The organism is Micromonospora sp. NPDC023888, assembly GCF_040639415.1.
Classification (GTDB): domain Bacteria; phylum Actinomycetota; class Actinomycetes; order Mycobacteriales; family Micromonosporaceae; genus Micromonospora.
This window is the reverse complement of sequence record NZ_JBEZZW010000016.1, coordinates 1-57,323: the sequence shown is the minus strand read 5'-3', so window position 1 is coordinate 57,323 and position 57,323 is coordinate 1. Positions and strand designations below refer to the sequence as shown.

Here is a 57,323-nt window from a genome sequence, read left to right as displayed (position 1 = left end):
CCCGCCGAGACCGTGCAGCGGTTGCAGTCGGAGCACGCCGAGCACATGCAGGCGTTGCAGCGCGGCGGCATCATCCTGGTCGCCGGCTCGATCGACGGGCCGGCCAGCAACCCGGAGCCGCCGATCGGGTTCGGGCTGGCCCGCACCGGCAGCGTCGACGACGTCCGCAGCGTGCTGGAGGCCGATCCGGCCGTGCAGGCCGGGCTCTACCGGGTGGACGTGCTGACCTTCCTCTGCCCGGCCGGGTCGCTGGAGTTCCCCCTGATCAAGACCGAGAGCTGAGCTGTCGGTCAATCGGCGGTTGTCGTGATGACGACGGCGCTCGGCGGCGCGCCGGTGTTACGGTCGCGCCCTGCGAGGGCCGCCGCCGGGGCGCACCCGGAAGCGATGGTCGGCCCCGGTCGAGGAGTCGCCATGATCTCCGCCGCCACCCCCGATGTCGCGACGGCCACCGCCCGGCTGCGTGTGTTGTTCGGCGACCGGCTGCACGAGCCGGGCGATCCCGCGTACGTCACCACCACCCGGCTCTGGAACGGCGCCGTCCAGCGCACGCCCGCCCTGGTGGCCCACTGCCGCGACGCCGACGAGGTGGCCCACGCGGTCCGCATCGCCGCCCGCTGCCACCTGCCCCTGTCGGTCCGCTCCGGCGGGCACGACTGGGCCGGCCGGGCGCTGCGTGACGGCGGCCTGGTGCTCGACCTGACCGGTCTGCGTGCCGTCCAGGTCGACGCGGACGCGGCCACGGTGACCGTCGGCGGTGGCGCCACGACAGCCGAGCTGCTCGCCGCCGCTCGCCCGTACGACCTGGTGGTGCCCACCGGCGTGGTCCGCGACGTGGGCGTGGCCGGGCTCACCCTCGCCGGCGGGTACGGCCCGCTCTGCGGCCGGTTCGGTCTGACCCTGGACAATCTGCTCGGCGCGGAGGTGGTCCTCGCCGACGGCCGCCGGGTCACCGCCGACCCCCTTCACGACGCCGAGCTGTACTGGGCGCTGCGCGGCGGCGGTGGGAACGTCGGCGTGGTCACCGAGCTGCGTTTCCGCGCGCACCGGTTGCCCGGCGTCCTCGCCGGCATGATCATGTTCGCGCTGGCCGAGGCGCCGGCCGTGCTGCGCGGCTACCGCGCGCTGGCCGCCGAGGCACCTGACGAGCTGACCGTGATGACCGGCTTCCTGCCCGGTCCGACCGGCGAGCCGATGATCTTCGTCTGTCCGTTCTACAGCGGGCCGGACCTGGACGCCGGCTTGCCGTGGATGGACCGGTTGCGCGCGCTGGGCGCCCCACTGGTCGACCAGATCGCCCCGATGCCGTACGCGGACGCGCTGCGGATGTTCGACGGCGGCATGGTCGACGGCAACCACTACCTGCTGCGTACCCGCTGGCTGCCCGCGCTCACCGACGGTGTGGCCGACGTGCTCGTCGACGCGGCCCGCCAGGTCAGCTCGCCGTTCTCGGCGCTGGCCGTGCACCACTTCCACGGCGCGGCCACCCGGGTCCGACTCGCCGACACGGCGTTCGGCCTGCGCGACGAGCACCTGCTGACCGAGATCATCGCGGTCTGGGCGCCCGGCGAGCAGACCGGACCGCACCGGGAGTGGGCCGAGCGCACCTCGGCGGCGCTCGCCCCGCACGCCCTGCCCGGTGGTTACCCCAACCTGCTCGCCCCGGAGGAGACCGACCGGGTCCGGCTCGCCTACGGCGCGAACTGGGCGCGACTACGCCGGGCCAAGCGCCGTTACGACCCCCGTGACCTGCTCACCGCCGTGCCCACCCTGCCGCCGTCGGTGCACCCACGGTGAGCCCTCCCCGGGAGCACCCCGACAGCGCACACCGACGGAGGCGTACGATTCCCGGCGCGCGGTCGCCGTTGCCCGTCGCCACAACGTTCCCGGTGCGGTTCCGCCCGCCGGCCCGACGCGCACCGCGCGTCGTTGGACACCTGTTCCGCTGCCTGCAATGGGTCGGCCCCGAGTCCGACCTGAAGGAGAGACTAGCCTGATGGGCGTGACACGCCGCGCGAAGATCGTCTGCACCCTTGGTCCCGCCACCTCGTCCCCGGAGCGCATCCGGGGTCTCGTCGAGGCCGGCATGAACGTGGCGAGGCTCAACTTCAGCCACGGCAGCCACGCCGACCACGAGGCGGTCTATCGACTCGTCCGGGAGGCGTCCGAGGCGGCAGGCCAGCCGGTGGCCGTCCTCGCCGACCTGCAGGGCCCCAAGATCCGGCTCGGCCGGTTCGCCGACGGCCCGCACGAGTGGCGCACCGGCGACTCGGTCGTGATCACCGGCGACGACATCCTCGGCACCAAGGAGCGGGTCTCCTGCACCTACCGCAAGCTGCCGCAGGAGGTGAAGCCCGGTGACCGCCTGCTGATCGACGACGGTCGCGTCGCCGTCGAGGTCACCGACGTCACCGGCAACGACATCCGCTGCCTGGTCACCGAGGGCGGTCCGGTCTCCAACAACAAGGGTGTCTCGCTGCCCAACGTGGCGGTGAGCGTGCCCGCCATGTCGGAGAAGGACGCCGAGGACCTGCGCTTCTCCCTGAGCCTCGGCGTCGACCTGGTCGCGCTCTCCTTCGTCCGCTCGGCCGAGGACATCAAGCTCGTCCACAACATCATGGCCGAGGAGGGCGTCTACCGGCCGGTGCTGGCCAAGGTCGAGAAGCCGGAGGCGGTGGAGCACCTCGAGGCCATCGTGCTGGCCTTCGACGGCGTGATGGTCGCCCGCGGTGACCTCGGTGTCGAGATGCCGCTGGACCAGGTCCCCCTGGTGCAGAAGCGCGCCGTGCAGCTCTGCCGGGAGAACGCCAAGCCGGTCATCGTGGCCACCCAGATGCTCGACTCCATGATCGAGAATTCCCGCCCCACCCGGGCGGAGGCCTCCGACGTCGCCAACGCGGTGCTCGACGGCGCGGACGCGGTCATGCTCTCCGGCGAGACGAGCGTCGGCAAGTACCCGGTGCTGACCGTCAGCACCATGGCCAAGATCGTGACGACCACCGAGTCCGGCTCGATCGGGGTGCCCCGGCTGCAGCACGACCCGCGTACCCACGGTGGCGCGCTCACCGTCGCCGCCTCGTCCATCGCCCGCGCCATCAACGCCAAGGCCCTGGTCGCCTTCTCGCAGACCGGTGACACCGTCCGACGGCTGTCCCGCCTGCACTGCGACCTGCCGCTGCTGGCGTTCACGCCGGTTCCCGAGGTGCGCGACCAGCTCGCCCTCACCTGGGGCGTGGAGACCTTCCTGATGCCGTTCGTGCAGCACACCGACGACATGTTCCGCCAGGTCGACCAGGCGCTGCTCGGCCTCGACCGGGCCAACCCCGGCGACTACGTGGTGATCGTGGCGGGCAGCCCGCCCGGCACCCCCGGCTCGACGAACACGCTGCGCGTCCACCAGCTCGGCTCGCTTGTCGACGCGGCGTCGGCGCGGGCGCTGCAATGAGCGACGGTCGGGTCGCGGTCGGCCAGGCGGCGGTCGACCAGCTACTGGAAGTGCTCGACCTCGACCCGACCGGGGACATGGCCTTCCGGGGGATGAGCCCCCCGGTCGGCCCGCAGCGGGTGTACGGCGGCCAGGTCGCCGGTCAGGCCCTGGTCGCCGCCGGCCGCACGGTCGACCCGGAGCGGTTCGTGCACTCGCTGCACGGCTATTTCGTCCGGCCCGGTGACCCGGCCGAGCCGATCGCGTTCCAGGTGGAGAACATCCGCGACGGCCGGTCCTTCTCGGTCCGCCGCGCGGTCGCCCTCCAGCACGACAAGCCGATCTTCTTCATGTCGGCGTCGTTCCAGCGGGCCGAGGAGGGCCTGGACCACCAGGTCACGGCTCCCCTGGACGTGCCGCCGCCGCAGGACGTCCCGACGATGACCGACCGGCTCTCCCGCTACCCGGAGCGGCTCGGCATCTGGGGTCAGATCCCGCGACCGATCGACGTGCGCTACGTCGGCGAGCCCGGTTGGGTCCGTCCCGGCGACCGGCCGGCCGACCCGCACCAGCGCGTCTGGATGCGCATCGACGGCAAGCTGCCGGACGATCCGCTGCTGCACGCCTGCGCGCTCACCTACGCCTCGGACCTCACCCTGCTGGACTCGGTGCTCTCCGCGCACGGTGAGGTGTGGGGGCCGGGCGGGCTGGTCGGCGCGAGCCTGGACCACGCGCTCTGGTTCCACCGGCCGTTCCGCGCCGACGAGTGGTTCCTCTACGACTGTCTGAGCCCGTCGGCGTCCGGTGCGCGTGGGCTGGCCACCGGCCGGATGTTCACCACCGACGGCCAGCAGATCGCCAGCGCCGTCCAGGAGGGTCTGCTGCGCCGCGTGGGCGCCTGACGCGGTCGCTGTCGTCCCCGGTCCCCGCCAGACCCCGGGGGTGGTGCGCACGCTGGTCAGGCCTGGTGGATGGCCTCGCCGGCGATCTCGATCTGCACCGTCTTGCCCACCAGGACCCCGCCGCTCTCCAACAGCACATTCCAGAGCAGGCCGTAGTCCTCGCGGTTGATCTCGGCCGTCGCGCTGAACCCGAAGATGTTCTGCCCGTACGGATCACGGCGCGCGCCGCCGAAATTCACCTCCAGGTCGACAGCCCGGGTGATTCCTTTCACGGTCAACTCACCGGTCAGCACGAATCGCCCGGGGGTGCCCTCGGACTGCGGCGGGACAATCGGACTCCGGCCTCGTCCACCCAGCCGGTGGTTACGTAGACGGGCCCATTGGAAGATGGGATCCTCCTGGCCCTGCCATTTGATGCCGGTGCTTCGATATTCCAGGGTGGGATAGCGCTCCACGTCGAGGAAGTCGGCACTCTTCAGATGCGTGTCCCGGTCGATGCTGCCGGTGGTGATGCTCGACGCGGAGATGGTCGCCGTCACCGAGGAGAGCAGCGGGTCCTCCGCCACGAAGATCTGTGCGGTGGCCTCGGCGAACTCGCCGCGCACCGGGCTCACCATCATGTGCCGGGACAGGAAACCGATCCGCTTGTGCGCCTGATCGAGAAGATAGGTGCCAGCGACCGGGATGGTCATGCCATCCCAGGTGCGTGTGGCGGTATCGGTCATCGTGTTGCCTTCCCCCGACGTTTATCAATGTGCTGCCCGACACCGCTGCAACGGTCTGGCGGTCGCGCTCCCGCCCAGCATAAGGACGCTCCATGTCGGCATTCCGGCCCCCACCTTACGGTGGATCATGGAGGGCTTTGACTGCTCCTCGTCGAGGCCCGGAAACGGCGCGAATTGCACGGGTCCCATCGATACGTGTCCGATCGGCCGAGGGCGGCCCGCCCGGCCGGTTGACCGGGGGCTAACCTTGCCGACATGCGCCTCTCCGCCCGGGTCGACTACGCCCTCCGCGCGGCCGCCGAGCTTGCCGCGACGGCCAGTGGCCCTGGGCGCGGCCGGCCCGTCACGGCCGACCAGATCGCCCGTGCCCAGGAGATCCCCCCGAAGTTCCTGGAGAGCATCCTGCTGCAACTGCGTCGGGGCGGCATCGTGCACGCCCAGCGCGGCCCGGAGGGTGGCTACTGGTTGGCCCGCCCGGCCGAGGAGATCTCGCTCGCCGAGGTGATCCGGGTGATCGACGGACCACTCGCCCACGTCCGCGGGCAACGCCCTGAGCAGCTCGGCTACCACGGCCCGGCCCGCGCGCTCCAGGAGGTCTGGATCGCGCTGCGGGCCAGCGAACGGGAGATCCTGGAGCTGGTCAGCGTCGCCGACGTGGCTGCGGGCACCCTGCCCGCGCGGATCACCGAGCTGGTCGCCGACCCACGCGCCTGGATCTGAGCGCCGGCCCACTCGTCGCCGCGTGGCGCGCGTTTGCCCGCGTCACGCCCGTTGCCAACGTCGGGCCGGGTATGCGGGTCGTGCCCGTTGCGCCGGTCGCCCGCGGTCGGGCCGGTTGCCGGCGTCGCTCCCGTCGCCGGGTAGCCCGTGTCGCACGGCGGCGTCCCATCCACCGATCAGAGGCTTGACCCCGGCCGCCCCGTGGCGCATTGTCGACCAAGTCGATAGGAGATACCGAAAAGTCAGGGGGCGCTCGTGCGCAAGCTGCTGGTTCTCGCTCTGGTCGGGCTCGCCGCGCAGCTGATCGACGGCTCGCTCGGTATGGCGTACGGGCTGACCTCGTCCACTCTGCTGCTGGTCGCCGGGGTCGCCCCGGCCGCCGCCTCGGCCTCGGTGCACCTGGCCGAGATCGGCACCACGCTCGCCGCCGGGGTCGCGCACTGGCGCTTCGGCAACGTCGACTGGCGGGTGGTGACCCGCATCGCCCTGCCCGGCGCCATCGGTGCCTTCGCCGGTGCCACCCTGCTCAGCTCGATCTCGACCAAGGCGGCCGCGCCGTGGATGGCGGGCATCCTCTTCACGCTCGGCGCGTACCTGCTGGTCCGCTTCGCCCGACCGCTGCGTACCGACCGGGTCGGCAGCCGGCTACGCGGACGTTTCCTCGGACCCTTGGGCCTTGTCGCCGGCTTCGTCGACGCGACCGGCGGCGGCGGGTGGGGCCCGGTGGCCACCCCGGCGCTGCTGGTCTCCGGTCGCATGGAGCCCCGGAAGGTGATCGGCTCGGTGGACACCGCCGAGTTCGTCGTGGCCGGTGCGGCAAGTGTCGGCTTCCTGATCGGGCTGGGCTCCGAAGGGTTCCTGCTCCCGACCGTCGCCGCGTTGCTGATCGGCGGGCTCATCGCCGCACCCCTGGCCGCCTGGCTGGTGCGCATCGTGCCCGCCCAACTGCTCGGTGCGGCGGTCGGCGGCGCGATCGTGCTGACCAACGCCCGCACGCTGATCCGCGCCGCCGAACTCGACGGCCCGGTCCGCCCTGTCCTGTACACCCTGTTGGCCGCCGGTTGGCTGGCCGCCCTGGTGCTGGCCGTGCGTGCCCTTCGCCGCACCCGCCACAGCCGCGCCGAAGCCGCCCAGGCCACGAACGCTTCCCCCGCCGAGACCGTGCCCACCGAGTTCCCCGCCGATGCTTCCGCCCTCGCGGTCGGTCTCGCCACCACGGGTACGCCCACCCGTCGCTGAACGCCGCCCCCCGGGGCGCGCGGCGTTTGCCCGGTCAAACGTCGTGGTTGCCGCGCCGAGATCGTGCTCGATCGTGGATGTAGTGGCTTCCCGACACTTGGTAACCACTACGTCCCGGATCGAGCATGACCTTGACGGCCGAGGGCGTTCCGACACCCGCTCCCGATCTCTCCGGCAGGTGCTCATCGTCAAGATCCGCGCAATATCAGGGATGTTGCTGTCTCCGACGCGTCTGAGACAGCAACATCAGGGAACTTGCGTAGATCTTGGCGCGGCAGGCGCGGCACGCGGGGGGCACGCGGCGCGGCAGAGGCGGCACGTGGGGCGCCGCGGGGCTTACGGGGTGAGCAGGTTGTCGGCCGCCTCGGAGAGCAGGGACCAGGCCTCGTCGACGTGTGCCTCGGTGCTCTGCGGAGAGCCGACCGCCAGTCGTAGCGTGTAGCGGCCGGCGACGCGGGTGTGCGTCAGGAGTACCCGTCCGGTGGCGTTCACCTCGGCCAGCAGTGCGGCGTTGACGTCGTCGTCGGCGCGCAGCCGGAAGCAGACAAGCGCGAAGGGGTGCGCCGCCGCCAGCTCGAACCGGTCGTCGGCGCGGACCCGCCTGGCGAACCGGTCGGCCAGTGCCACCCCGGAGCGGATGTGCGCCCGCAGCCCTTCGGCGCCGTACCAGCGCACCACGAACCACAGCTTCAGGGCGCGGAACCGTCGGCCCAGTGGCACCTGCCAGTCCCGGTAGTCGATCACCGCGCCGGATTCGGAGGCCGCGTTGCGCAGGAACTCGGGCAGCACGGTCAGCGCGTCGATCAGCTCGGCCCGGTCGGCCACCCAGAACGCGTCGCAGTCGAACCCGGTGAGCAGCCACTTGTGCGGGTCGAAGCAGTAGGAATCGGCGTACTCCAGGCCGGCGTGCGACCACCGCAGCTCGGGGCAGACGGCGGCAGCGCCGGCGTACGCGGCGTCCACGTGCAGCCAGATTCCGTACTCGGCGCAGATGGCTCCGATCTCCGGCAGTGGGTCGATCGCGGTGGTGGACGTGGTGCCGATGGTCGCCACCACGATGGCGGGTACGTCGCCGGCGGCCAGGTCGGCCTCGATCGCCGCGCGTAGCGCGCCCGGCAGCAGTGCCTGGCTGTCCGGGTCCACCTCGATCGGGCGGACGCCGTCGGTGCCCAGCCCGGCGATCCGCACCGCCTTCTCGATGGAGGAGTGACCGTGCACGGAGGTGTACGCGCGGTAGCGCCTGTCGATGCCGGTGTCGCGCCAGCGGCCTCCGCTGGCCCGGTGCAGCGCGGCGAGGGTGGCCACCAGGGTCGCCGAGGACGCCGAGTCCTGGATGACCCCGCCGCCGGTGCCGGTGGAGCGGAACCGCTGCGGCAGGTCCAGCAGGTGGGCGAGCCAGTCCATCAGCACCGTCTCCAGTTCGGTGCAGGCGGGGCTGGTGGCCCAGAGCATGCCCTGGACGCCGAGCCCGGAGCTGACCAGGTCACCGAGCACACTGGGGCCGGAGGTGTTGGCGGGGAAGTAGCCGAAGAAGCCGGGGTGCTGCCAGTGGGTCAGTCCGGGCAGGACGATCGAGTCCAGGTCGGCGAGGACCGCCTCGACGGGTTCGCCGCCGAGGGTGGGTGGCGCGGTGGGGAGCGCGGCGGCGACCGTGCCGGGCGGGTCGGTGGGGGCGACCGGTCGTTGCTCCAGCGTCGTCCAGTAGTCGGCGATCCAGTCGACGACGGCGTGGCCGGCGCGCCGGAACTCGGCGGGGTCCATGTGGGGGGCGCTCACCCGAAGGAGTTGATCAGGCATTGATCGTCGGGGCAAGGGGTCGGTACGGCACGGAGCAACGGTCATCGATGTTGCGCTCTGGAAAGCGCTTGCCCTACGATTCGCGGGGAGTCGGATCCGCGAGTTCAGGGCGTTCACCCCGATCAGATCGCCGTCCGCCGCCGTAGCGGCGGGACGGGTCCACCGTGCGTTCCGGGCAGGGCCGGTGGGCCGCCGCGATCTCCCGCGGATCCTCGGAGGAAGTCCATGCACCCGTCCAGACATCGGCTGATCCTGCTCGCCGGCACGACGGCGGCCGCCGTCGTGGCCGGCACCCTCGGCACTGTGGTCGCCTCGGCCGCCGCCGTCGGCTGCCGGGTCGATTATCAGATCACCAACCAGTGGCAGGGTGGCTTCGGCGCGAACGTCACAGTCACCAACCTCGGCGACCCGGTCGACGGGTGGGCCCTCACCTGGTCGTACGCCGCAGGGCAGCAGGTCACCCAGGCGTGGGGCGCCGCCGTCACCCAGTCCGGTGCCCAGGTCACGGCCCGCAACGTCGACTACAACGCCGCCATCGCCACAAACGGCACCGCCGGGTTCGGCTTCAACGGTTCGTGGACCGGCAGCAATCCGGTGCCGACCAGCTTCGCGCTCAACGGCACCACCTGCACCGGCGCCCCGGCCACCGACGGGCCGACCACGCCACCGCCGACGACGCCGCCACCCACCACCCCACCGCCGACGACGCCGCCACCCACCACGCCACCCCCGACCACGCCGCCACCCACCACGCCGCCGGCCGGGGCGAAACAGATGGAGAACCTGGACCGGGGGTTGATCAGCGTCCGCTCCGGCAGTGGCAACCTGGTCTCCTGGCGACTGCTCGGCACCGAAACCTCAGGGGTGGCGTTCAACCTCTACCGCGGGTCGACAAGGGTCAACGCCAGCCCGATCACCGGCGCGACCAACTACCTCGACAGCGGCGCGGCGGCCGGTTCGGCGTACACCGTGCGGGCCGTGGTCGGCGGCGCCGAGCAGGCGGCGTCGGCGCCGGCCCTGCAGTTCGGCGCGGGCTACCTGGACGTGCCGTTGCAGGTCCCAGCCGGTGGCACCACCCCCAGCGGGGAGAGTTACACCTACAGCGCCAGTGACGCCTCCGTCGGGGACCTCAACGGCGACGGCAGCTACGAGATCGTGCTCAAGTGGGACCCGTCGAACGCCAAGGACAACTCCCAGTCCGGCTACACCGGCAACGTCTACGTCGACGCGTACACACTCACCGGCACCCGGTTGTGGCGCATCGACCTGGGCCGCAACATCCGCGCCGGCGCCCACTACACCCAGTTCCAGGTGTACGACTACGACGGCGACGGTCGCGCCGAGGTGGCCATGAAGACCGCCGACGGCACCCGTTCCGGCACCGGCCAGCTCATCGGGTCCGCCTCGGCGGACTACCGCAACTCCAGCGGCTACGTGCTGTCCGGCCCGGAGTACCTGACCATGTTCAACGGCCAGACCGGCGCGATCCTCTCCACCGTCAACTACGACCCGCCGCGCGGCACGGTGTCGTCCTGGGGCGACTCGTACGGTAACCGGGTGGACCGGTTCCTCGCCGGCACCGCCTACCTGGACGGGCAGCGCCCCTCGCTGATCATGGCCCGGGGTTACTACACCCGCGCGGTCATCGCCGCGTGGGACTTCCGCAACGGCACGCTGACCAAGCGCTGGACGTTCGACTCGAACGCCTCCGGCAACGGCGCCGCCGCCGGTCAGGGCAACCACCAGCTCTCCGTCGCCGACGTCGACGCCGACGGCCGCCAGGAGATCGTCTACGGCGCCGCGACCATCGACGACAACGGTCGGCTGCTCTACTCGACAGGGAACGGGCACGGCGACGCGATGCACGTCGGTGACCTCGACCCGGGCCGCGCCGGCCTGGAGGTGTTCAAGGTCGACGAGGACGCCAGCAAGCCCAGCTCCTGGTTCGCCGACGCCCGTACCGGTCAGATCCTCTGGTCCACAGCGGCCTCCGGTGACAACGGTCGGGGGGTCTCCGCGGACATCTGGGCCGGCAGTCCCGGCGCGGAGTCCTGGTCGGCGGCGGTCTCGGGTCTGGCCAACACGCGCGGGCAGAACGTCGGGCGCAAGCCGTCGTCGATGAACTTCCTCGCCTGGTGGGACGGCGACCCGGTCCGCGAGTTGCTGGACGGCACGAAGATCGACAAGTACGGCACCGGCGGCGAGACCCGGCTGCTCACCGGCAGCTCGGTGGCGTCAAACAACGGCACCAAGTCCACCCCGGCGCTCTCCGGCGACATCCTGGGCGACTGGCGGGAGGAGGTGATCTGGCGAACCACCGACAGCCGGGCCCTGCGCATCTACAGCACGCCCACGCCGACCAGCACCCGGATCTACACCCTGATGCACGACCCGCAGTATCGGGTGGCGATCGCGTGGCAGAACACCGCCTACAACCAGCCGCCACACCCGGGGTTCTTCATCGGCGACCAGATGGCCGCCCCACCCACCCCGAACATCTACCTACGTTGATCTGACCCCTAGCGGTCCCGAGCGGGGTCGCCTAGGGTGGCAGGCACCGGGCCGCAGCCGCGGAATCCGCTCAGCTCCGGCCCGGTGCGCCACACCGCGGCATTCCCGACCCGTCCCGACCGGGGATGCCGTACCACCACCGGTATAAACATTAGGCAGCAACGGGGTCGGCGGGGTGACGCTGACGTGAAGATCGTGTTTCATGCGTCCCGGTGCAGACCGCCCGCCACCTGTTCGGCAATCAACTCGTACGACCGCACCCGGTCGGCGACGTCGTACACGAGCGTGGTCAGCATCAGCTCGTCCGCGCCGGTGCGTTCCACCAGCTCCGTGAGCTGCCGGCGCACCGTCTCCGGCGAGCCCAGCGCCTGACCGTCGCGGCGCGCCAGGACGAACTCCCGCTCGATCTCGGAGTACGGGTACGCCGCCGCCTCGTCGGGCGTCGACAGCGGCTCCGGCCGGCCGGAGCGCAACTTCAGGAACGACAATGCGCTCGGCCCCGCCAGCCACTCGGCCCGCTCGTCGGTCTCGGCGCACACCGCGTTGACCGCCACCATCGCGTACGGCTTGTCCAGCCACTGCGACGGCCGGAAGTTCTGCCGGTACAGGGCCAGCGCCGGCAGGGTGTTCTGCGAGCTGAAGTGGTGCGCGAAGGAGAACGGCAGACCGAGCAGACCGGCGAGCTGGGCGCTGAAACCGCTGGAGCCCAGCAGCCACACGGCCGGCTGCTCACCGCGGCCCGGCGTGGCGACGATCTGCCCCGGCTTCTCCCCGCTGAAGTAGTTCATCAGGTCGGCAAGCTCGCGGGGGAAACCCTCCGCGGACAGGCCCTCCATGGTGCGCCGCAACGCCAGCGCGGTCACCTGGTCGGTGCCCGGGGCCCGGCCGATGCCCAGGTCGATCCGACCGGGGTGCAGCGCCTCCAGGGTGCCGAACTGCTCGGCCACCACCAGCGGCGCGTGGTTGGGCAGCATCACCCCACCCGACCCGAGGCGGATCGTCGAGGTGTTCGCGGCCAGGTGCGCCAGCAGCACCGCTGGCGCGGAGCTGGCGATCGCCGGCATGTTGTGGTGCTCGGCCACCCAGAACCGGTGGTAGCCCAGCTCCTCGGTGCGGCGGGCCAGCTCGGTGGTGGCTTCCAGGGCCGCGCCGACGGTGGTGCCCTTGGCGACCGGAGCAAGATCAAGAACAGACAACGGTACGGTGATCACACGGTCAGCAAACCCGTCACCGGCCGGTTTTGTTCCGCCGCGCGGGTTTTCGTCGGCCAGCTCACCCGCCGCTCAGCCCATCCCGCGTGCCTGCTCGAAGATCAGACTGGTCTGGGTGTGCTGCACCACCGGGTCGACCGCCAGGTGGTCCAGCACGAAGTCCCGCAACGCGTCGCCGGACGCCGCCCGCACGTGCAGCACGTAGTCCTCCGCACCGGCCACGTGGAACACCGACACCACCCCCGGCAGCCGCACCGAGCGGGCCCGGAAGGCATCCACCGCCGCCCGCTCGTGCGCGGTCAGGCGCACCGACACCAGCGCCTGCAACGGCAGGCCGAGCGCGGCCGGGTCCACCTCGGCGTGGAAACCGCGGATCGCGCCCCGCTCCCGCAGCGCCCGGGTGCGGGTCAGGCACGTCGACGGCGCCACCCCCACCCGCTCGGCGAGGGCGTTGTTCGGCAGACGGCCATCGGCGGCCAGTTCGGCCAGGATCGCCCGGTCCACCTCGTCCAGGGCCGGATACGGCCGCACATCGTTCGGCTCAGGAGGCATCCGGCCATCCTCGCCCGAATCCTCCGATGAAACCAATGCCCCGGACAGAATCATCTGCCGAGTCATTGCTTCCCAGACGGGGGATGTTCGACGCTACCGGCATGACAACGATGGACACCCGGGCCGTACACGCCGGTCGCGACGACCTCCGCACCCTCGGCGTGCACGTACCACCCATCGACCTGTCCACCACCAACCCGCTGCCCTCGGTCGACGACGGCGGCGCCGCGTACGAGCAACTCGCCACCGGCGGCACCCTCCCCGCCGACGGCAGCGCCGTCTACCAACGGCTCTGGAACCCCACCGTCGCCCGCTTCGAAACCGCCCTCGCCGAACTGGAGGGCACCGCGCAGGCCGTCGCCTTCGCCAGTGGCATGGCGGCCCTCACCGCCACGCTGCTCGCCGCCGCCCGCGACGACCGCCGGCACGTCGTCGCCGTCCGCCCCCTCTACGGCGGAACGGACCACGTCCTCGCCACCGGCCTGCTCGGCACCACCGTCACCTGGGCCCGCCCCGACGAGGTCGCCGCCGCCATCCGCCCCGACACCGCGCTGGTCATCGCCGAGACGCCCGCCAACCCCACCCTCGACCTGGTCGACATCGCCGCCCTCGCCGCCGCGGCCGGCGACGTCCCGCTCCTTGTCGACAACACCGTCGCCACCCCGGTCCTGCAACAACCCGCCCGGCACGGCGCCACCCTCGTCCTGCACAGCGCCACCAAGAGCATCGGCGGGCACGGCGACGTCCTCGCCGGGGTCGTCGCCTGTTCCGCCGACTGGGCCGTGCGACTACGTCAGGTCCGCGCGGTCACCGGGGCGATCCTGCACCCGCTCGGCGGCTACCTGCTGCACCGCGGCCTGCAGACCCTGCCGCTGCGCGTGCGCGCCCAGCAGGCCACCGCCGAGAAGCTCGCCGGCTGGCTCGCCGGCCACCCGGCCGTACACCAGGTGCACCACCCCTCGGTGCACGACCCGGCGGCGCTGGTCGGTCGCCAACTGGCCGGGCCCGGCAGCCTGCTCGCCTTCGAGGTACGCGGCGGCGCGCCCGCCGCGGCCGCCGTCGCAGGCGCCTGCCACCTCATCACGCACGCGGTGTCCCTCGGCGGCGTCGACACCCTCATCCAGCACCCGGCGTCGCTCACCCACCGCCCCGTCGAGGGCGACGCGAAACCAGCGGCCGGCCTCCTGCGCCTCTCGGTCGGCCTGGAAGACCCCGAAGACCTGCGCGCCGACCTCGCCCAGGCCCTCGCCACGATCGCCTGACCGGCGCCCGGTCAGCTCAGCTCGCGGTTGCCCAACACCCGGGTCGGCGAGCCCTGCCGGGCCACCCGCAGCATGGCGCGACCGATCCCGTCGGTGGTGGTGACCTGATTCGGCAGCAACCGCCGCAACACCGGGAAGAGCGGTCGCGTGACCGCGTGCCCGAGCCGGTACCACCGGGTCCTCGACACCGCCCCGTAGGTCGGCTGGATGAAACCGGGTCGTGCCGCATAGCCGTTGGGCAGCAGCTCGATGATCGCGTTCTCGGCGCGACCCTTGACCCGCGCCCACATCACCCGACCCCGACCCGACGAATCGGTCCCCTGACCCGACACGTAGATGAACGTGACCTGCGGGCTCACCTCGGCCAGCAGCCGCGCCGCCGCGAGCGGGTAGTCGTAGCTGACCCGCGTGTACGCCGCCTCGTCCAGACCCAGCGACGACACCCCCAGGCAGTAGAAACAGGCGTCCACGCCGGTCAGCTCGTCGCGCACCGAGTCCAACTCGCCGGCGTCGGCGACCGTCAGCTCCCGCAGCTTCGGATCCTGTCGACCGGTCGGCCGCCGGCCGACCGTCAGCACCTCCCGCACGTCGTCGGCGAGCAGGCACTCCCGCAACACGCCCTGACCGACCATGCCGGTCGCACCGAAAACAACAACCCGCATCGGTCTCCACCTCTGTCGTCGACCCGGCAAACGGCCATCCGCCCGCGCGCCAGTCAGCCTCCCACGATCGACGTGATCCGCGCGACAGGCGATCAGGACCGCGGGCCCACGTGCCGGTCCAACTCGGCGACAGCGCCCCGCCGCGCCACCGAGAGCGAGTCGTGCCGGCTCATCCGCCAGGCGACGCCCAGCAGGTCGAGGCTCCACTGGCACAGCCGCATGACGTCTGTCGACTCGTTGCCGAACAGGTAACGCGGATAGACGTACGCCCTGCCGCGCACGGTCACCCGGTTGGCGGACCGGCGGCCGGCGGAGTGGAACAGCCCGCGCAGGAGGTCGCCGGGGTGGCGCTCCAGCATCGATCGCTGCCACTCGGTGAGGATGATCGGGCGGTGGTGCCGCTGGTCGGGCCCGTGCTGGGGGAGCAGGCACGGCCAGTGCCGGCCACTGCTCTCGACCGAGACGCGGCCCTGCTGGGCAAGCCTCCGCACCCGCGCGGGGAGCACCGCGCGCATCGCCACCTCGCAGGCGTCGGCGAGAGGTGGACGGCTTGCGATCCGAAGCACCGGCACCTGCGGTGCGACCGTCAACTGACCGCCGCCCAGGTAGCGGCCGAGCAGGTAGGCGTACGCGGCGGGGTCGGTCGGATTCTCGACATCCGGCCGGCAGCGGAAGCACTGTGGCTCCGAGCCCGGCTTCGCCGGTGCGGGCCGGTCGACGCACCAGTGCCGGACCGTGGCGTAGGGCAGGGAGAGGGTGCGGGCCACGGCGTGGATGGTGTGGCCGCGAGCGCGGAGAGCGCGGGCCTGGGCCCGCATCTGCGGTGAGTGCACGCCCGCATCATCGAACACGTGTATGACAGAGTGCCGGGAGCGGGATTCGAACCCGCAAGCCCTTTCGGGCAGAAGTGTTTGAGACTTCCGTGTATGCCGTTCCACCATCCCGGCGGGTGGCGCTTACTGTACCCGACTACTCTCATGCGGGAGCATGGGTGGTAGCCGTGCAGTGATCGATGGTGGGAGTGGCTGGTGGCTGAGATGCCGACGGATGCCGAGCGCAGGCGCGTACTGATCGCCGAGGACGAGGCGCTGATCCGGCTGGACCTCGCCGAGATGCTTGTCGAAGAGGGCTACGAGGTGGTGGGGGAGGCCGGCGACGGTGAGACAGCCGTCCGCCTCGCCGAGGAGCTGAAGCCCGATCTGGTCATCCTCGACATCAAGATGCCGATCATGGATGGGCTGGCCGCCGCCGAGCGGATCGCCGGCGCCCGGATCGCTCCGGTGATCATCCTGACCGCGTTCAGCCAGCGTGACCTGGTCGAGCGGGCGCGGGCGGCGGGCGCGATGGCGTACCTCGTGAAGCCCTTCCAGAAGAGCGACCTGGTCCCGGCCGTGGAGATCGCGCTGTCGCGCTACTCCGAGGTCGCGGCCCTGGAGGCCGAGGTCGCGAGCCTGACCGACCGCCTGGAGATCCGCAAGGCCGTCGAGCGCGCCAAGGGCGCGTTGATGACCACGTACGGGATGACCGAGCCGCAGGCGTTCAAGTGGATCCAGCGCACGGCGATGGACCATCGAATGACCATGAAAGAGGTCGCCGAGCGGATCCTCGCGGAGACCGCCGGCGGCGAGGTGTCGCAGCAGCCGACTGTCTGAGTCCCCGACCTGCGCGAACCAGGCCGCGGCGGGCCACCGCGCGCGGCCGCCGGTGGTTAGCATCGGCCGGTGTCGGTTCGACGGGTGATCGCGGTGTTCGGCCTCCTCGCGTTGCTGCTTGCCGCGTGCGACGGGCCCGGCAAGCCCAGTGGCGGCGAGTCGACGCCGGCTGCCGCGCCGGCGCTGCGGCCGGATTGGCAACCCCTGTCGCTGCCGGCGCCGCCCGGTGCTGCGGGCCGTCTGCTGGTCCGCGACGCGACGTCGTGCGCGGGTCGGTGGTTCCTGGTCGGTGGCGTGCTCGACGCCCAGGGCGGCACCCGGCCCGCGGCGTGGACCAGCGTGGACGGTGCGACCTGGACCGTGCAGCAGGTGCGCCCGGATTCCTTCTACGGGCGGCAGAACGTGTTCCTGTCGGTGGCCTGCCGGGACGGGAAGGCGGCGCTCATCGGCGCCAAGGTCGGCGGCGCGCACGGCTATCCGCGGGTGAGCACGTGGCGGCAGGTGGCCGATGGCGCGCTCGTCGAGGTGCAGGCGCCGTTCGAGACGTACGGCGGGCCGACGGCGGTGAACGTCTCCCGACTGACCGCCGGCGCGCCGGGCTGGTTGATCGTCGGTAACCGTTCGGCGGGTGCGGCGTCCTGGGTGTCGTCCCCGGACGCGGCGGAGTTCAGCCTGGTCGAGGGTGCGCCGGAGCTGGCCAGCGACCCGGCGGGGGTGACCTGGGCGTTCGACGCGGTGGCGACGTCGCCGGGTTGGCTGGCGGTGGGTGGTCTGCTGCCGGCCGGGCGGATCGACCGTGACCCGGCGGTGTGGTCGTCGCCGGACGGGCGCTCGTGGCGGCGCACGGTGTTGCCGGGCGGGTCGGAGTACGAGGAGATGCAGCGGGTGACGCTCGTCGGCGGGGTGCCGGTGGCGGTCGGGCTGCGCGGGGCGACCTTCGGCGCGTGGCGGCAGGAGGCGGCGGGCTGGGTGGCCGCCGGGACGTTCGCGCGGCGGGCCGGTGCCGGGGTGCTGGGTGTGGCGTCGCTCGTGTCGTCCGGGGATCGGCTGTTCGCGGCGGTGACCGACGGGGCGCGGCATTCGGTCTGGGTGTCGACGGACCGGGGTGGGTCGTGGCGGGAGGTCGCGATGCCGCTCGATGTGCCGGCGGGCGTCGACCGGGACGTGACGCTGGTGGCGGTGGGTGACCGGTGGTGGTTCGCGGCGGACGACGGCACGCGGGCCGGGCTGTGGTGGGCCGCCGGCCCGGGAGTCTGAAAGCCGACGGTGACCCGAGCTGTCACCCCGGCTCCCACATGTTGAGCTGTTTTCGCTGTTCAGCCGGGGTTTTCCCGGGTGGTGGGGGCCGTCGTGAGCGCGGGCGGACTCCGCCCGGACGCGGACTTAAGGACCAACTGACGGATTCACCTGTGACGCGCATCGACATGATTGCCCACGTCTTCGTAACGGTTTCGCAGACCCAGCCCTCAGGCCTTCCGGGACGGTATGTCGTGTCGGTACGCTCCGCCATCACGAGCCGTAACGCAGGGGGAGTCCCTGCGGGGTGGGTGGAATTGCGGTCTGCTGCTGTCGCCGTCGCAACGGGTCAGTCGCGTCCGCATCTGGAGGAGGTCAGGAAGCCGTGAGGCGAAGCTATGTACGGGCGCTGGGTGCGGTTGCGCTCGCCGCGACCCTGGTGGTCGCGGCTGGTTGCCAGGATTCCGGTGGCGGCGACGATAAGGCCGCGTCCGGTGACTGCGGTGGCAAGATCGCGATCTTCGGCGCGTTCACGGGTGACAACGCTGGTCTGGTGATCCCGTCGCTCAACGGCGCGGAGCTCGCCCTGGAGCAGTTCAACGCGGCGAACCCGAACTGCAAGGTCACCATGCAGCGGTTCGACACCCAGGGTGACCCCGCGGTGGCGACCCCGTTCGCGAACCAGATCGCGGGGGACAACTCGTTCCTCGGTGTCATCGGTGGTCACTTCTCCGGTGAGTCGGACGCGACGATGCCGATCTACCAGGCCGCCGGCCTGGCGATGGTCAGCCCATCGGCGACCCGGACGGACCTGACCCAGAAGGGCAACACGTCCTTCTACCGGGTGGTCGGCAACGACGGCACGCAGGCCGGCGCGGTGGCGAGCTACCTGAAGACGCAGAACGCGCAGAAGGTCTTCCTGATCGATGACGCCAGCGCGTACGGCGCCGGCATCACCGACGAGCTGGGCAAGCAGCTCGGCCCGCTGATCGTGAACAAGGACAAGATCCAGGAGCGGCAGGCGCAGTTCGACGCCACCATCTCCAAGATCAAGGCCGCCCAGGCGGACTTCGTGTTCTACGGCGGATACACCCGTGAGGCCGCTCCGCTGGTGAAGCAGATGCGTGCCGCCGGTGTCCAGGCCAAGTTCGTCGGTCCGGACGGTCTCTACGACCCGGCGTTCCCGAAGGGTGCCTCCGGCGGTGCCGAGGGCGCGATCATCACCTGCCCGTGCCTCCCGGCTGACAAGGCCGGCGGCACCTTCTCGGCCGACTACCAGAAGAAGTACGGCATCCCGCCGGGCTCCTACGGTGCCGAGGGCTTCGACGGCGCGACGATCTTCCTGGACGCCTTCAAGGCCGGCAAGAAGACCCGGGCCGACATCCTGGCGTTCGTGAAGTCGTACGACAAGCAGGGTGTGTCGAAGTACATCAAGTTCGACTCCAAGGGTGACGTCGACCCGACGAAGGTCGTCATCTGGGCCTACCAGATCAAGGGCGAGGCCATCGAAGCGCTGCAGGAGCTCAAGCTCAGCTGACGCCCACGAAATGGAGTGCGGCCGGGGTGTCTCACCCCGGCCGCACTCGATTCAAGGAGACCCCCGGTGCATTTCGATGAACTGATCGGCCATCTCGGCCAGCACACGGTCGATGGCCTGTCCAAGGGCGCCATCTATGCCCTGATCGCCCTCGGCTACACCCTCGTCTACGGCGTCCTTCGCCTGATCAACTTTGCGCACTCCGAGGTGTTCATGGTCGGTACCTTCGCGGTACTGATCCTCTGGAACCAGCTCGGGGTCGAAAATAACCCACCTGTCGGCCAGGCGATCCTGTTCCTGGTGCTCGGTCTGATCGTCGCGGCGGTCGCCTCGGGCGGTACGGCTCTCGCGCTGGAGCGGGTCGCGTACCGGCCGCTGCGGCGGAAGAACGCGCCGCCGCTGATCTTCCTGATCACCGCGATCGGTCTGTCGCTGGTCTTCGTGGAGCTCTTCGGGCAGGTGCTGCCCAAGCTGCTCGGCGGCGCGCTGCCGGATGTGTTCGGCCGACCCCGGCAGATCGTCGGGATGCCGACGATCATCCAGCAGGAGACCCTGTTCACCATCGGCAACACGGGGATCACCAACATCCAGCTGATCGTCTTCGTCGCCGCGGTGGCGATGATGGCCCTGCTGGACTGGTTCATCAACCGCACCCGGTACGGCCGGGGTGTGCGGGCGGTGGCCCAGAACCCGGAGACCGCCGCGCTGATGGGCGTCAACCAGGAACGCGTGATCATGCTGATCTTCGTGCTGGGTGGCATCATGGCCGGCGCCGCCGCGTTGTTGTGGAGCATGCGGTTCGGCTTCACCCAGAACAGCATCGGCTTCGTGCTGGGCCTCAAGGCGTTCACCGCAGCGGTTCTGGGCGGCATCGGCAACCTGCGCGGCGCGCTGCTGGGTGGCCTCTTCCTCGGCGTCGTCGAGGTGTACGGCGCCACGCTCTTCGCCTCCAACTGGGAGGACGTCATCGCCTTCGTGGTGCTGATCGTGGTGCTGATGTTCCGGCCCACCGGCCTGTTGGGTGAGTCGCTCGGGAGGGCCCGCGCATGATCGACAAGATCCGCTCCGCAGACCGCCGCCGGGTCGGCCTGCTGACCTCGGTCGGCGACCGCTGGCGGGCGCTCACGAAGTGGCAGCAGGCCCTCGGCCTGGCCGCCTTCGTGGCGATCCTCTACTACCTGCCACTTCTCGGGATTCCGGGCCTGACCTGGTTGCGTACCGACTCGATCCAGGGCGGCAACAACTGGGCCGGTGTGCTCTTCATCTGCGCCATCTACGTGCTCGTCGCGATCGGCCTGAACGTGGTGGTCGGCCTCGCCGGCCTGCTCGACCTCGGCTACATCGGCTTCTTCGCCATCGGGGCGTACAGCGTGGCGCTGTTCGGCTCGGTGAACTCGCCGGTGGTCAAGTGGATCCAGCAGGAATTCAACCTGCCGCCGACCTGGGCGGTGACCTGGGCGATCTGCCTGTTCATCGCGATCGTGCTGACGATGATCTCCGGGGTGCTGCTGGGCTGGCCCACGCTTCGGCTGCGCGGTGACTACCTGGCCATCGTGACGCTCGGCTTCGGTGAGATCATCCGGATCGTGGCCCGCAACGCCACCGGGCTGACCAACGGCCCGGTCGGCATCTCGGCCATCCCCGGCCCGGAGGGCGCGCCGTCGCCGGACAACAAGGTCTTCGGTCTGATCGACGCGAAGCCCTGGTACTGGTTGGCGATCACCTTCGTCCTGCTCATGGTGTTCCTGGTCCGTCGACTGGAGCACAGCCGGGTGGGCCGGGCCTGGTTGGCCGTTCGGGAGGACGAGGACGCCGCCGCGGTGATGGGCGTGTACCCGTTCAAGTTCAAGCTCTGGGCGTTCGCCATCGGTGCGGCGCTCGGCGGTCTGTCCGGCTTCCTGTTCGGCAGCCGGAACGCGTTCATCGACCCGACCCAGTTCAACGCGAACCTGTCCATCCTGTTCGTCGCGATGGTCGTGGTCGGCGGATCCGGCAACATGATCGGCGTCTCGCTCGGCGCGGTGCTGCTGGCGTACCTGCCGGAGCGGTTCCGCGACTTCGCCGACTACCGGTGGCTGGTCTTCGGCCTGGCCATGGTCCTGGTGATGATCCTGCGTCCGCAGGGCCTGGTCCCGAGTCGGCGGCGTGCCCGCGAGTTGAAGGACCGCGCGGCAGAGGCAGAGGAGGCGCCCGCTCATGTCTGACCAGACCACCAGCACCGCGACGCCGAAGATCCCGACTCAGCCGGGGCCTCGAACGGTGCTGCTCGAAGTCGACGACGTCACGCTCCGCTTCGGCGGGGTGGTCGCCCTCGACAAAATCAATTTCCAGATCTACGAGGGCGAGATCCTCGGCCTCATCGGGCCGAACGGCGCCGGCAAGACCACCAGCTTCAACGTGATGACGGGGGTCTACAAGCCGACCTCGGGGGCGGTCCGGTTCCGCGGCCAGCGGGTGACCGGCCGCAAGCCGCACCAGATCAGCCAGTTGGGCATCTCCCGGACGTTCCAGAACATCCGGTTGTTCCCGGAGATGACCGCGCTCGAGAACGTGATGGTCGGCACCGACTCGCGGCACAAGACGAGCGTGCCCGGGGCGCTGTTCCGGCTCTACCGGGTGCGACCGAAGCCGGAGGAACTGCCGCAGGTCACCGCCGAGTCGGGGATCGTCCGGACCTGGCAGCAGGTGCGCCTGTCGGCCGCGAAGATCTTCGGTCTGTCCCGGCACATCCTCGAGGAGCGGGCCGCCGAGTCCAAGGCGCTCGAGCTGCTGCGTTTCGTCGGGATCGCCGATCGGGCCAACGACGAGGCGCGCAACCTGCCGTACGGCTACCAGCGCCGACTGGAGATCGCCCGAGCGCTGGCCACCGAGCCGAAGCTGATCTGCCTGGACGAGCCGGCCGCCGGCTTCAACCCGGCGGAGAAGGAGGAACTGCTCGCCCTGATCCGGCAGATCCGTGACATGGGCCTGACCGTCCTGCTCATCGAGCACGACATGCGGCTGGTCATGGGAGTCACCGACCGGATCGTGGTGCTGGAGTTCGGCCGCAAGATCGCCGAGGGTGCGCCCGCGGAGGTCAGCCGCGATCCGAAGGTGATCGCCGCGTACCTGGGGGAGCCCGCCGATGACGCTGCTTGAGCTGGAGAACGTCGCCGTCGCGTACGGCCGGATCGAGGCGCTGCACGGGATCAACCTCACGGTGAACGAGGGTGAGGTGGTGGCCCTGATCGGCGCGAACGGCGCCGGTAAGACCACCACCATGCGGGCCATCTCCGGGACCCGGTCGCTCGCCAGCGGGAAGATCACGTTCAACGGCGAGGACATCACGAAGCTCCGAGCCGACCTGCGGGTGGTCCGGGGGCTGTGCCAGTCGCCGGAGGGCCGGCAGATCTTCCCGGGCATGACGGTGCTGGAAAACCTGGACATGGGGGCGTACACCCGGCGGGACTCCGCCGGCATCGCCGCCGACCTGGACCGGGTGCTGACCCTCTTCCCGCGGCTGGCCGAGCGACGCAAGCAGGCCGGTGGCACCCTGTCCGGCGGCGAGCAGCAGATGCTCGCGGTCGGGCGGGCGCTGATGAGCCGACCGAAGCTGCTGCTGCTCGACGAGCCGTCGATGGGCCTGGCCCCGTTGGTGATCCGGCAGATCTTCGACATCATCACGGAGATCAACGAGCAGGGCATGACGATCCTGCTGGTGGAGCAGAACGCCCAGCAGGCGTTGTCGCGGGCCCACCGCGGCTACGTGCTGGAGACCGGTCAGATCGTGAAGGAGGGGTCCGGTCAGGACCTCCTGCACGATCCGTCGGTCAAGGAGGCGTACCTCGGCGTGGCCTGAGCCATCCGAGCGGCGGCCGGTCATCCCTGGACGGGGTGGCCGGCCGCCGGCGTTCCGGTCGGTGGCCGTTTCCGGGCCGGGTCACCCGGTGCCGCCGGCCAGGGATGTCGGTGCGACGGGCTAGAGTCGCTGCCGTGACAGCTACGACGCCGCGCCTGCTCCTCGTCGACGGACATTCCATGGCATACCGGGCGTTCTTCGCCCTGCCTGTGGAAAACTTCTCCACCACGACGGGTCAGCCGACCAACGCGGTGTACGGCTTCACCTCGATGCTGATCAACGTGCTGCGCGACGAGCAGCCCACCCACATCGTGGTGGCCTTCGACGTCTCCCGCCGCTCCTTCCGCACCGACAAGTACGCGGAGTACAAGGCCGGCCGCAGCGAGACCCCCACCGACTTCAAGGGCCAGGTCAGCCTGGTCAAGGAGGTCCTGGCCGCACTCCAGATCCCGGTGGTGGAAAAAGAGGGCTTCGAGGCCGACGACGTCATCGCCACGCTCGCCTGCCAGGCCCGTGACCAGGGCATGACGGTGCTGATCAGCAGCGGCGACCGTGACGCGTTCCAACTCGTCGACGACCAGATCACCGTCCTCTACCCGCGCAAGGGCGTCTCCGACCTGGCCCGGATGGACCCGGCGGCGATCGAGGCGAAGTACGGCGTCGGTCCCCAGCAGTACCGGGACCTGGCCGCGCTCGTCGGCGAGACAAGTGACAACCTGCCCGGCATCCCCGGCGTCGGCCCGAAGACCGCCGCCAAGTGGATCACCACGTACGGGGGCGTGGAGGGCGTCATCGCCCGCGCCGACGAGATCAAGGGCAAGGCCGGCGACAGCCTGCGGGAACGCCTCGCCGACGTGATCCGCAACTACGAGATCAACTGCCTGGTCTCCGATCTGGAGCTGCCGCTGCGCCCGGAGGACGCCCGGTGGACCGGTTGGGACCGGGAGGCGGTGCACCAGGTCTTCGACACGCTCGAATTCCGCATCCTGCGCGACCGCCTCTACCAGTACCTGGAGGCGGTCGAGCCGGAGGCCGAGTCGGGCTTCGACCTCACCGGCGAGGTGCTCACCGAGCCCGGCGCGCTCGCCGGCTGGCTGGGCACGCACGTGCCGACCGGCACCCCGGTCGGGTTGGCGGTCAAGCTCGACACCGGCCCCAACCGCCGGCACACCGCCTCGATCACCGGTCTGGCGCTGGCCACCGCCGGCGGCGCGGCGGCCTGGGTCGACCCCACCGGGCTCGACGCCACCGACGAGGGCGCCCTGGCCGGCTGGTTGGCCGACGCGCAACGGCCCAAGGTGCTGCACGACAGCAAGCCGGCCGTGCTGGCCTGCGCCGCGCACGGCTGGCAGCTCGCCGGCATCGTCCGCGACACCCAGATCGCCGCGTACCTGGCCCGCCCCGACCAGCGGTCCTACGACCTGACCGACCTGGCGCTGCGTTACCTGCACCGCGAGCTGCGGGTGGACGTCCCGGAGTCCGGTCAGCTCACCCTCGACGGGCTCGGCGACGAAGGCGTGGCCGAGCAGAACCTGATGCTCCAGGCTCGGGCCACCCTCGACCTGGCCGACGCGATCGACGCCGAGTTGTCCCGCGACGGCGAGCAGTCCGCCCGGCTGATGGCCGGGGTCGAGCTGCCGTTGATGCGGGTGCTGGCCGGCATGGAGAGCACCGGCATCGCCGCCGACACGCACTATCTGTCCGAGTTGGAGGCGCACTTCGCCGCCGAGGTGAAGGCCGCCGCGCAGGGCGCGTACGAGGCGGTGGGGCGCGAGTTCAACCTCGGCTCGCCCAAGCAGTTGCAGGAGATCCTCTTCACCGAGCTGGGCCTGCCGAAGACCAAGAAGATCAAGACCGGTTACACCACCGACGCCGACGCGCTGCAGTGGCTCTACGCACAGCAGCCGCACCCGGTGCTGGCCCACCTGCTGCGCCACCGGGACGTGGCCAAGCTCAAGTCGACAGTGGACGGGCTGCTCAAGTCGGTCTCCGACGACGGCCGGATCCACACCACCTTCAACCAGACGGTGGCGGCCACCGGGCGGCTCTCCTCCACCGAGCCCAACCTGCAGAACATCCCGATCCGCACCGAGGAGGGCCGGCGGATCCGTCGGGCCTTCGTGGTGGGGGAGGGCTACGAGTGCCTGCTCACGGCCGACTACAGCCAGATCGAAATGCGGATCATGGCGCACCTGTCCTCGGACGACGCGCTTATCGACGCGTTCAACTCCGGCGCCGACTTCCACGCCGCGACCGCCTCGTCGGTCTTCGGGGTGCCGCTCGACGAGGTCACCCCCGACCAACGCCGCAAGATCAAGGCGATGAACTACGGCCTGGCGTACGGGTTGAGCGCCTTCGGTCTGTCCCAGCAGCTCGGGATCAACACCGAGGAGGCGCGCGGGCTGATGGAAAACTACTTCGCCGGTTTCGGCGGAGTGCGCGACTACCTGCACCAGGTCGTCGCCCGGGCCCGCCAGGACGGCTACACCTCCACCATCCTGGGTCGCCGTCGCTACCTGCCCGACCTGGTCAGCGACAACCGGCAGCGCCGCGACATCGCCGAGCGGATGGCCCTCAACGCCCCGATCCAGGGCTCCGCCGCCGACATCATCAAGGTGGCGATGCTGCACGTCGACACCGCGCTCGGCGAGGCCGGGCTGCGCTCGCGGATGCTGTTGCAGGTGCACGACGAGTTGGTCTTCGAGGTGGCCCCCGGTGAGCGGGAGGCGCTGGAGGCGTTGGTCCGCCACGAGATGGGCGGGGCGTACCCACTGTCGGTGCCGTTGGAGGTGTCGGTCGGCGAAGGCCGCGACTGGAACAGCGCCGATCACTGACCTGCTTGCAGGCCGCGGTTGGGGAGTTCCGAGGGGCGGGAAAGATCCGCACAACATCAGGGATGTTGCTGCCTCCCGCGCGCTGGGCACAGCAACATCAGGGAAGGTGCGCGGATCTTTCCCGGAATCGGCGTGGTGCGAGCTGGTTACTTCGTCGGGTCGTGGCCCCAGTTCATCAGGGACCAGCGCCACCTGGTGTCGCGGACGTCGCCGGAGGGGCGCTGCGCCATGTGGCGGCGTACGTAGCCGACCACCTTGCGCATGTGCTTGTAGTCGCTCTCGGACAGGTCGCCCCGTTTGCGACGCAGCAGGTTGATGATCTTCCGACCGGATTCGTGTCCGACGGACTCGCCGCCGCCGGCGCGGCCGCCCTTGTGCCAGCCGACCTGCTTCGACTCGTCGGTATCCAGCCACGTGGACAGCTCACCGGGCTTCATGTTCACCGCCTCGGTGAACTCCCGATAGGTGTCCCGGCCTTCGTTACCTCTGCTCATGACGCAGCGCCTCGGGTCGGTGGGCCGCGTCGCGGCCCGTACCGTCACTGGGGACCCGATACTTCAGGTCATCCTGCTCGGCCATGCTCCTCGGCTACCCGACACCGGCGCGGCGAAACGGCCGGTCCGGGGAGGCGCTACGGGGTGATCTCGGCGATCGGGAGCTTGATGTCGAACGGCTCGGCCAGCTCGATCACGTCGGCGCCGTCGGCGACCAGTTCGTACTGCCGTTCACCACCGGGTCCCACCCGGTCGCCGATCCGGTACGCGTAGATGTGCACCGGGTCCTGCTCGATGCGCCAGTAGAACGGGATGCCCGCGGCGGCGTACTCGCCGGGCTTCGCGAACCGGTCGATCCGCCGCGTACCGGGCGAGACGATCTCCACGGCGAGGACGACGTCCGCCGGACTCAGCGAGGATCGGGAGGGAGCCACGCCGGCCCGCCGCAGCAGGACGTCCGGCTGTCGGCTGGTGTTGGAACTCAGCCCGACTCCGACGGCCTGGACGACCCGAAGGTCGGCCGGCACGTGTTGCAGCAGCCAGTGCGCAAGCAGTAACGAGATGTCCTGATGGCCCAGGGTGGGGGAGGGTGTCACCTGGATTACTCCGTCGACGAGTTCGACGCGGGGGGCGTCGTCCGGCAGGGTGAGCAGGTCCTCCAGCGTGTAGTCGGCACGCTGCTGCCGCATCGGATCCGGACACCAGGGGCCAGGTGATGTCGGGATGGGCTCGGCGCTCATGGGACGAGCCTACCGGCGGTCGATGCGATGCAGGTCGGACTACGGGTGCGACGCGCTCACTCCGCGGGCTTCTCGGTGACGAAGATGGCGGTGCCGGGGAAGAGTCGACCGCGCAACGGGCTCCACTGCCCCCAGAGGCCCTCGTGCCCCTCCGGCCATTCGGGCTCCACCAGGTCCAGCAGCCGGAACCCCGCGCCGACCAGTTCCCGGATCCGGTCGCCGAGGGTGCGGTGCTGCTCGACGTAGGTGGCGACGCCGGCCTCGTCCTGTTCCACGTAGGGGGAACGGTCGAAATACGAGTGCACGGCGGTCAGCCCGCCCTCGCCTGGGTCGTCGAGGAAGATCCATCGCATCGGGTGGGTCACCGAGAACACCCACCGCCCGCCCGGGCGCAGCACCCGGTGCACCTCGGCGTGCAGGGCCGCCGAGTCGTCCACGAACGGGATGGCGCCGAAGGCGGTGCAGGCGACGTCGAACGACCGGTCGGCGAACGGCAGGGCGAGCGCGTCGGCCTGCACCAGCGGTACGCGTACCCCGGTGCGGTCGGCGGCCTGGGCGGCGTGCCGCAACATTCCGGCGGACAGGTCGAAGGCGACCGGCCGGGCGCCCTGGGTGGCCAGCCAGCGGGCGGCGGCGGCCGCGCCGCAGCCGACCTCCAGCACTCGTCGGCCGGGCAGGTCGCCGAGGAGTCGAACGTCGGCCTCGCGCAGGCCCTCCGGGCACCAGACGAAGTCCACGTCGCCGAGGAACGCGCCGTGCTCAGCCTGGTAGTCGTCGGCGTCGGTGTCCCACCAGCCGCGGTTGGCCCGCCGGGCCTCGGCGTCACCCACCCGGCGCCGGGTAACCCGGCTGTCGTCATCCACGCGCTCACGCTAGGCCCCACCCACCCGTTGGGCGCGGCGGCGCGTCCAAGATCTGCGCGACTCCTCGCGCCGTGCCGCTCGATCGACTCGGTTTCCGTGAAATCGCGGTCTCCGCGGCGTTGGGACGCGCCGACTTCCGGGAGACCGAGTCGATCACAGCGCGGCCGACACGGTGACCGCTGGGGCCGCTGTGACGCACGAGACAGCAGGGGTGTTTTCCGGGCGATTGTTCGTCTTTCGCAGGTCACCGCACGGAGAGAAGCCGGGAGGGCTTGCACGCTGTGGTAATGCGCACGGTAGGCTAGACGATGCGCTCGCGGATCGCGTTGCCTCGGCAGGGAGCAGGTGCGCGGTCGACGGAGCCACATCATGATCTCACTAGGCGATCGTTCGGTGTGCCCGGCGACGGATCCGCTGGCGCGAACAGGTCACTGCGACACCAGCCTGCTGTGACAACCCACCGACCGGAGCAACCGCCCACATGACGAGCAGCATCGAGGCCCCCTCGAGCGCCACCCGGGTCACCCACGACGATCTCGGTTCCGAGGAGGCATTCCTCGCCGCGATCGACGAGACCATCAAGTACTTCAACGACGGCGACATTGTCGAAGGCACCGTCGTCAAGGTCGATCGGGACGAGGTCCTGCTCGACATCGGCTACAAGACCGAGGGTGTCATCCCCTCTCGGGAGTTGTCGATCAAGCACGACGTGGACCCCGCCGAGGTTGTGACGGTTGGCGACCACATCGAGGCCCTGGTCCTCCAGAAGGAGGACAAGGAGGGTCGTCTGATCCTCTCCAAGAAGCGGGCGCAGTACGAGCGGGCCTGGGGCACGATCGAGAAGATCAAGGACGAGGACGGCGTCGTCCGCGGTTCGGTCATCGAGGTGGTCAAGGGCGGCCTCATCCTCGACATCGGGCTGCGCGGCTTCCTGCCCGCGTCCCTGGTCGAGATGCGTCGTGTGCGCGACCTGCAGCCGTACGTCGGGCGGGAGCTCGAGGCCAAGATCATCGAGCTGGACAAGAACCGCAACAACGTGGTTCTGTCCCGCCGGGCCTGGCTGGAGCAGACGCAGTCCGAGGTGCGCACCGAGTTCCTCAACAAGCTGCAGAAGGGCCAGGTCCGCAAGGGCGTCGTGTCCTCGATCGTCAACTTCGGCGCCTTCGTCGACCTTGGCGGCGTCGACGGTCTGGTGCACGTCTCCGAGCTGTCCTGGAAGCACATCGACCACCCGTCCGAGGTTGTCGAGGTCGGCCAGGAGGTCGAGGTCGAGGTCCTGGACGTCGACCTGGACCGCGAGCGCGTCTCGCTGTCGCTGAAGGCGACCCAGGAAGACCCGTGGCGCCAGTTCGCCCGCACCCACGCGATCCAGCAGATCGTGCCGGGTAAGGTCACCAAGCTGGTGCCGTTCGGTGCGTTCGTCCGGGTGGACGACGGCATCGAGGGTCTGGTCCACATCTCCGAGCTGGCCGAGCGCCACGTGGAGATCCCGGAGCAGGTCGTCCAAGTCGGCTCCGAGGTCATGGTCAAGGTCATCGACATCGACCTGGAGCGCCGCCGGATCTCGCTGTCGCTCAAGCAGGCCAACGAGGGCTTCGTCGAGGGCGAGGAGCACTTCGACCCGACCCTCTACGGCATGGCCGCGACGTACGACACCGAGGGCAACTACATCTACCCGGAGGGCTTCGACCCCGAGACGGGCGAGTGGCTCGAGGGGTACGACAAGCAGCGCGAGACCTGGGAGAACCAGTACGCCGAGGCTCGTCTGCGCTGGGAGGCCCACACCAAGCAGGTGCAGACCTCTCGGGCTGCCGACGCCGAGGCTGCTGCCAACCCGACTCCGGTCGTCCCGGCCGCTGCCGGTGGCGGCGGTGGCACCACCTCCTCGTCCAGCCCGGCCCCGAGCCGGCAGGCCGAGGAGCCGGCCGGCACCCTGGCCACCGACGAGGCGCTCGCCGCGCTGCGGGAGAAGCTCGCCGGCGGTAAGTGACCCGCTGAACGACTGAACGACGACGGGCCCCGTCCCCGCGATCTCCGGATCGTCGGGGGCGGGGCCTTCGTCGTACCCGGGCAGCCGCTGCCGCTCACCAGATCGTGCTCGACCCTGCAACAGGGCCGCCGGGCCCATCCGGGCCGCCGGGCCGTCGGGCTGCCGGGCCGTCGGGCCGTCGGGCTGCCGGGCTGCCGGGCTGCCGGGCCGCGGGCTGTCGGGCTGCCGGGGGTCAGCGGGCCGGCTGGTGGCTGCGCTGCTGGGCCCGCGGAACCTGGTCGTGGCGGGTTTGGCGGCAGGGCTGGTGATCCGGTTGACTGGTCGCGTGCTGAGGGTGGGGTTGACCGGCGGGATCGGGTCGGGCAAGAGCGCGGTGGCGGCGCGGCTCGTCGAGCGGGGTGCGGTGCTCATCGACGCCGACCGGGTGGCCCGGGAGGTCGTCGCACCGGGCAGCGAAGGGCTGGCCGAGATCGTCGCCGCCTTCTCCGCCGCGGTGCTGGACGCCGATGGCGCGCTTGACCGTGCCGCGCTGGGCGCTGTGGTGTTCACCGACCCGGCCGCACGCCGACGGTTGGAGTCGATCACCCACCCTCGGGTCCGGGCCCGCACCGCGGAGTTGGCCGCCGCGGCACCACCCGACGCGATAGTCGTCAACGACGTACCGCTGCTGGTCGAGGTGGGTCTCGCGCCCACGTACCACCTGGTGATCGTGGTGCAGACGGCCATGACGACCCGACTCGAGCGGCTGGTGCGCGACCGGGGGATGGACCGCGCGGAGGCCGAGCGGCGGATCGCCGCCCAGACCGACGACGCCCGTCGCCGGGCGGCCGCCGACGTGGTGCTCGGCAACGACGCGAGCCTGGCGGCGTTGCACGATGCCGTCGACGCGCTCTGGCGGCAACGGCTGCGGCCCTACGAGGAGAACCTGCGTCAGCGGCGGGTGGTCCCGCAGGGCGGGCAGGACCCGGTGGGGACCGACGCGAGCTGGCCCGAGCAGTACGCGCGGCTGGCCGCCCGGATTCGGCACGCCCTGGGCTCGGACGCCCTGCGGATCGACCACATCGGCTCGACCGCGGTGCCCGGCCTCGCCGCCCCGGACGTCATCGACGTGCAGGTGGCCGTGTCCAGCCTCGCCGACGCCGACGGGGCGCTCGCCGACCGGCTGGCGAACGCCGGGTTCCCGCGGGTGCCGGGGCAGTGGTGGGACGACCCGCGCCCGGCCGGCAGCGGTCGGTGGGAGAAGCGGCTGCACGGCAGCGCGGACCCGGCTCGTCCGGTTCGCCTGCACGTGCGGCTGGAGGGGTCGCCAGGCTGGCGGTACGCGTTGCTGATGCGCGACCACCTGCGTGCCGACCCGGATCAGCGGGCCGCGTACCTGCAACTCAAGCGCGACCTGGTCGACGCGGCGCCGGCCGCCGGCGACTCCGGCACGGCCCGCGACCCGTGGTTCGACGAGGAGTACCTGCGGGCCGAGCAGTGGGCAGCGCAGACCGGCTGGCGGCCCTGAGCGCGCCGCTCAACGGGCACCGGACCGAGCGGTGGGGGGCCGAGGTTTCGCAGCCGGTCGGGGCACCGGGGTCAGTCGGGGCACCGCGGCCGGCTGAAGATCCAGTTGGGCCCAGACGTTGCCGCTGGTGTGCAGCTCCAGTCGCCGTAGCGACCCGTCGCGGTCGATCCAGTAGCGCAGCCGCGCGGCGGCCGGGCCCACCTCGACGACGTCCACCGTCCGTCCGGCGGTGACGTCCTCGCGTACCCGCACGGCCGCGCCGCGTGGCGCGACCGACCCGGCGGCCACCGCGGCGTCGACGAGCTGGCCCACGTCGTCCCCGCCGGATCGGGAGACCCGCCAGGCGCCGGCCGGAGGCGGCAGGGGCGGCTGGCCCGGTGCCTCCGCCGTGCCGCCACCAGCGGCGGCCGCCGGCAGATCCGCCCGCGCCAGGCCGACGGCGTCGCGTCGCAGCAGGGTCCGGCGATCCGGTACGCCCAGGTCGGCAACCGCGAGGTACGCGGTACGCGTGGTCCAGCTCAACCAGCCGGCGCCCCGCAGGTTCGTGTCCGTGCCCGTCGGCACGGTGAGGGTGACCGCCGCACCACCCTGGGCGCGTAGCCGGGTCGGCAGCCGGTCCAGTCGACGCTGTTCGGCGTCGGTAAGCGCGCGGGGCAGGCCGGGCCGGCCGCCGAGGGCCTCCACCGGCCGGAGGGTCGGGCGGTCCGCCCGGTTCAGAGTCACGGTGACCGGGCCGACGCCGGGCAGCCGGGTGACGAGCTTGTGCAGCCGGGCGTCCTGGTCGAGCCAGTACCGGGTCTGCCCGTCCCGCTCGGTGCCCGTCGACCCGGCGCCCGGGCCCTGTGCCGTGGGGCTGCCGGCCGTGCTGCGGCCCCCGGTCGTGCTGCCCTCGGGTGGGGTTCCGGCGACCAGCGGTGCCTGGAGGACGTCCACCGGGCCGCCCGCCATGGTGTCCCGGGCGATCCAGCGCGCGGTCTCACCGGGCGCCGCGTCCGGACGGTCGGCCGCGAGGCCGAGGAGCAGGTCGAGCACCGGCGCCAGGCTGGCCCCGGGCGTCAGGCCGTGCAGCCGCCACCGATCCGTCGGGGGCACCAGCGGAGGTGCGGCGGGGGTGGGCACGGCCGTCGGATCGGGCCGGATCACCAGCACCGCGCCGGCCCTCTGCACCAGCCCGCGCTCGGTACCCGCGCCGGGCCCGCCCACGTCGAGGTAGAGCAGGGACCGCGACCAGTCCACCCAGCCCACCAGCTCGATCCGGGCCGCGTCGACGCCGGCGGTGACGCGGACCCCGGCGCGCAGATCCCGCAGGTTGGTGACCCGCAGCGCGGCCAGCCGCTCGCCCTCGGTGAGCGTCAGCGGCCGGGCGGGCTCGGGTGGGTCGGGTGCCCAGCTCAGCAACCCGAGCACCAGTGCCGTCGCGGACGTCACAGCGGTCAGACCGAGCAACATCAACAGGGTGTGTCGTCGTCGGCGGCGGCTGGCCGGGCCCGGACCGGCGGCGTCGGTCGAGTCGGCGGTCGGGTCGGCGGTGTCGTCGGGCCGGGTGGTCGTCGGGGTCTTGGCGGAGCCCCGGCTGGTGGCGCTTCGGCGACCGGTGGTGGGTCGGGCGGTGGTGGCCTGGTCGCTGGTGGCCTGGTCGCTGGTGGCCTGGACGGTGGTGGCCTGGGCGGTGGTGGCCTGGACGGTGGTGGCCTGGTCGCTCGTGGCCTGGACGGTGACGGGTCGGCTGGCGGTGGACCCGCTCGTGGTGGACCCGCTCATAGTGGACCCGCTCGTGGTGGACCGGAGGGCCGCGGTGGCGCCGGTCGAGTCGGTGCGGTGCCGTCCGGTGCCGAGCCGTCCGGTGCCGAGCCGTCCGGCGGCCGGGGTGCCGGGCCTGCCTGCCGCGGCGGTGCCCCGCCGGCCGGTGCCGTCCGGTCCCGGCGCGGCCGTGGGGGTGGTGGTGTCGGGCGGCGGGGTCGCAGAGGTGTCCACGGATGTGAAACGGGCGGAGAGGCGCCGGGGTGACGAGCAGGGGCGCTCGCGGCGGCCGGTCTGCGCCTCGAGCGCGACCACACGGGTGCGCACGCCGGGCGAGCCGGGTGCTGCGACCGCAGTGCCGGGGGCGGCCGGCCGTGATGACGGCCTGGCCACCGGCCCGGTCGGCCGCCGCGAGCGGCCTACATGGAGAGGGTAGTCCCGGTGACATGGGCCACACAATGGGAATATTGAAGCTGATCACGTACCTGGCGTGACGGCCTTTCCTGTCGGACCTCCGGCGTACCGTTGTTGGCATGGCGCTCGACATTCCCCGGCTCGACAGCCGCTTCCAGGTCGTCAGTGAGTTTCAGCCGGCCGGCGACCAGCCGGCAGCCATCGACGATCTTGAGCGCCGCGTTCGGCGCGGCGACCGCAACACCGTGCTGCTCGGCGCGACCGGCACCGGCAAGAGCGCCACCACGGCGTGGCTGATCGAGCGGTTGCAGCGCCCGACCCTGGTGCTCGCCCCGAACAAGACGCTCTGCGCGCAGTTGGCCAAGGAGTTCAGCGAGCTGCTGCCGCACAACGCCGTCGAATACTTCGTCTCGTACTACGACTACTACCAGCCCGAGGCCTACATCCCGCAGACCGACACCTACATCGAGAAGGACTCCTCGATCAACGAGGAGGTCGAGCGGCTGCGGCACTCGGCGACGATGTCGCTGCTCACCCGACGCGACGTGATCGTGGTGGCGACCGTCTCGGCGATCTACGGCCTGGGCACCCCGGAGGAATACCTGGACCGGGCGGTGAAGGTGCAGGTCGGCCAGGAGCTCGACCGCGACCAACTGCTGCGCCGGCTTGTCGACATCCAGTACACCCGCAACGACATGGCCTTCCAGCGCGGCACGTTCCGGGTCCGCGGCGACACGCTGGAGATCATCCCGGCGTACGAGGAGCTGGCGGTCCGCATCGAGCTGTTCGGCGACGAGGTGGAGAAGCTCTACTACCTCAACCCGTTGACCGGCGACGTGGTCCGCGAGGTCGACCAACTGGTGATCTTCCCCGCCACCCACTACGCGGCCGGCCCGGAGCGGATGGAGCGGGCGATCCGCGACATCGAGGTGGAGCTGGCCGAGCGGCTGGCCGAGCTGGAGCGGCAGGGCAAGCTGCTGGAGGCGCAGCGGCTGCGCATGCGCACCACCTACGACATCGAGATGATGCGCCAGGTGGGCTTCTGCTCCGGCATCGAGAACTACTCGATGCACATGGACGGGCGGCTGCCCGGCAGCCCGCCGCACTGCCTGCTCGACTACTTCCCGGACGACTTCCTCACGGTGGTCGACGAGTCGCACGTGACCATCCCGCAGATCGGCGGCATGTACGAGGGCGACGCGTCCCGTAAGCGGATGCTCATCGACCACGGTTTCCGGTTGCCCAGCGCGGCCGACAACCGGCCGCTGCGCTTCGACGAGTTCCTGGAGCGGGTCGGCCAGATGGTCTTCCTCTCCGCGACTCCGGGCACGTGGGAGATGGAACAGGCGCAGGGCGAGTTCGTCGAGCAGGTCATCCGGCCCACCGGTCTGGTCGACCCGGAGGTCGTGATCAAGCCGACCAAGGGTCAGATCGACGACCTGATGCACGAGATCAAACTGCGCACCGATCGCGACGAACGGGTCCTGGTCACCACCCTGACCAAGAAGATGGCCGAGGACCTGTCCGACTACCTCCTGGAAAACGGCATCCGGGTGCGCTACCTGCACTCCGAGGTCGACACGTTGCGCCGGGTGGAGCTGCTGCGCGAGCTGCGCAAGGGCGACTACGACGTGCTGGTCGGCATCAACCTGCTCCGCGAAGGTCTGGACCTGCCCGAGGTGTCGCTGGTGGCGATCCTCGACGCCGACAAGGAGGGCTTCCTGCGCAGTGGCCGGTCGCTGATCCAGACCATCGGACGGGCCGCCCGTAACGTCTCCGGTCAGGTGCACATGTACGCCGACAAGATCACCCCGTCGATGGCGGCGGCGATCGACGAGACCGATCGGCGTCGGGCCAAGCAGATCGCGCACAACGAGGCGCACGGGATCAGCCCGGAGCCGCTGCGGAAGAAGATCCACGACATCCTTGACGACATCTACCGCGAGGCGGAGGACACCGAAAACTCCCGGGTCGGCGGCGCGGTGCGTCAGCTTTCCCGGGGCAAGGCGCCGGTCAAGGAGACCCGCAGCCGGAGCCGGGGCGCCGCCACGACCACCTCGCGGGAGGGGATGGCCCGTGCCGACCTCGCCCAACTCATTCAGGAGCTCAACGACCAGATGCTGGCCGCCGCCCGCGAGCTGCAGTTCGAGCTGGCGGCCCGGATCCGTGACGAGGTCTCCGACCTGAAGAAGGAGCTGCGCGGCATGGACGCCGCCGGCGTGAAGTGACGACAAGCGTCCGGGCGTGACCAGCGCCCCGCTGGGGGCGCGGCCGAGCAGGGCGGGCGAAGGGTGGGCCAGGGTGACGGCTGTGGCACCGGTCGGGGAGATGGTCCTCGGGCTGCCCGAGGTCAGCCTGCGTCCGTTCGTCGACCAGTACGTCGGCTACCGGGAACAGGCGGATCTCCCACTGGTCCGGCGGGAGTCGGCGGGCGTCTTCGTGGTGCTGATCCTGGGCTGGGGTGCTCCGCTGGACGTGACCGACCCGCGCAGCGCGGAGCGCGGGGCCAGCAGGGTCGACTCGTTCGTGGCCGGCACCTTCGACGGCTGGTGCACCACGCGCACGACGGGTGTGGGGGAGGGCGTCGAGTTGCTGCTCGCCCCACTGACCGCCCGCCGACTCCTCGGCCTGCCGCTGAGCGAGCTGACCAATCGTGCGGTGGGCGTTGGGCAGCTCCCGGGCCGTTGGCTCGATCGGCTGCGTGGTCAGCTCGCCGAGGCGGCGACCTGGCCGGAGCGGTTCGCCCTGCTCGACAGGGTGCTCGCCGGCCGCCTGGCGGCGTCGCCACCCGTGGACGCCCGGCTCGACTGGGCATGGCGGTGGCTGGTGGCCAGCGGCGGCCAGGAGAGCGTCGGTGTGCTCGCCGACGAGCTGGGCTGGAGCCGGCGGCACCTCGCATCCCGGTTTCGGCAGGAGATCGGGCTGCCGCCCAAGATGGTCGCCCGGTTGTTGCGCTTCCAGCAGGCGTGCGCGGCGCTGACCGACGTGGGGCCGAACGCCGTGATCGGGCCGGATGTCGGACCGCCGGCCAGCGCCGGCCGGTCCGCAGCCGGCGCGGACCCGTCCGACCCGGGCGGCGTGGCCTCACCCGGCAGGGGGCAGGCCGTCGACTGGGCTGCGGTGGCGGCACGATGCGGTTACTACGACCAGTCCCACCTGATCCGGGACTTTCACCAGTTCGCGGGGGCGACCCCGGCCGCGCTGCTCGCCGCCCGGTCGACGTCGGCCGGCTGACGCGTCGCCCGGTCGCGGGACGACCCGCCGAGGTCACATTCGTCCAATCCAGCACCAGGCCACCGGCGGCAGGATGTGGACATGCGAACCGTCTACCCTGTCTTCCGTTACCCCGATCCCCGCGCCGCGATCGACTGGCTCTGCTCCGCCTTCGGTTTCCAGGTGCACGCCGTGCACGAAGCACCGGACGGTACGGTCGCGCACGCCGAACTCGTCCTCGACACCGGCATGATCATGCTGGGCGGTCGGGCCGACGCGACGTCCAGACCGGCCCACGACGACTGGTCGGTGTACGTGGCCGTGTCGGACGTCGACGCCCACTGCGCCCAGGCCCGCGCGGCCGGGGCCGAGATCACCCAGGAGCCGTTCGACACCGACTACGGCTCCCGCGACTACGCCGCCCGTGACCTGGCCGGCAAGGTCTGGGCCTTCGGCACCTACCGACCCTGAGCCTGCCCTGGTCGGCCCTGTGCCCCCGGTTGGACCGGCTCCGGGCCTGCCATGGCGGCCCGGAGCCCTCGACTGAGTCGGCCCGCCGGCAGAGCGCTTCTCGGCCTCGCACGCGCCCCGCAGCCGACGTTGGAGAGGTCTGGTCGCCGACCGTGCCGAATGACCTGATTGCGGTGAGCGAGCGAGCTATTGCACTGGGTGATCGTCCTGCGTACTCTCCCTCGATGGGGAGGCCGGGATGCCGCTGCCAACGAGTCCTGTCATTCGACGTGCACGTCTCGGCGCTGAGTTGCGCCAGCTACGTCGGCGCGAGGCGCTGACCCTGGAGCAGGTCTGCGACCGGCTGGGCTGGGCCTCGACGTCGAAGCTGTCCCGCATCGAGCTGGGCCAGAGCCGTCCGGACCTCGCCGACGTGCTCGATCTGCTCGACATCTACAAGGTGCCCACTCCGGCCCGGGACGCGCTGATCGTGATCGCTCGGGATGCGGCGACTAGCCGGGGTTGGTGGAAGACGCTCGGTGAGATGAGCGAACGGCAGCGCACCTACGCCGAGTTGGAGGCGGGCGCGGCCGACATCGTCGAGTACCAGCCGACGGTCGTGCCGGGGCTGCTCCAGACACCCGCGTACACCCGGGTGCTGGTGGAGGCGGGCGCGCAGTTCACGCCGGAGCTCGATGTGGAGGCCGAGGTGCGCGCCCGTGCGCTGCGGCAGGAGGTGTTGCGGCGCGCCTATCCGCCGCGCTACACGGCGGTGCTCGCCGCGGCCGTCTGCGATCCAGGTGAGCTGCCGGAGGCGGTGTGGCGTGAGCAGTTGCGGCATCTGGTCACCGTGACCGGGCTGTCCCATGTCACGGTGCGGCTGCTGCCACGTGGGGCGGCCGGTGGTGGGCTGCACCCGCTCACGCCGTACTCCTGCTATGCCTTTCCCGACCCGGCGGACCCGCGGACGGTGATGATCGAGGCGTTGACCACCGACGTCCGGTTGGCCACAGTGCTCGATGTCGGCCGCTACGAGCGGATGACCGAGGCGTTGCTGGCGGCCGCGCTGTCACCGGAGGAGACGATCACCGCGCTGGCCCGTCGTGCCGGCGAGTAACGGGCGGTCGGCGCGCACTGTGGCACGCCGCGCGGCCACCGTGCCCGGCGCCCCCGAGCCCGTCGGGACCGGCGGCCGGCGCGTGCGCTGAGCACGGTAACCGCGAGGTACGACAGAGTCGCTCAGGCCGGTACGTCGAGGAAGTGCTCGACCACGGGCGGCCCGGCGAAGTGTGGCCCGATCAACGCCCGCCACCTGTCGAACCGCTCGGTGGCCCGGAAGTTCTGCTCGTGCGCCTCGACCGAGTCCCATTCGACAAGCAGCACGAAGCGCGTCGGAGACTCGATTCCCCGGGTCATCCGGACGGACCGGCAGCCGGTCGCCCCGGCGAGCACGGGGTGGCCCTCGACGTACGCGGCGGCGAACGCGTCCTCGTGTCCGGGCAGTACGTCGATGAGCGCGACCTCAAGCACCATGTCGGACAGCGTCCCACGGCGGGCGGTGACGGCCCTGGGTGGGGTGCGCTCGGCGACTCACACTAGCCTCCTAGGACGTCACAGCGAGTGTGACGGGATTCCCGGGCCGCAGGTGTTCGGCGACACCGCTTGCCCGGGGTGTGATCACGGGGCGTGGTGGGCAACAATGGTCACCGAGGAGGGGAGTATTCCCCCGCAACGGAGTCGTCAGCACGGTCGATCGTCGAAACCACGGCGCCCGACCCGGCCCCGTAGGTCGTCGCCCCGGTGAAGGGTGGCGGCGGAAGAGACCTCCGACAGTCACCAGAGTGAGCGACAGCGGCACGCCGGCCCCAGCAGGGGCGTACGGTGTGCCCGACGCCGCGTGTCTGCCGGAGGAATGAACGTTGGACGTGTCCGGATTGGTGTGGGCGGGGACGCTTGTCGCACTGACTGCGGTCCTGCTCGTCGACCTGTTGATCATTGGTCGGCGCCCGCACGAGCCGAGTGTGCGCGAGTCGAGCCTCTGGGTCGCCTTCTACGTCGGGCTTGCCCTGCTCTTCGGGGCGGGTGTCTGGTTGACCGCCGGCGCCAGCCCGGCCGGGCAGTTCTACACCGGTTGGCTCACCGAGTACAGCCTCTCGGTGGACAACCTCTTCGTCTTCGTGATCATCATGGCCCGCTTCGGGGTGCCCCGGCAGTACCAGCAGAAGGTGCTGCTCGTCGGAATAGTGCTGGCGCTGGTGATGCGCGGCGGGTTCATCGCCGCAGGTGCGGCGCTGATCTCGCAGTTCTCCTGGGTCTTCTACATCTTCGGCGCGTTCCTGATCTACACCGCGGTCAACCTGGCCCGGCAGGGCGAGCCGGACGAGGACGAGTTCTCCGAGAACGTGCTGATCCGGTGGAGCCGCAAGGCGCTGCCGATCTCCAAGGAGTACGACGGCGCGAAACTCACCACCCACGCGACAGGCAAGCGGTTGTTCACCCCGATGCTGATCGTGATGATCGCGATCGGCACCACCGACCTGATCTTCGCGTTGGACTCGATCCCGGCGATCTTCGGCATCACCCAGGAGCCGTACCTGGTCTTCACCGCCAACGTCTTCGCGCTGATGGGCCTTCGTCAGCTCTACTTCCTGCTCGGTGGCCTGCTCGACCGCCTGATCTACCTGAGCTACGGCCTGGCCGTCGTGCTCGGCTTCATCGGGGTCAAGCTGGTGCTGGAGGCGTTGGCCGACAACAACCTGCCGTTCATCAACGGTGGTGAGCACGTCGGCTGGGCGCCGCACATCCCGATCTGGCTGTCGCTGCTGGTGATCATCGGCACGTTGGGCGTCGCCACCGCCGCCAGCCTGATCAAGTCCTCGCGCGACCGACGCCGCGAGTTGGCCGACGCCCGACGCTGACCGGGCACCGGCCGGGTGCTCCGATGCGCCCGGCCGGTCCGGCCCCGGTGCGCGCCGACCAGCCGGGGACGTCCCGCCCGGTCAGACCCGGTGCGCGCAGACCAGCCGGGGACGGTCCCGCCGGTCAGACCCGGTGCGCGCCGACCAGCGTGGCGGTCCGGTCGGCCGGCAGTGGCTCCTCGATGACCCGCCGCCGCCGGTAGCAGGCGTGCAGCATCCGCCGCTCGCCGCCGGTCCCCGGTGGGGCGGTGACGATTCCGATGTGGTGGATCTTGCGGCCGGGTCGGGCGAAGAAGTAGAGGTCACCGGGACGTTCCGCCCCGAAGGCCAGCGGGGTGGTGGCGACGGCCTGGTCGTCGGCGTCGCGCGGGAGCAGCACCCCGAACCGCCGCCAGGCCAGGTGCACCAGACCGGAGCAGTCGATGCCGTGCGCCGAGAGACCACCCCAGATGTAGACGACGTCAAGCAGTCGCTGCGCCACCGCGAGCGCCTGCTCGGCGTCCGGTGACGCCGCCGGTGCCGGGACCAGGTGGCTGTCGGGCAGCCAGAGCGGCGCGGCCTGCCCCGGGGCGTGCACCGGCCGCCAGTCGTCGCGGGCGGGGCCGGCCGGGACCAGGCGGGTGCCGACGACGACGCCGGGCAGCACCACCGGACCGCCCGGGGTGGCGTGCAGCCCGGTGACCGTGGCGTCCACCACCAGCGGGTGGTCGGTGCCGGTGGTCGGGTCGACCGCGGCCAGTTGGTCGGCGGGAAGCCAGCCCGGGTAGCCGCGCGGGTCCAGCTTGGCGGCTGGCTGCTCGACGGCGACGACCCGGGCCCAGCCGTCCGGTCGTAGCTCGCTGACGAGGACCCGCTCGCCGAGCAGAAGCTGGCTCAGCACACAGTCGCCGACCTGCTGTTCGGTGCTGAGACCGGAGACCCAGGCGGGGATGTCGGCGCCGGCGGTCAGCGCCGGGCGGTCGACCGGACGGACCGCCTCGGGCGAGGTCCACAGTGTTGCCACGGCGACTCGAACGACGGCCTCGCGGCCCGGTTGCAGCTCCACGTCAACCCCCAGATCGAGTCGGCTGTCCAGGGGAACCCTATGAAAGAAACAAACACTCATCAAGCACGGGCCTGCACCTTTGCTTCAGCAAGACCGGAAATGCCCAGGCCAGGGGCGTTCGGCAGCACCACAGCAGCCCCGTCGTAGCGTATCCCGCCCTGCACCGGCGACCAGGCCAGCCACCAGGCGGCGTCCAGGTCGGCGACCGCGGTGGTGCCGTACGCGGCGACCAGGCTCGCCGCCGCCCCGATGCCCACCTGACTCTCCATCATCGACCCGACAACCGTGCCCAGCCCGTGGGCGGTGGCCAGGTCGAGGAGGGTACGCGCCGGATGCAGCCCGCCGCACTTGGCCAGCTTGACGTTGACCAGGTCGGCGGCCCGACGGCGGATCACCTCCACCAGGTCACGGACCCCGAAGACCGCCTCGTCGGCCAGGATCGGCACGGACACCCGGTCGCTGACCCAGGCCAGCCCGTCCAGGTCCCAGCGGGCCACCGGCTGCTCGACCAACTCCACGTCGAGCCCGGCGTCCTCGATGCCACGGATCACCCGGACCGCCTCCCGGGGTGTCCAGCCCTGGTTGGCGTCGAGCCGGATCCGAACCCCGGGGCCGACGGCCGCGCGGACGGCGCGTACCCGGTCCAGGTCGGTGCTCGCGTCGGTGCCGACCTTCAACTTGAGCACGTCGAACCCGTCGGCCTGCCGCTGCCGTGCCGCCGCCGCCAGATCCACCGCGTCGCCGGCCGCCAGTGTGACGTCCGTCGGCACCCGCAGCGTGGTGCCCCCGAGCAACCGCACCAGGGGTACGCCCAGCCGCCGGGCGGCGAGGTCGTGCAGGGCCACGTCCACCGCAGCCTTCGCCCCCTCGTTGCCCACCACGGCGCGCTGCACCTCGGCGCAACGGGTCACCAGGTCGTCCGGGTCGCGACCGACAAGCCGCGGACCGAGCAGTTCGCGTACGCACGCCTGTGCGCCGGCGACCGACGCGCCGGTAACCTGCCAGACCTGAGGCGCCTCACCGAAGCCGGACCGACCGTCGGCGTCGACGAGCTCGACGACCAGCGTCTCCACTGTGGTGGTACGCCGCAGCGCGGTGACGAACGGAGTGTGTAAGGGGGCGGAAACCCGGTGGGTGCGTACCTCCGAGATCGTCATGTCAGGCACCCTATACGCAGTCACGCGTCAGGATGGGGGACCGGATGACCGGGCAGAGCTGGGAGCTGGTGGGCGCACCGAATGCGCGTGAGCTGGGCGGGCTGGTGGGCGCCGACGGCCGGCGGCTCCGCGTGGGGCAGCTCATCCGGACTCCGGCGCTGGGTCGGCTGACCGACGAGGACCTGCCGGTGCTCGCGAAGCTGGGGCCGGCGTGCGTGCTCGATCTGCGCGCCCCCGCGGAGATCGCGGTCGCCCCGACGGATCGGCTGGCCGGTGAGCCACGGGTGGTGTGCCTTCCGGTGCACGACCCGGAGCACCCGGTCTTCACGTACGTCTCGGCGGTGCTGCTGGGCCACGACCTGGACGCGTACGCGGAGTTGGCCCGGCAGGGCACGGCGGAGGCGATGGCGGCCATCTACCGGTGGTTCGTCACCGGGGAGTCGGCCCGGGTCGGCTTCGCCGAGGCGGTACGACTGGCCGCGCGGCCGGAGAACCTGCCGTTGGTCTACCACTGCTCCGCCGGCAAGGACCGCACCGGTTGGCTCACCGTCATCCTGTTGACGGCGCTCGGGGTGGACGAGGCGGCGGTCCGCGCCGACTACCTGCGCAACAACGAGCTCACCGAGAGCCTGCGCGTGGTGATCGTCGAGGCGATGCGACGGCGGCAGCCGGAGCTGGACGTCGACGCGGTGCTGCCGGTGTTGGAGGTCCGCGCCGAGTACCTCGACGCCGGCTACGACGAGGTGCGCCGGGTGCACGGTTCGTTCGACGCGTACCTGCGCGACGGCCTCGGGCTCACCGACGAGACCCTCGGCGCGCTGCGGGCGCGGTTGCTCGAGTGACCGCCGCGCCGGATCCCATTCCGGCGGGTCAGAGCTGGTGACGGGCGGCCCAGACCTGCGCGGAGACGTGCGCGATCAGCAGGCAGGCGTCGGCCTCGGTCTCGTCGTCGGTGCCGTCGGCCGGGTCGGTGGTGGTGCAGACGGCGATCAGGTACGGCGGGGCGTCGGCGGGCAGCACCACGCCGGCGCCGTGGCGCACACCGCGTACCCAACCGCTCTTGTGCGCGATGCGGGTGCCCTCGGGTAGGCCGGCGGCCAGGTCCTCCCGGTGCTCCTGGGCGAGCAGGACGTCAAGCATGGCCGAGCAGGCCGCCGGCGACGCGAGCCGGCCCGCGGTGCTGGCCCCGGTGGACACCGCGCCGAGCAGGGCGGCCAGGTCGGCGGCGGTGACCGTGTTGGTGATGCCGGCCGCGCGGGCGGCGAAGTCCTCGATGCCGCGACCCGTGACGCTGGCCCGGGCGCCGGCCAGCGCCCACACCTCGGCCACCGCGGGCAGCCCGACGTGCCCGATGACCAGGTTGGTGGCCAGGTTGCTGGAGCGCACGATCATCCGCTCGGCCAGCCAGCGCAGCGACGCGGTGCCGCCCACCCGGTCCCAGACCGCGTCATCGTTGTCGTAGGTCTGCGCGCAGGAGAACCGGGGCGCGCCGGACTGGGCGGAGTCGAACTCGTTGACCACGGGAACCGGGGCGTCCAGGTCAAGCGTGCCCGCCTCGGCGGCCCGGTGCAGCGCGGCGAGCACCGCCACCTTCATGGTGCTCGCCGCGTAGTGGGCGGCGTCCGGGTGGCGGGTCCAGGTCGGCGCCGCGTCGAGCCGTCCCACGTACGCCGAGACGGTGCCGGGCACCCGGTCCAGGTGGGCGTCGAGATCATCCCAGGTCATGCCGGTGACCGTAGCCGATCAGCGAGGGTCGCTCGGCGAGGGTCGCGTACCCCTGCCGGAAACAGCCGGGCGCGCCGACCGCAAGCGGTCGACGCGCCCGGTGTCGGGTGCTGCTGTGCTCAGCCGGCGTGCTTGCGGCGGGCGGCGGCCCGGCCCCGCTGCTGCTGGTCGAGCACCACCTTGCGGATGCGCACCGCGGTCGGGGTGACCTCGACGCACTCGTCCTCGCGGCAGAACTCCAGGGCCTGCTCAAGGGAGAGCTTGCGCGGCGGGATCAGCTTCTCCGTCTCGTCGGAGGTCGACGCCCGCATGTTGGTGAGCTTCTTCTCCTTGGTGATGTTGACGTCCATGTCGTCGGAGCGGGAGTTCTCTCCGACGATCATGCCCTCGTACACCTCGGTGGTCGGGTCGACGAAGAGCTGACCGCGCTCCTGCAGGTTGATCATCGCGAAGGCGGTGACCGCGCCGGCCCGGTCGGCGACGAGCGAACCGTTGTTGCGGGTACGCAGCTCGCCGAACCACGGCTCGTACGACTCGAAGACGTGGTGCAGGATGCCGGTGCCCCGGGTGTCGGTGAGGAACTCGGTACGGAAGCCGATCAGGCCACGCGCCGGGACCAGCCACTCCATCCGGATCCAGCCGGTGCCGTGGTTGACCAACTGCTCCATCCGACCCTTACGGGTCGCCAGCAGCTGGGTGATCGCACCCAGGTACTCCTCGGGCGCGTCGATGGTCAGCCGCTCGACCGGCTCGCAGGTCTTGCCGTCGATCTCCTTGGTCACGACCTGCGGCTTGCCGACGGTCAGCTCGTAGCTCTCCCGGCGCATCTGCTCGACCAGGATGGCCAGCGCCAGCTCACCACGGCCCTGCACCTCCCAGGCGTCCGGCCGCTCGGTGGGCAGCACCCGCAGCGACACGTTGCCGATCAGCTCCTTGTCGAGCCGGTCCTTGACCATCCGGGCGGTGACCTTGGAGCCCTTGACCCGGCCGACAAGCGGCGAGGTGTTGGTGCCGATGGTCATCGAGATGGCCGGCTCGTCGACGGTGATCAGCGGCAGAGCGACCGGGTTCTCGATGTCGGCAAGCGTCTCACCGATCATGATCTCGGGAATGCCGGCGACGGCAATGATGTCGCCCGGGCCGGCCGTCTCGGCCGGCTTGCGCTCCAGGCCCTCGGTCATCAGCATCTCGGAGATGCGGACCCGCTGGGTGCTGCCGTCGGTGCGGCACCAGGCCACCGTCTGACCCTTGCTGATGGTGCCCTGCCGGACCCGGCACAGCGCCAGCCGGCCGAGGAACGGCGAGGCGTCGAGGTTTGTCACGTGCGCCTGCAGCGGCGCGCCGTCCTCGTACGCGGGGGCCGGGATGGTGTCCAGCAGGGTGCGGAACAGCGGCTCCAGGGAGGTGCTGTCGTCCGGCACCGAACCGTCGGCGGGCTGGGTCAGCGAGGCGATGCCGTCGCGGGCGCAGGCGTAGACGATCGGGAAGTCGATCTGCTCCTCGTCGGCGTCCAGGTCGAGGAAGAGTTCGTAGGTGTCGTCCACGACCTCCTTGATCCGAGCGTCCGGGCGGTCCACCTTGTTGATCACCAGGATGATCGGCATCCGAGCCCGCAGCGCCTTGCGCAGCACGAAGCGGGTCTGCGGCAGCGGGCCCTCGCTGGCGTCGACGAGCAGCACCACGCCGTCGACCATGGTCAGGCCGCGCTCCACCTCACCACCGAAGTCGGCGTGGCCGGGGGTGTCGATGATGTTGATGGTGACCGGGTCGGAGCCGTCCGCCGGCAGGTAGTGCACGCCGGTGTTCTTGGCCAGGATCGTGATGCCCTTTTCCCGCTCCAGGTCACCCGAGTCCATCACCCGCTCGGTGTTCTCGCCCCGGGCGCCGTACGCCCCGGCCTGCCGCAACATGGCGTCGACCAGCGTGGTCTTGCCGTGGTCGACGTGAGCGATGATGGCGACGTTGCGGAGGTCGGTGCGAAGCTGCATACCCTCTATCCTTCCGCCTGCGCTCGCGCAGGCCGCGTCGGGGTCACCCCCAGGTGCCCCTGATCTATGGTGAAACTGCTGTCCGGGTGGTTGCCCCGGCTGGCATGCTGACTCCCGTGTTCCGGGGGCCTGAGTGCACGACCTGCTGACCTGGGTGCAGAGTCTGCCCGCCCTCTGGATCTACCTGGTCGCCGCGCTGATCGTGGCCGGCGAGACCGCGGTGATCTTCGGTCTGCTCGTGCCGGGTGAGGCTACCCTGCTGCTCGTCGGCTTCCTCACCTACAACGGTACCTTGCGGCTCGGACCGGCGTTGCTCGTGATGATCGCCGCGGCGGTCCTCGGTGACGGGCTGGCCTTCCGCGCCGGACGGCGCTACGGGCCCCGACTGCGCGCCGGGCTGGGGCACCGGGTCGGTCCCGAGCGGTGGGCCAGGGCAGATGCCATGCTGGCCCGACTCGGTGGGCGGGGTGTGTTCGCGGCCCGCTGGGTGGCCTTCGCCCGCACCCTGGTGCCCCGGCTGGCCGGTGCGGCCGGCATGCCGTACCGGAGGTTCGCGCCGTGGAACCTGGCCGGGGTGGCGACCTGGGTGGGCGGCTCGATCCTGCTCGGTCACCTCGCCGGTGAGTCGTACGACACGGTCTCCCGGCTGCTCGGCCGGGCCACCGGCGTGGCGCTGCTGCTGCTGGCCGGCCTGCTCGGAGTCGTGCTCGTCGGCCGGTGGCTGGGTCGCAATCCCGACCCGGTCCGCGCGCTGCTGTCCCGGGCCGGCGCGCTACCCCCGGTGCGGTGGCTCACCGCCCGCTACGGGGTGCTGTTCTTCCTGGTGGCCATGCGGATCGGGCCGGCCTGGACGCTGCTGCTCAATCTGGCCGCCGGGCTCCTGCTGCTCTTCGCCGCCGGGCTCGCCATCGCCGGCCTGCTCGCCGTGGCGATCCGCAACAGTGGGCTGGCCGCGCTTGACGACGCCATCGCGGCGTGGTTCGCCGCCCGGCGTACCCCCCACGCCGCCGAAGCCACGTTGGTCGTGGTGTCGGTGGTACGGGGGTCGGTGTTGATCGCCCTGGTGGGGGTGGTGGCGGCGGTGCTGGCGTGGCGCAGCCGACCATGGCGGGCCGACCTGCTCAGCGTGGTCGGCACGGTGGGTGCGTTCGTGCCGCTTGTGGTGCTGGCCGTGGCCGCCGAGGTGACCGGTGCGCACGGCAGCACACCGGGCAGCGGCGAGGTGGCTCCGCTCTCGACCCAGAACGCCGTGGTCGCGGCGAGCTTCTGCACCCTGGCCTGGTTGGTGTCGCGCAGCGCCCGCTGGCCGGTGGCGGTGGCCGCGTGGACGACCGCTGCCGCGGGGATGCTCGGGATCGGCGGTGCGCGGCTCTACCTCGGCCTGGACACGGCGAGCGGGACCGCCGCTGCGGTGTTGCTCGGAGTGCTCTGGACTGTGGTGTTCATGGTCGCCTGGGCCACCCGGGACCGGGCTGTGGGCGATCTTGAGCAGCCGGACGACCAGGCTCAGACGCCGCCGCAGGGTCGCCGCCCGGTGGAACCTCGTTAGGGTGCGACCACTGTCACACCGGGAGGCCCCGCACGCCTGTCGTCAGTCGTGGGCCGCGACCGGCTCCGGCGACGTCGGGCTGCCGGCCGGGTGCTCCGCAGTGATCCGTCCGGGCCACCAGAAGCGGTCACCGAGCAGGAACGCCAGCGCCGGCACCAGGACGGTGCGGACCAGCAGGGTGTCGAGCAGCACGCCGATGCAGACGATGATGCCGATCTGGGTGAGCGTGATCAGTGGCAGCACGCCGAGCACGGCGAAGACCGCGGCGAGCAGCACCCCGGCGCTGGTGATCACCCCGCCGGTGACCCGCAGGGCGGAGAGCATCCCGTCGCGGGTGCCCGCGGCGCGCGCGTCCTCGCGGGCCCGGGTGACCAGGAAGATGTTGTAGTCCACCCCGAGCGCCACCAGGAACACGAACGCGAGCAGCAGCACGCCGCTGTCCAGTGCGGGGAAGCCCAGCACGTGGTCGAAGAGCAGCCACGCCGCGCCGAGACTGGCGAAGAACGACGCGATCACGGTGAGCACCAGCAGCAGCGGGGCGAGCAGGCCGCGGAGCAGCAGCACGAGCACGGCGCCGACGAGCAACAGGATGATCGGCAGGATCAGTCGCAGGTCGCGGTCGTTGGCCTCGTCGGAGTCGTAGGTGGCGGCCACGGAGCCACCGACGATCGCCCCGGACGGCGCGTCGGCGCCGGCGGCGGCCGGAGGAGCGGAACCGGGAACGGCGGCGACCGCGGCGCGCAGCGCCTCGATCGCGCGGTCCGAGGCGGTGGTGCCGGGTTCGGCGTCCAGGACGACGTCGACCTGGGCGACGTCGTCACCGACGTCACCGGGGCGTGCCGAGGCGACCCCGGGCACGGCGGTGGCGGCGTCGGTGACCGCCCGCACCGCCGCCGGGTTGGTGAGCACGGCGACCGACTGGGTGCTGCCGGCGGGGAACGCGCGGGCCAGGGTCTGCGCCCCGGTCACCGCCTGGGGCTCGGCGCGGAACTGCTCGGTCTCGGACAGGCCGGTGCGGATCCCGAGCCCGCCCAGCGCCAGGCCACCGAGCAGCAGGGTGGCCAGCACCGCGACCACCACCGGGCGGTGTTGCACGGCGCCGCCGAGCCGGCCCCAGAGCCGTCCCTCCCGGGCGGGGCCACCGACGCGGGGTACGAACGGCCAGAACAGGCCGCGACCGAGGAGCACGAGCACGGCGGGGAGCACGAACAGCGCGGAGAGCATGGCGAAGACCACACCGGTGGCGCAGGCCACGGCGAGGGCCCGGTTCGTCTCCTGCTCGCTGAGCAGCAGGGTGAGGACGCCGAGCACCACGGTGCCGCCGCTGGCGAGGATGGGCTCGGCGGTCCGGCGCAACGCGGCGCGCATCGCCGCGTACCGGTCCTGCTCGCGCCGCAACTCCTCCCGGTAGCGGGCGATGAGCAGCAACGCGTAGTCGGTGGCGGCGCCGAAGACCAGCACGCTGGCGATGCCGGTGACCTGGCCCTGCTGGAGGTTGATGCCGACGGCCGGCACGATGGCGTCGACCGCGCGCAGGGTGAGCTGCTCGGTGGCGGCGACCACGACCAGCGGCACGATCCACAGGAACGGGCTGCGGTAGGTGATCAGCAACAGCAGCGCCACCACGGCGGCGGTCACCGCGAGCAGGGTGATGTCGGCCCCGTCGAACACCGAGGACAGGTCGGCGGTGAAGGCCGGGGCGCCGGTCACCGCGGCGGTCAGCCCGCCGGGCAGGTCGGCAAGCGCGGCGCGCAGCTGAGCAACCGTGTCGGTGACCTCGTCCTGACCAGCGCTGGTGTCGACCGGCACGGCGACGAGCGCGACCGCCCCGTCCGGGGAGAGCTGCGGGGGGCTGACCCGCCCGCCCACCGCGAAGCGGCCCAGGTCGCTGGCGCGGGCGGTGACGGCGGCCCGGTCGGCCTCGCTCAGCGCGCCGCCGTCACCTCGACTCACCACCACGATGGCCGGCTGGACCTCGCTGGACGGCAACTGCTCCTGGAGGCGCTCCACCTGGGTCGACTGCCACTGCACGGACAGGCCGGTGGCGGAGACCGGTGCCGGGTTGTCCGGTTGGGGCGTTCCGAAGACGACCGCGCCGACGACGATCGCCGCGGCCACGGTGAGCCAGGCGGCCAGCCGGCCGCGCGCGACGGTGGTGAACACAGACATCAGATGACCCCAAAGTCCTTCGGCAGTCGAGTATCTTGATAGCCGAGATTATCGAGGGCTGTTCTATGCTGCAACCCGAGAGACCGACGACGGGAAGAGCAGCGCGAGGTGGCGACTCACGGCATGTACCGGCGGCGCGACACGCGCCGCGAGCGGCTGGTCGCGGAGATCACCAACAACCTCCGGCGGTACGCTGCGGACGCCCAGCAGGTCGGCCACGCCTTCGCCAACCTGCACGGCCTCAACCCGACCGACCTGCAGGCCCTGATCGCGGTGATGGACGCCGAGCTGCTCGGTGATCCGATCACCCCCGGCCGCCTCGGCGAGCAGCTCAACCTCTCCTCCGGCTCGGTCACCGCCCTGATCGACCGACTGGAGCGCGCCGGTCACATCCGCCGGGACCGGGACACCGTCGACCGGCGCAAGGTGCTGCTGCACTACGCCGACCAGGGAGCCGCCCTGGCCATGGAGTTCTTCCAGCCGCTCGGCGCGCGTACCGACACGGTGATGGCCCGCTTCGGCGACGACGAGCTGGAGGTGGTGCACCGGTTCATGGCGGAGATGAGCGAGTCGCTGCGGGGGCACCGGGACACGGTGCGCGCCGCCCGGCCCGAGTCGCCCCGCCGGCCGGCAGGCTGAGCGGTGCCGGGCCGGCTCGTCACCCGCCTCGCCGGCGTCGCGCTGCGGTTGCCCCCGACCCGTCCCCGCCCGGTGCGGGTCACCCGCGACATCCCGGTCCGGGCCCGCGACGGGGTGCTGCTGCGCACCGACCACTACGCCCCGGGGGTCCGGGACGCGCCGACCGTGCTGATCCGCACCCCGTACGGGCGGGGCGGCCCGCTGCGGTTGCTCGGCCGGCTGCTCGCCGCGCGGGGCCGGCACGCGGTGATCCAGGCCTGTCGGGGCACCGGAGGGTCCGGCGGCACGTTCGCACCGCTGGTGCACGAGCGCGACGACGGAGTGGACACCCTGGACTGGCTGCGTCGCCAGCCCTGGTGGTCCGGCCAGCTCGGCATGTTCGGGGTCAGCTACCAGGGGTTCGCGCAGTGGGCGCTGGCCGCCGACGCGGGCGACGAGTTGCGCGCGATGGTCGCGGTGGTGACCGCCTCGGCCACCCGGGACTCGACGTACGCGGGGGAGTCCTTCGCCCTGGACACCGTGCTGACCTGGGCGGAGCTGCTGCACGCGCAGACCGTGCCGTGGCTGGCCCGGCAGTGGGAGCTCAAGCGTGGGCAGCCCCGGCTGGCCGCCGCGCTCGGGCACCTGCCGCTCGCGGATGCCGACCGGGTGGCCACCGGCGTGACCATCCCGTTCTTCCAGGAGTGGCTGCGCCACCACACCCCGGAGGCGGCGTACTGGCGCGACCGGGTCTTCGCCGACCGGGTGGCCCGGGTGCGGGCGCCGGTGGTCATGGTCACCGGTTGGCACGACATCTTCCTGCCGGCCCAACTCGACGACTACGCCACCCTGCGTGCCGCCGGCACGGCGCCACACCTCGTGATCGGCCCCTGGACACACGGCAGCCCCGGGCTGTTCGTGGCCGCGCTGCGGGAGGGGTTGGCCTGGCTCGACGAGCACCTCACGGCTGCGCCACCGGCCGGCCGGCGGTCGCCCCGCGCCGCGTCCGCCCCGGTTCGGCTGCACGTGGGTGGGCCCGGCGGTGGCTGGCGGGACCTGCCGGACTGGCCACCGCCGACCGTCGAGACCGCCTGGCACCTGCATCCGGGAGCCGAGCTGACGGTACGCCCACCGGTCGCGTCGCCGCCGGACGAGTTCCGGTACGACCCGGCCGACCCCACCCCGTCGCTGGGTGGGCCGCTGCTTGTCGGCAAGCGAGCCGGTCCGGTGGACAATCGGCAGGTCGAGGCCCGCCCCGACGTGCTCACCTACACCAGCGCCCCGCTGGCCGGGCCGGTCGAGGTGATCGGCCCGGTACGCGCCGAGATCCACGTCCGCAGTGAGCTGCCTCACCTGGACGTCTTCGTGCGGCTGTGCGATGTGGACCGGCGCGGTCGATCGTGGAACGTGTGCGACGGCCTGGTGCGGGTGACACCCGAGCGCTTCACCGCCGACGCGGCGGGGGTGCTGCGGGTCCCGGTGGCGCTCTGGCCGACCGCGTACCGGTTCGCCGCCGGGCACCGGCTGCGGGTGCAGGTCGCCGGTGGCGCCCATCCGCGGTGGGCGCGCAACCCCGGCACCGGATCACCCCTCGGTACGGCGGTGACGCTGCGTGCCGGTTGGCGGCAGGTTCTGCACGACTCCGCGCACCCGTCCGCGGTGCTCCTGCCGGTCGTCCACTCTGGCCGTTGATCTCGGAATCAGAAATAAAGTCGCTCTGACCTGGGCGTTCATCGATTGATGGGGTTATGGTTGGGTCATCGCCCCGGCGCCGAGCGCGAGATAGACCGGGTCCTGCCAGCAGCCCGCACCGCACACGCGGTGTGACATTGCGTCTGGTTCCCGCATATCTGAGAGGGGGGCCGATGACCCGCGCCCCGTCCAATCTGCTGGCTGTCCGCAGCCTGCTTCTCACCCACCTCAACATCGACCCGAACACCGATCGTGCCGCAGACCTGGAGCCGGCGGAGGTCGGCATCGTCGGGGATCCCGCCCACCGGGGGGGTTACCACTGCGGATCCGACCGGGTGGACAGCGATGACTACTCGGTGGCCGAGTCACCCCGGGACAAGGCCGGCCTGACCCTCGACGCGGCGGCGCTTGACGTCGGCGGTTTCGAGGTCCGCTCAGGTGGTCGGACGCACACCCTGGCCAGTTTCTCGCTCTGGTGCGTGGGGCAGTGCGCCGCGAACGCGGCCGACACCCGGGACATCCGGGAGATCATCTACAGCACCGACGGTTCGACCGTGAAGCGGTGGGATCGTCTCGGCAAGCGCACCACCGGTGACAGCTCGCACCGCTGGCACACCCACTTCAGCTTCTTTCGCGACGCGACCAAGGCGGGCCGCGACCAGCGGTCGTTGTTCCGTCGTTACCTGAGCTCCATCGGACTCCTGGAGGAGATCGACATGACCCCCGAAGAACACACCTGGCTCGCCACCGTCCACAAGAACCTCACAGTGCTCGACGGCCGCAACCCGATCGGGCAGATCTACACCCGGATGGCGGAGGGACGGGACGACACCGGGGCGTCGGTGACCGGCCACCCGAACCTCAAGAGCCTCGGCGTGCAGTTGACCGCGCTACAGGCGGCGCTGACCATCTTTTCCGGTCGGGACTTCACCGACGAACCGGCGGTGATCCAGGGCGTGCTGGCCGGGCTGACGCCGGAGAAGATCGCCGCGGCCATCCCGCCCACCATCGCCAAGCAGGTCGCCGACGAGCTGTCCCGCCGGCTGGTCGCCTGAGCGGGGGCGACCCGTAGCCGCCGGGTCGCCCCTCCCCGCACGGTCATTCCGCAACAGCTCTTGGGCAATATCTATTGCGCAAGAGCTGTTGCGGATGTGATTCTGGGGTCATGGAAAGCCCCGACGTACGCCAGGTCACCGACTCGCGGGTGCTGGCCGCCATGGTCCACCCGCTGCGTCGCCGGCTGATGGACGTGCTCAAGGTGCACGGGCCCTCGACCGTCGGCCTGCTCGCCGAGCGCACCGACCAGGCGCCGGCGAACGTCAGCCACCACCTCAAGGTCCTCGCCGCCGCCGACCTGGTCACCGAGGCCCCCGAGCTGGCCCGCGACCGGCGCGAGCGATGGTGGCGGCTCGTCACCCGAGGGTTGCGCTGGTCCAACACCGACTTCGACACCGACCCGGCCGCCCGGGCGGTCGCCGACGCCGCCACCTCGCTCAACCTGGACCGACACGTCGCCCTGGCCCGAGCCTGGCACGCCGCCGACGACTCGGCGCAGGCGACCTGGCACGACGGCCCGTTCTCGACGGACAGGTGGTTGCACCTCACCCCCGACGAACTGGCCGAGCTGAGCCGCGAGATGGTCGACCTGCTGGACCGCTGGGCCAACCGGCCGGTCCCCGACGACGGCCACGAACGGCAACCCGTGTTCGTGTTCGCGCACGGCATTCCGGCCCGGCCGTGACCGCCGCCACCCGGACCGGTCCGGGTCCGGTCCGCCCGGCCGGCGGGCTGCTGCGGCATCGGGACTTCCGACTGCTCTGGGCCGGTCAGGCCGTCAGCAGCGTCGGCAGCAACGTCACCACCGTCGCGCTGCCCCTTGTCGCGGTCGCCGTGCTCGACGCCGGCACCTTCCAGGTGGCGGTGCTGACCGCCGCGGCCTGGCTACCGTGGCTGCTGATCGGCCTGCCCGCCGGCGCCTGGGTGGACCGGCTGCCCCGCCGGTCGGTGATGGTGGTGTGCGACCTGTTCTGCGCACTGGCCTTCCTCAGCGTCCCACTGACCGCCCTGCTGGGCCGGCTCACCGTGGCGCACCTCCTGGTGGTCGCCCTCAGCGCCGGCGCCGCGCGGGTCTTCTTCGAAACCGCCGACCAGGTGTACCTGCCGGTGCTGCTGCGACCCGAGCAACTGCCGGAGGGCAACGCGAAACTCCAGGCGACCCAGACGGTGAGCTACGTCGTCGGGCCCGGCCTCGCCGGCCTGATCGCCCAGCTCACCGGCGCCGTCGCCGCACTGGTGCTTGACGCCTTCACGTTTCTGGCCTCCGCGGTCCTCCTCCTGCGGATCCGCACCGTCGAACCACGCGTACGGCGAACGGACCCGTCCCGCTCACTGCGCCGGGACATCGCCGAAGGGCTGCGCTTCGTCATCCGGGACCCGTACCTGCGGGTGCTTGCGGTCTTCGGCGCGGCCAGCAACATCGGGCTGACCGGCTACCAGGCCGTGCTGGTGGTCTTCCTGGTCCGGGAGCTTCGGCTCGAACCGGGCCTGGTGGGCGCGCTCGTCGGAGTGATGAGCGCCGGAGGGATCATCGGGGCGCTGCTCGCCACCACGCTGGGCCGACGCTGCGGCACCGCGCGGGCTCTGCTGATCGGGGCGGCGTTCACCGGCCCGCCGGCTCTGCTCATCCCGCTCGCCGCGCCCGGCGTCGGGTTGGCCTGGCCCGCCCTCGGCGGCCTGCTGATCGGCCTCGGCGTGGCCATCGGCAACGTCGTCAAGGGTGCCTTCCGGCAGACCTACACGCCGCACCACCTGCTCGGCAGGGTGACGGTGAGCATGCACCTGCTCAACTACGGCACGATCCCGCTGGCAGCCGTGCTGGCCGGTGCCATCGGCGCGCGCTACGGCGTCACGACAGCGATCGGGGTGATGACCGCCTGGTTGGCGCTCACCCCGTTGATTCTGTTGATCGGGCCGATCCGGAGGCGGCGGGACCTGCCCGCCGCCCCGGCGGCGTCTTGAGTGCGCTGCGACGGCGGCCGGAGAACCAGCCGCCGTCACCGGCACGGAGCTACATCGGGCGGACGTTGTCCGCCTGCGGACCCTTCTGCCCCTGGGTCACCTCGAACTCGACCTTCTGGCCCTCGTTGAGCTCCCGGTAGCCGCTCGAGGCAATGGCGGAGTAGTGGACGAACACGTCCGGCCCTCCGCCGTCCTGCTCGATGAAACCGAAGCCCTTTTCCGAGTTGAACCACTTAACCGTGCCGGTTGCCATGCATCTCTCCCTGTTCAAAGCGGCTGACCCTCGGCCTCTGGCCGATGATCGCCCGTACCTGTTCGACAGTAACGGGCAAAACCCCGATCCGCTGGCCGAAGTGCCGTAGGTCTTCGTGTGAAGTCGGGTGAACTCTGCGTGCCGGCGTGCGAAACCTGCCCCGACGACCCGCCGCTGGGGCATGCTTGCGCCGATGAGAGGTGCCGCAGCCGACGTGCTGACCGAGCTGGAGCGCGAGATCGACGCGCCCGGCGCCGGCCTGGACCGGCTCCGGTTGGTGCCCACCCCGTTCGTCCCCGAGGTGCGGCTGCACCTGGCCGAGGACGCGATCGTGTGGTGGGCTCGGATGGAGGCTGCCGCCGGGCACGCCCTGCCGGCACCGTACTGGGCGTCCGCCTGGGCCGGCGGCCAGGCCCTCGCCCGCCACCTCCTGGACCACCCGGAGCTGGCCGCCGGTCGTCGGGTGCTCGACCTCGCCGCCGGGTCGGGACTGGTGGCCATCGCCGCCGCGCTGGCCGGCGCCGCGAAGGTGGTCGCCAACGACATCGACCCGTACGCCGTGGCCGCCGTCATCCTCAACGCGCGGGCCAACCGGGTCGCCGTCGACGTCACCGGGGACGACCTGCTCGACACCACCGATGCGGACGCCGACCTGGTCGTCGCCGGGGACGTCTTCTACGACCGCGCGATGGCCGAGAAGATGCTGCCCTTCCTGCAGAGGGCCGCCGCCAGGGGTGCCGAGGTGCTGGTCGGCGACCCCGGCCGGGGGCACCTGCCGGCGGACCGCCTGACGGTCCTGGCCGACTATCCGGTGCCCACCACGGAACCGTCGGTCGACTCGTCGTTACGCCGGGTGCAGGTGCTGCGACCCGTCTGAGTGCGGACGCCACCTCAGGGGCGACCCCTAGACCGATACTAGGGGGGTCTCGGGGCTGGAACCGGATGTCCGAAGTGGTGCGGCGGCCATAGCGTACGAGGCATGACGCAATGGCTGGCACAGATCGGAGAACTACCCGTTCTGCTGCTGATGGGTGCTCTCGGGATCGTCATGCTCTTCGATGCCGTACCCCTGCTGGGTGTCCTGGTCCCCGGCGACGTGGCGATCCTGGCCGCCGTCGGGGTGGGCCGCCCGACCACCGGACTGGCGACCTTCACCGCGGTGCTGGTCGGCTGCCTGGCCGGGTGGTCGCTGAGCTTCCTGATCGGCCGCCGCTACTCCGAGCGGCTGCGACACAGCCGGATCGGCGACTGGATCGGTGAGACGCGCTGGACGGCCGCGGAGGGGATCCTGCGTCGCGGTGGCGGTCGGATGATGGTCGTCGCGCCGTTCCTGCCCGTGTTCAACGCGCTGCTTCCGCTGGCCGCCGGCGGGCTACGGATGTCGTACCGGCGGTTCCTCGGCTGCGCGGCGCTCGGCGCCGCCGCCTGGGCCGGTCTCTACCTCGCGCTGGGCACCGCATCCCGATCGCTGGCCGGGCTGCTGCCGGGGAACCCCAGTCCGCTGTTGGTGACCATGGGAGTCGGAATGGTGCTGGCCTCCGTCGTGCTGCTGGGGGCGCGGCGGCGGTTGTTCGCTGTTGCTGGCTGAGGGTGGGTCGGTGGTTGCGGTGGGGGGGCGGGGCCTGCCGTGCCCGGCGGCGGGGGGGGGGGGGGGGTGCCGGGGGCGGGGCCCCAACGG

Annotated in this window: 48 protein-coding genes, 1 tRNA gene and 1 pseudogene (1 of these 50 running past the window's edge); 32 read left to right on the top strand and 18 right to left on the bottom strand. The window is 71.5% G+C overall.

Annotation, left to right across the window (positions count from 1 at the left end; genetic code table 11):
- The 4 genes from AB0F61_RS16735 to AB0F61_RS16720 all read left to right on the top strand — a co-directional run.
- Positions 1-282, top strand: the 3' portion of a protein-coding gene (locus tag AB0F61_RS16735; protein ID WP_357810000.1) for a YciI family protein. It extends 84 nt beyond the left edge of the window; only the last 282 of its 366 coding nucleotides appear in the window; its start codon lies beyond the left edge, outside the window; it ends in the stop codon at positions 280-282.
- Between the two features lie 132 nt (positions 283-414).
- Complete coding sequence (locus AB0F61_RS16730; protein ID WP_357809998.1) at positions 415-1,797, top strand: FAD-binding oxidoreductase; 1,383 nt, start codon at positions 415-417, stop codon at positions 1,795-1,797.
- 199 nt (positions 1,798-1,996) lie between these two features.
- On the top strand, positions 1,997-3,445 hold the full coding sequence (gene pyk / locus AB0F61_RS16725; RefSeq protein WP_357809995.1) for a pyruvate kinase: 1,449 nt from the start codon (positions 1,997-1,999) through the stop codon (positions 3,443-3,445).
- Entirely contained in the window at positions 3,442-4,326 is an 885-nt protein-coding gene (locus tag AB0F61_RS16720; protein ID WP_357809993.1) for an acyl-CoA thioesterase II, read from the top strand. Before pyk ends, AB0F61_RS16720 begins: the two co-directional genes overlap by 4 nt.
- 56 nt (positions 4,327-4,382) lie before the next feature.
- On the opposite strand, the gene AB0F61_RS16715 is transcribed toward AB0F61_RS16720, so the two are convergent.
- A complete protein-coding gene (locus AB0F61_RS16715; RefSeq protein WP_357809990.1) occupies positions 4,383-5,051 on the bottom strand; it encodes a YceI family protein in 669 nt (222 codons plus the stop codon).
- 255 nt (positions 5,052-5,306) lie between these two features.
- On the opposite strand from AB0F61_RS16715, the gene AB0F61_RS16710 reads away from it, so the two are divergent.
- Together AB0F61_RS16710 and AB0F61_RS16705 are read left to right on the top strand one after the other, a co-directional pair.
- Positions 5,307-5,771 (top strand): Rrf2 family transcriptional regulator, encoded by a 465-nt coding sequence (locus tag AB0F61_RS16710; protein ID WP_357410768.1) that lies wholly within the window; start codon positions 5,307-5,309, stop codon positions 5,769-5,771.
- Positions 5,772-6,026: 255 nt separating this feature from the next.
- Positions 6,027-7,010 carry a sulfite exporter TauE/SafE family protein gene (locus tag AB0F61_RS16705; RefSeq protein ID WP_357809987.1) on the top strand — a complete coding sequence of 328 codons (984 nt, stop codon included), beginning with the start codon at positions 6,027-6,029 and terminating at the stop codon, positions 7,008-7,010.
- 336 nt (positions 7,011-7,346) lie between these two features.
- Here the strand turns inward: AB0F61_RS16705 and AB0F61_RS16700 are convergent, their stop codons facing one another.
- The gene (locus AB0F61_RS16700; RefSeq protein WP_357809985.1) at positions 7,347-8,786 is read right to left on the bottom strand and encodes a pyridoxal-dependent decarboxylase; all 1,440 of its coding nucleotides are present in this window, start codon (positions 8,784-8,786) and stop codon (positions 7,347-7,349) included.
- Positions 8,787-9,032: 246 nt separating this feature from the next.
- Here AB0F61_RS16700 and AB0F61_RS16695 point away from each other — a divergent pair, with 246 nt between their 5' ends.
- A complete protein-coding gene (locus AB0F61_RS16695; RefSeq protein WP_357809982.1) occupies positions 9,033-11,318 on the top strand; it encodes a cellulose binding domain-containing protein in 2,286 nt (761 codons plus the stop codon).
- Between the two features lie 200 nt (positions 11,319-11,518).
- Here AB0F61_RS16695 and AB0F61_RS16690 read toward each other — a convergent pair whose 3' ends face one another.
- A complete protein-coding gene (locus tag AB0F61_RS16690; protein ID WP_357809979.1) occupies positions 11,519-12,529 on the bottom strand; it encodes an LLM class flavin-dependent oxidoreductase in 1,011 nt (336 codons plus the stop codon).
- Between the two features lie 72 nt (positions 12,530-12,601).
- Positions 12,602-13,081: an Lrp/AsnC family transcriptional regulator gene (locus AB0F61_RS16685; protein WP_357809976.1), complete on the bottom strand. Its 480-nt coding sequence runs from the start codon at positions 13,079-13,081 to the stop codon at positions 12,602-12,604.
- Positions 13,082-13,164: 83 nt separating this feature from the next.
- Here AB0F61_RS16685 and AB0F61_RS16680 point away from each other — a divergent pair, with 83 nt between their 5' ends.
- Positions 13,165-14,343: an aminotransferase class I/II-fold pyridoxal phosphate-dependent enzyme gene (locus tag AB0F61_RS16680; RefSeq protein ID WP_357809974.1), complete on the top strand. Its 1,179-nt coding sequence runs from the start codon at positions 13,165-13,167 to the stop codon at positions 14,341-14,343.
- A gap of 11 nt (positions 14,344-14,354) precedes the next feature.
- Here the strand turns inward: AB0F61_RS16680 and AB0F61_RS16675 are convergent, their stop codons facing one another.
- The 3 genes from AB0F61_RS16675 to AB0F61_RS16665 all read right to left on the bottom strand — a co-directional run bounded on the left by AB0F61_RS16675 (position 14,355) and on the right by AB0F61_RS16665 (position 15,952).
- The gene (locus AB0F61_RS16675; RefSeq protein ID WP_357809969.1) at positions 14,355-15,005 is read right to left on the bottom strand and encodes an NAD-dependent epimerase/dehydratase family protein; all 651 of its coding nucleotides are present in this window, start codon (positions 15,003-15,005) and stop codon (positions 14,355-14,357) included.
- Positions 15,006-15,097: 92 nt separating this feature from the next.
- Positions 15,098-15,838 (bottom strand): transcriptional regulator, encoded by a 741-nt coding sequence (locus tag AB0F61_RS16670; RefSeq protein ID WP_357809965.1) that lies wholly within the window; start codon positions 15,836-15,838, stop codon positions 15,098-15,100.
- Positions 15,839-15,869: 31 nt separating this feature from the next.
- Positions 15,870-15,952, bottom strand: a tRNA-Leu gene (locus AB0F61_RS16665).
- An 81-nt stretch (positions 15,953-16,033) separates the two neighbouring features.
- Here AB0F61_RS16665 and AB0F61_RS16660 point away from each other — a divergent pair.
- The 8 genes from AB0F61_RS16660 (at position 16,034) to polA (ending at position 26,102) form a co-directional block, all read left to right on the top strand.
- The gene (locus AB0F61_RS16660) at positions 16,034-16,657 is read left to right on the top strand and encodes a response regulator (protein ID WP_088991522.1); all 624 of its coding nucleotides are present in this window, start codon (positions 16,034-16,036) and stop codon (positions 16,655-16,657) included.
- A 69-nt stretch (positions 16,658-16,726) separates the two neighbouring features.
- Complete coding sequence (locus tag AB0F61_RS16655; protein ID WP_357809961.1) at positions 16,727-17,914, top strand: hypothetical protein; 1,188 nt, start codon at positions 16,727-16,729, stop codon at positions 17,912-17,914.
- 364 nt (positions 17,915-18,278) lie between these two features.
- A complete protein-coding gene (locus tag AB0F61_RS16650) occupies positions 18,279-19,430 on the top strand; it encodes a branched-chain amino acid ABC transporter substrate-binding protein (protein ID WP_357809958.1) in 1,152 nt (383 codons plus the stop codon).
- 66 nt (positions 19,431-19,496) lie between these two features.
- On the top strand, positions 19,497-20,480 hold the full coding sequence (locus AB0F61_RS16645; RefSeq protein ID WP_357809954.1) for a branched-chain amino acid ABC transporter permease: 984 nt from the start codon (positions 19,497-19,499) through the stop codon (positions 20,478-20,480).
- Positions 20,477-21,634: a branched-chain amino acid ABC transporter permease gene (locus AB0F61_RS16640; RefSeq protein ID WP_357809951.1), complete on the top strand. Its 1,158-nt coding sequence runs from the start codon at positions 20,477-20,479 to the stop codon at positions 21,632-21,634. Before AB0F61_RS16645 ends, AB0F61_RS16640 begins: the two co-directional genes overlap by 4 nt.
- Positions 21,627-22,568: an ABC transporter ATP-binding protein gene (locus tag AB0F61_RS16635; RefSeq protein ID WP_357809948.1), complete on the top strand. Its 942-nt coding sequence runs from the start codon at positions 21,627-21,629 to the stop codon at positions 22,566-22,568. The genes AB0F61_RS16640 and AB0F61_RS16635 overlap by 8 nt, the downstream gene beginning before the upstream one ends.
- Positions 22,555-23,268, top strand: coding sequence for an ABC transporter ATP-binding protein (locus tag AB0F61_RS16630; RefSeq protein WP_357809944.1), 714 nt, complete (start codon positions 22,555-22,557; stop codon positions 23,266-23,268). The genes AB0F61_RS16635 and AB0F61_RS16630 overlap by 14 nt, the downstream gene beginning before the upstream one ends.
- A 134-nt stretch (positions 23,269-23,402) precedes the next feature.
- Positions 23,403-26,102 carry a DNA polymerase I gene (gene polA, locus AB0F61_RS16625; protein WP_357809941.1) on the top strand — a complete coding sequence of 900 codons (2,700 nt, stop codon included), beginning with the start codon at positions 23,403-23,405 and terminating at the stop codon, positions 26,100-26,102.
- Between the two features lie 149 nt (positions 26,103-26,251).
- Here polA and AB0F61_RS16620 read toward each other — a convergent pair.
- The 3 genes and pseudogenes from AB0F61_RS16620 to AB0F61_RS16610 form a co-directional block, all read right to left on the bottom strand.
- A pseudogene (locus AB0F61_RS16620) lies at positions 26,252-26,596 on the bottom strand (DUF3140 domain-containing protein); the annotation flags it as partial.
- Positions 26,597-26,733: 137 nt separating this feature from the next.
- A complete protein-coding gene (locus AB0F61_RS16615; RefSeq protein WP_357809938.1) occupies positions 26,734-27,336 on the bottom strand; it encodes a Uma2 family endonuclease in 603 nt (200 codons plus the stop codon).
- Between the two features lie 56 nt (positions 27,337-27,392).
- Positions 27,393-28,199, bottom strand: coding sequence for a class I SAM-dependent methyltransferase (locus tag AB0F61_RS16610; protein ID WP_357809936.1), 807 nt, complete (start codon positions 28,197-28,199; stop codon positions 27,393-27,395).
- A gap of 481 nt (positions 28,200-28,680) precedes the next feature.
- On the opposite strand from AB0F61_RS16610, the gene rpsA reads away from it, so the two are divergent.
- Together rpsA and coaE are read left to right on the top strand one after the other, a co-directional pair.
- Complete coding sequence (gene rpsA / locus AB0F61_RS16605; RefSeq protein WP_030337999.1) at positions 28,681-30,189, top strand: 30S ribosomal protein S1; 1,509 nt, start codon at positions 28,681-28,683, stop codon at positions 30,187-30,189.
- A 325-nt stretch (positions 30,190-30,514) separates the two neighbouring features.
- Positions 30,515-31,696: a dephospho-CoA kinase gene (coaE, locus tag AB0F61_RS16600; protein ID WP_357809933.1), complete on the top strand. Its 1,182-nt coding sequence runs from the start codon at positions 30,515-30,517 to the stop codon at positions 31,694-31,696.
- A 9-nt stretch (positions 31,697-31,705) separates the two neighbouring features.
- Here coaE and AB0F61_RS16595 read toward each other — a convergent pair whose 3' ends face one another.
- Entirely contained in the window at positions 31,706-33,670 is a 1,965-nt protein-coding gene (locus AB0F61_RS16595; RefSeq protein WP_357809930.1) for a hypothetical protein, read from the bottom strand.
- 299 nt (positions 33,671-33,969) lie between these two features.
- Between AB0F61_RS16595 and uvrB the strand changes: the two genes are divergently transcribed.
- From uvrB to AB0F61_RS16575, 4 genes are all read left to right on the top strand, one after another.
- Positions 33,970-36,078 carry an excinuclease ABC subunit UvrB gene (gene uvrB / locus AB0F61_RS16590; RefSeq protein ID WP_357809928.1) on the top strand — a complete coding sequence of 703 codons (2,109 nt, stop codon included), beginning with the start codon at positions 33,970-33,972 and terminating at the stop codon, positions 36,076-36,078.
- A gap of 73 nt (positions 36,079-36,151) precedes the next feature.
- The gene (locus AB0F61_RS16585) at positions 36,152-37,084 is read left to right on the top strand and encodes a helix-turn-helix domain-containing protein (RefSeq protein ID WP_357809925.1); all 933 of its coding nucleotides are present in this window, start codon (positions 36,152-36,154) and stop codon (positions 37,082-37,084) included.
- Between the two features lie 81 nt (positions 37,085-37,165).
- A complete protein-coding gene (locus tag AB0F61_RS16580; RefSeq protein WP_357809922.1) occupies positions 37,166-37,534 on the top strand; it encodes a VOC family protein in 369 nt (122 codons plus the stop codon).
- Positions 37,535-37,772: 238 nt separating this feature from the next.
- The gene (locus AB0F61_RS16575; RefSeq protein WP_357809919.1) at positions 37,773-38,630 is read left to right on the top strand and encodes a helix-turn-helix transcriptional regulator; all 858 of its coding nucleotides are present in this window, start codon (positions 37,773-37,775) and stop codon (positions 38,628-38,630) included.
- A 122-nt stretch (positions 38,631-38,752) separates the two neighbouring features.
- Here the strand turns inward: AB0F61_RS16575 and AB0F61_RS16570 are convergent, their stop codons facing one another.
- Positions 38,753-39,046 (bottom strand): antibiotic biosynthesis monooxygenase family protein, encoded by a 294-nt coding sequence (locus AB0F61_RS16570; protein ID WP_357809916.1) that lies wholly within the window; start codon positions 39,044-39,046, stop codon positions 38,753-38,755.
- A 386-nt stretch (positions 39,047-39,432) separates the two neighbouring features.
- Here AB0F61_RS16570 and AB0F61_RS16565 point away from each other — a divergent pair, with 386 nt between their 5' ends.
- Positions 39,433-40,431 (top strand): TerC family protein, encoded by a 999-nt coding sequence (locus AB0F61_RS16565; protein ID WP_357809913.1) that lies wholly within the window; start codon positions 39,433-39,435, stop codon positions 40,429-40,431.
- 124 nt (positions 40,432-40,555) lie between these two features.
- Here the strand turns inward: AB0F61_RS16565 and AB0F61_RS16560 are convergent, their stop codons facing one another.
- Complete coding sequence (locus tag AB0F61_RS16560; protein ID WP_357809910.1) at positions 40,556-41,434, bottom strand: NlpC/P60 family protein; 879 nt, start codon at positions 41,432-41,434, stop codon at positions 40,556-40,558.
- Between the two features lie 101 nt (positions 41,435-41,535).
- Entirely contained in the window at positions 41,536-42,633 is a 1,098-nt protein-coding gene (locus AB0F61_RS16555) for a dipeptide epimerase (protein WP_357809907.1), read from the bottom strand.
- A gap of 44 nt (positions 42,634-42,677) precedes the next feature.
- On the opposite strand from AB0F61_RS16555, the gene AB0F61_RS16550 reads away from it, so the two are divergent.
- A complete protein-coding gene (locus AB0F61_RS16550; protein WP_357809905.1) occupies positions 42,678-43,475 on the top strand; it encodes a tyrosine-protein phosphatase in 798 nt (265 codons plus the stop codon).
- Positions 43,476-43,503: 28 nt separating this feature from the next.
- Here the strand turns inward: AB0F61_RS16550 and AB0F61_RS16545 are convergent, their stop codons facing one another.
- Both AB0F61_RS16545 and typA read right to left on the bottom strand, forming a co-directional pair.
- Positions 43,504-44,358, bottom strand: coding sequence for a serine hydrolase (locus AB0F61_RS16545; RefSeq protein WP_357809902.1), 855 nt, complete (start codon positions 44,356-44,358; stop codon positions 43,504-43,506).
- 119 nt (positions 44,359-44,477) lie between these two features.
- On the bottom strand, positions 44,478-46,346 hold the full coding sequence (gene typA / locus AB0F61_RS16540) for a translational GTPase TypA (protein ID WP_357809899.1): 1,869 nt from the start codon (positions 46,344-46,346) through the stop codon (positions 44,478-44,480).
- 133 nt (positions 46,347-46,479) lie between these two features.
- On the opposite strand from typA, the gene AB0F61_RS16535 reads away from it, so the two are divergent.
- Positions 46,480-47,895 (top strand): DedA family protein, encoded by a 1,416-nt coding sequence (locus tag AB0F61_RS16535; protein WP_357809896.1) that lies wholly within the window; start codon positions 46,480-46,482, stop codon positions 47,893-47,895.
- Between the two features lie 42 nt (positions 47,896-47,937).
- On the opposite strand, the gene AB0F61_RS16530 is transcribed toward AB0F61_RS16535, so the two are convergent.
- Complete coding sequence (locus AB0F61_RS16530; protein ID WP_357809893.1) at positions 47,938-50,064, bottom strand: efflux RND transporter permease subunit; 2,127 nt, start codon at positions 50,062-50,064, stop codon at positions 47,938-47,940.
- Positions 50,065-50,187: 123 nt separating this feature from the next.
- Between AB0F61_RS16530 and AB0F61_RS16525 the strand changes: the two genes are divergently transcribed.
- The 5 genes from AB0F61_RS16525 to AB0F61_RS16505 all read left to right on the top strand — a co-directional run bounded on the left by AB0F61_RS16525 (position 50,188) and on the right by AB0F61_RS16505 (position 55,392).
- Positions 50,188-50,703 carry a MarR family transcriptional regulator gene (locus AB0F61_RS16525; protein ID WP_357810214.1) on the top strand — a complete coding sequence of 172 codons (516 nt, stop codon included), beginning with the start codon at positions 50,188-50,190 and terminating at the stop codon, positions 50,701-50,703.
- A 3-nt stretch (positions 50,704-50,706) separates the two neighbouring features.
- Positions 50,707-52,374, top strand: a complete 1,668-nt coding sequence (locus AB0F61_RS16520; RefSeq protein ID WP_357809890.1) for a CocE/NonD family hydrolase — start codon at positions 50,707-50,709, stop codon at positions 52,372-52,374.
- A 173-nt stretch (positions 52,375-52,547) separates the two neighbouring features.
- Positions 52,548-53,429, top strand: coding sequence for a hypothetical protein (locus tag AB0F61_RS16515; RefSeq protein WP_357809887.1), 882 nt, complete (start codon positions 52,548-52,550; stop codon positions 53,427-53,429).
- Positions 53,430-53,539: 110 nt separating this feature from the next.
- Positions 53,540-54,115: a helix-turn-helix domain-containing protein gene (locus AB0F61_RS16510; RefSeq protein ID WP_357809884.1), complete on the top strand. Its 576-nt coding sequence runs from the start codon at positions 53,540-53,542 to the stop codon at positions 54,113-54,115.
- Entirely contained in the window at positions 54,112-55,392 is a 1,281-nt protein-coding gene (locus tag AB0F61_RS16505; RefSeq protein WP_357809880.1) for an MFS transporter, read from the top strand. Before AB0F61_RS16510 ends, AB0F61_RS16505 begins: the two co-directional genes overlap by 4 nt.
- A gap of 49 nt (positions 55,393-55,441) precedes the next feature.
- Here AB0F61_RS16505 and AB0F61_RS16500 read toward each other — a convergent pair whose 3' ends face one another.
- On the bottom strand, positions 55,442-55,645 hold the full coding sequence (locus tag AB0F61_RS16500; RefSeq protein WP_007462771.1) for a cold-shock protein: 204 nt from the start codon (positions 55,643-55,645) through the stop codon (positions 55,442-55,444).
- Between the two features lie 193 nt (positions 55,646-55,838).
- Between AB0F61_RS16500 and AB0F61_RS16495 the strand changes: the two genes are divergently transcribed.
- Together AB0F61_RS16495 and AB0F61_RS16490 are read left to right on the top strand one after the other, a co-directional pair.
- Positions 55,839-56,522, top strand: coding sequence for a 50S ribosomal protein L11 methyltransferase (locus AB0F61_RS16495; RefSeq protein WP_357809877.1), 684 nt, complete (start codon positions 55,839-55,841; stop codon positions 56,520-56,522).
- A 102-nt stretch (positions 56,523-56,624) separates the two neighbouring features.
- Positions 56,625-57,233, top strand: coding sequence for a VTT domain-containing protein (locus AB0F61_RS16490; protein ID WP_357809875.1), 609 nt, complete (start codon positions 56,625-56,627; stop codon positions 57,231-57,233).
- Positions 57,234-57,323: the final 90 nt, after the last annotated feature.

Excerpts from the sequence above, each read along its gene's own strand:
- AB0F61_RS16730 (WP_357809998.1), top strand. The coding sequence starts at position 415 with ATGATCTCCGCCGCCACCCCCGATGTCGCGACGGCCACCGCCCGGCTG.
- pyk (WP_357809995.1), top strand. The coding sequence starts at position 1,997 with ATGGGCGTGACACGCCGCGCGAAGATCGTCTGCACCCTTGGTCCCGCC.
- AB0F61_RS16720 (WP_357809993.1), top strand. The coding sequence starts at position 3,442 with ATGAGCGACGGTCGGGTCGCGGTCGGCCAGGCGGCGGTCGACCAGCTA.
- AB0F61_RS16715 (WP_357809990.1), bottom strand. The coding sequence starts at position 5,051 with ATGACCGATACCGCCACACGCACCTGGGATGGCATGACCATCCCGGTC.
- AB0F61_RS16710 (WP_357410768.1), top strand. The coding sequence starts at position 5,307 with ATGCGCCTCTCCGCCCGGGTCGACTACGCCCTCCGCGCGGCCGCCGAG.
- AB0F61_RS16695 (WP_357809982.1), top strand. The coding sequence starts at position 9,033 with ATGCACCCGTCCAGACATCGGCTGATCCTGCTCGCCGGCACGACGGCG.
- AB0F61_RS16685 (WP_357809976.1), bottom strand. The coding sequence starts at position 13,081 with ATGCCTCCTGAGCCGAACGATGTGCGGCCGTATCCGGCCCTGGACGAG.
- AB0F61_RS16680 (WP_357809974.1), top strand. The coding sequence starts at position 13,165 with ATGTTCGACGCTACCGGCATGACAACGATGGACACCCGGGCCGTACAC.
- AB0F61_RS16675 (WP_357809969.1), bottom strand. The coding sequence starts at position 15,005 with ATGCGGGTTGTTGTTTTCGGTGCGACCGGCATGGTCGGTCAGGGCGTG.
- AB0F61_RS16640 (WP_357809951.1), top strand. The coding sequence starts at position 20,477 with ATGATCGACAAGATCCGCTCCGCAGACCGCCGCCGGGTCGGCCTGCTG.
- AB0F61_RS16635 (WP_357809948.1), top strand. The coding sequence starts at position 21,627 with ATGTCTGACCAGACCACCAGCACCGCGACGCCGAAGATCCCGACTCAG.
- AB0F61_RS16630 (WP_357809944.1), top strand. The coding sequence starts at position 22,555 with ATGACGCTGCTTGAGCTGGAGAACGTCGCCGTCGCGTACGGCCGGATC.
- AB0F61_RS16615 (WP_357809938.1), bottom strand. The coding sequence starts at position 27,336 with ATGAGCGCCGAGCCCATCCCGACATCACCTGGCCCCTGGTGTCCGGAT.
- rpsA (WP_030337999.1), top strand. The coding sequence starts at position 28,681 with ATGACGAGCAGCATCGAGGCCCCCTCGAGCGCCACCCGGGTCACCCAC.
- uvrB (WP_357809928.1), top strand. The coding sequence starts at position 33,970 with ATGGCGCTCGACATTCCCCGGCTCGACAGCCGCTTCCAGGTCGTCAGT.
- AB0F61_RS16580 (WP_357809922.1), top strand. The coding sequence starts at position 37,166 with ATGCGAACCGTCTACCCTGTCTTCCGTTACCCCGATCCCCGCGCCGCG.
- AB0F61_RS16575 (WP_357809919.1), top strand. The coding sequence starts at position 37,773 with ATGCCGCTGCCAACGAGTCCTGTCATTCGACGTGCACGTCTCGGCGCT.
- AB0F61_RS16570 (WP_357809916.1), bottom strand. The coding sequence starts at position 39,046 with ATGGTGCTTGAGGTCGCGCTCATCGACGTACTGCCCGGACACGAGGAC.
- AB0F61_RS16555 (WP_357809907.1), bottom strand. The coding sequence starts at position 42,633 with ATGACGATCTCGGAGGTACGCACCCACCGGGTTTCCGCCCCCTTACAC.
- AB0F61_RS16550 (WP_357809905.1), top strand. The coding sequence starts at position 42,678 with ATGACCGGGCAGAGCTGGGAGCTGGTGGGCGCACCGAATGCGCGTGAG.
- AB0F61_RS16545 (WP_357809902.1), bottom strand. The coding sequence starts at position 44,358 with ATGACCTGGGATGATCTCGACGCCCACCTGGACCGGGTGCCCGGCACC.
- typA (WP_357809899.1), bottom strand. The coding sequence starts at position 46,346 with ATGCAGCTTCGCACCGACCTCCGCAACGTCGCCATCATCGCTCACGTC.
- AB0F61_RS16530 (WP_357809893.1), bottom strand. The coding sequence starts at position 50,064 with ATGTCTGTGTTCACCACCGTCGCGCGCGGCCGGCTGGCCGCCTGGCTC.
- AB0F61_RS16525 (WP_357810214.1), top strand. The coding sequence starts at position 50,188 with ATGTACCGGCGGCGCGACACGCGCCGCGAGCGGCTGGTCGCGGAGATC.
- AB0F61_RS16515 (WP_357809887.1), top strand. The coding sequence starts at position 52,548 with ATGACCCGCGCCCCGTCCAATCTGCTGGCTGTCCGCAGCCTGCTTCTC.
- AB0F61_RS16510 (WP_357809884.1), top strand. The coding sequence starts at position 53,540 with ATGGAAAGCCCCGACGTACGCCAGGTCACCGACTCGCGGGTGCTGGCC.
- AB0F61_RS16500 (WP_007462771.1), bottom strand. The coding sequence starts at position 55,645 with ATGGCAACCGGCACGGTTAAGTGGTTCAACTCGGAAAAGGGCTTCGGT.
- AB0F61_RS16495 (WP_357809877.1), top strand. The coding sequence starts at position 55,839 with ATGAGAGGTGCCGCAGCCGACGTGCTGACCGAGCTGGAGCGCGAGATC.
- AB0F61_RS16490 (WP_357809875.1), top strand. The coding sequence starts at position 56,625 with ATGACGCAATGGCTGGCACAGATCGGAGAACTACCCGTTCTGCTGCTG.